Genomic DNA, 57,671 nt, shown 5'->3' with positions numbered 1-57,671 from the left:
TCCGACTTGATGGCCTTGAGCAACTCAGGATCGACCCTCACCAAGTAGTGATAGCGCTTGCCAAGGATGACAAAGCTCTGCGCGTCCGCCGTGATGTAGAACTGGCTGACGGTTTCGGTATAGACCTCGTTGCTGGCTCGGCTTTCGTACAGCCTACTGGTCAGGCAGCCGCCCAGGCTGCCAGCGACCGCAGCCCCCAAGGCCATGAGCGTGCCTTTGAGCAAAGCGCGGCGGGGCGTTCCCTTTTGCATGTCGAGTCCTTTCGGTAAATGCGGGCTGTATCCAGAGACGAGCCGCGAGGGCCGCCACCCTATAGAAACTCCCGCCGTTTTGCACTCCGCTACCGCCACTTAGGCGTCCTCACTCAGGCAGTGCCTGCGCCGTGCCGAACAGGCTCACCCGGGTCAACACGCCATCGCGCTCTTGCAACATCAAGGGCGCAGTGCCGCCAGGCATCAGCACTTCGACCCGTCCGGCCTGGACCCAGCCCACCCGCCACGCCGCGCAAGCCACGGCGCTGGCGCTGGTGCCCGACGACGCGGTCGGCCCTTCGCCGCGCTCGAACACCCGGGCGACGATGCGCTGCGCCGACTGGCGCATCGCCCATTGCAGGTTGACCCCCGCCGGGCACGGCTCGCCGCGGCCCTGAGGCCAGGCAAAGGCGACGGCGGTCAGGCCCTCGGTCAGGGGCGCCTGGAGCATCTGCGGGTTGCTCGGCAAGGCCTCGGCCTCCTCCACCAGGGTCACGCAGTGAGGGTTGCCGATGCGCACGAACTGGCTCTGCTCCCACAGCGGGTTCAACGCCTGCAACGGCGCCACTCGGCTCAGCTCGCGACCGTTGAAGGTCACGGCTTGCACGCCCATCGCCGCGACCGCCTCGGGCCCGAAGGACGGCTGGCCCAGATCCAGCCAGAAGCCCTGCTGCCCCGCCACTTGCGCCGGCTCCACCACCGTGGCCAGCGGCGAGGCGCCGGTGGGTTGATCGTGATGCACCTGCAACAGCGTCGGTCCCTGGGTGGCCAGCAGGCCCTGTTCGGCCAGGGCCTGGGAAAAGATCGTCAGGCCATTGCCGCTGCGCTCGGCCAGGGTGCCGTCGGTGTTGACGATCAACAGATCGAAGGGCGCCCGAGCCTGGAACGGCCCCACCAGCAGACCGTCGCAGCGGTGGGCCTTGGCCCCGGGCGGGCGGGTGCCCGGCGCCCAGTCGCAGAGCGCGGCGATCGCCTGTTCCGCCCACAGGCGCCGGTCCCGGGCCGCCTGGGCCGCGTTGTCGGGCAAGGCAATTCCCAGGCCGCGCAGCGCAGCGGGCGCCACCACACCATAGAGATTGCCCCGTGCATCGTAGAACGCCGCCATCACACCGCCTCCAGAAAAAAACCAGCCGCTGACATTACGGAGAATGCCGCGGCTCCACCAGAGGGCAACGCCGGCCCGGCCAACGCCACCTGCCGCAGCAGGTCCGGGGCTTGTGGCTGTTCTCGGGCCAGCGCCGCAAGCACCCTGAACGTCAACCGGTGGTGGGCACGTCCAGGCCGACCTTGACCCGGTTCATCGCCACCAGGGTCTTGAAGCGCTTGACGTTGGCGTTGTCGAAGAACAGCTCGCGGGTCAGCTGGGTGTACTGGGCCATGTTGCGCACGCAGAAAATCAGCACGAAGTCGCACTCGCCGGCCACGTAGTAGCACTGCTGGACCTGGGGGCAGGCCTGGAAGCTGCGCTTGAGCGCGTCGATCTGGTCGATGCGCTCACTCTCCACTTCCACCTCGACGATGATGCTCAGCTCGTGCCCCAGGGCATCCGGCGCGACGATGGCGCTGTAGCGCTCGATCACGCCCTCGTCGCAGAGGCGCTTGAGCCGCCGGTTGACCGCGGCGGTGGACAGGTTGACCCGCAGCCCGAGTTCGCTTTGCGCGGTGCTGGCGTCACGCTGCAGCTCGGCGAGCAACTTCAGGTCATAGGCGTCGAGACTGGCATTCATGGGCAGGAAAACTCCGGGGGGCGAACGGCACGCGCAGCAATGTTTTTGTGCAAAGCGACCGATTATGCGAAACAAACCGCCGGCTTGCGCAGGATTATTTGCCGCCCTGGCCCGCCGCCCCGACGATGACTGCAACCTTCACCGGCTGGATTTGTCACAATCCCCGACCCGGCCGCCATCACGCCATGGGGGCATCAGGTGGCCGGCAGCGAGTTTCATCGCCAAGGATTTTTATGACTGCCAGCAACACCCACTTCCAGGCCACCCCTGGCCGCCTCGAACAGATGTCCACCCGCATCGCCTTTTTCATCGCCGGTTTCGGTATTGCCGCCTGGGCCCCGCTGGTGCCCTACGCCAAGGCCCGGGCCGGGCTCGACGAAGGCACACTGGGCCTGTTGCTGTTGTGCCTGGGGGTGGGTTCGATCCTGGCGATGCCGATTGCCGGGGCCCTGGCCGGACGTTTCGGCTGCCGTCGGGTGATGGCCGGCGGCACCTTGCTGATCTGCCTGGCCCTGCCCTTGCTGGCGACCCTGACCTCGATCCCGCTGTTGATGGCCGCGCTGTTCCTGTTCGGCGCCGGCCTGGGCGGCGTGGATTCCACGGTCAACCTGCAGGCGGTGATCGTCGAGCGCGCCAGCGGCAAGACCATGATGTCGGGCTTTCACGGGCTGTTCAGCCTCGGCGGGATCGTCGGCGCCGCCGGGGTCAGCGCCTTGCTCGGCCTGGGCCTGTCGCCACTGGGCGCGACCCTGGTGGTGATTGCCCTGATGCTGCTGGCCCTGCTCAAGGCCGCGCCGCACATGCTGCCCTACGGCAGCCAGAGCTCGGGCCCGGCCTTTGCCGTGCCCCATGGCGTGGTGCTGTTCATTGGCTGCCTGTGCTTTGTGGTGTTTCTCGCCGAAGGCGCGGTACTGGACTGGAGCGCGGTGTTCCTCACCGCCGAGCGCAACCTGGATGCGGCCTACGCCGGCCTGGGTTACGCGGCCTTTGCCCTGACCATGACCCTGGGCCGCCTGACCGGCGATGCCATCGTCCAGCGCCTGGGCGCACGCCGGGTGATCATCATCGGCGGCAGCACCGCCGCCGTCGGCCTGCTGCTGGCGACCCTGACCCCGGCCTGGGAAGCGGCGCTGCTGGGCTATGCCCTGGTGGGCGCGGGTTGCTCGAACATCGTGCCGGTGCTCTACACCGCCGTGGGCAAACAGCGAGTCATGCCGGAAAACATCGCCGTGCCGGCCATCACCACCCTGGGCTATGCCGGCATCCTGGCCGGCCCGGCGGTCATCGGCTTCATCGCCCATGGCAGCAGCCTGAGCGCGGCCTTCGGCCTGATCGCCGTGCTGCTGTTGGCAGTGGCCGCCAGCGGCAGAATACTCAAGCTGTAAGCGCCAAGCTCCAAGCTCCAAGCTCCAAGCTCCAAGCTTGCGGCTTGCGGCTTGCGGCTTGCAGCTAAGTCTTTGGCTTTTGATCTTGCTGCCCCTTCAGGAGGCCGAGTGCAGGCATTGCGCAGGGGGCAGCTCGGCAAGGATGCCGAGCTAGCCGCCCCAGGCCATGGATGGCCTGGGGCGGCGTGCCCCCGGAGCAATGCCGGAACGAGGGAACGCCGAGCCTAGGCGAGGCGCCGGATGCGGGGGCAGAAGCCTTTGGTGACTTTGGGCTTTTCAAAGTCACTCGCCGTAAGGGCGAAACCGCCAGCGGCCACACCCGCAGCAACGGATATGCCCCCCATCCCCGCCTACTCCAACAACGCCGGAGAACCCAGGCCAACAGGATCTCTCGGAGCACCATCGAGCAATGCCTCCACCACCGCCCGCGCCATCTCCACCGAATGCACCATGGACCAGATCAACCCGGTCTCCAGGCCACTACCCTGGCGGGTGATTTCATCACTGACCTCCTCGGCGCATTTAAGCAGCAACGCCACATGCACCAGCGCCTCCTCGACGCCCACGCCCGGGCGCACGCTGAACAGCGAGTCGGGTGCAACGGCCTGGGCCGTGGTCTTGAACTGGAACGTCGCAGGGTCCAATGGATGCCGGGCCAACGCTTCACGCAAGGACGCATTGGCGGCCTTGAGCTGGGGATCACGATAGGAAGTCGGTGGATCGGGAACGATCTTTTTCATGGTCAAACTCCTTGCAGATAAAAGGAGCCGACACCGATCGCTTGCACACGAATAAGGTGGCAGCCGTACGCAGGTGTGCAAGACCGAGTCTGCAAGGACACCCGGCAGATCCGAAGATCTCCCACGCACGGCCGCCATAACGCAGCGGACATGAAAACGATCAATCAGTGCTGATCGCTTGTGCGCCTTTGCAGAGTTCGGACTTGCACATCCGAGCCATCGATTTGGCGATGGCCCAGGCACCCTAGCCCGCCCACCAGGCGCATTCAAGCGGCCCGCAGTTTCTCGGATTTGCCTTACAAAAGAAAGCGACCAAACCCCGCCATAACGACCTTTAAGCCCACCTCCGCTCCAAGCTCACCACTTGCTGCTTGCTGCTTGCTGCTTGCTACTATCTGCCCCGCCAAGTCTGGAATCATGCCCCCCGCCTCAACAGGAGTGAGCACCAATGCCGCCGTTCTCCCGCGCCCCCCTTCTCGGCCTGCTGCTGGCCAGCCTCGCGGCCCAGGCCGCGCCAAAACAGGACCAGGACCTGCACATCTACTACAGCATGGTGCCCGGCCAGTTCATGCTGATCGGCAAGGAGCCGGACGGCGGCCCGACCTACGCCGGCACTGCGCTGATCCGCTACGAGAACCAGGCCCTGACCCTGGTCAAGACCGTCAACGGCAAGACCACCACCGCCGTCGGCAAAGTGGAACGCGCCCGCATGGCCGAGGCCGATGTCTTGCGTTTCAACTGGCCGGGGCACGCCGCCACCTGCCTGGTCCGCGGTGACCTGGACAACTATTCGCGCCTGAGCTGCTACTGGACCCGGAACGGCGTGGACCACCGCGAGCCGGGGCTGGAGGCCTACTTCCCCACCGAAACCTGGCCCGGCCATCAGGACTGAAACCTGCCAGCCGCCACCGCCCATAGCTCCCCCCTTGCCGAGCCCACGCCATGATCCAACTGATCGAGTACGACAACACCCAGCACCGCCAGCCCGTGATCGAGCTGTGGAAACGCGTCTTCGGTTACGACAGCGTCCACAACACCCCGGAGCTGGCCATCGAGCGCAAGCTCGCCGTGGACGACGGGCTGTTCTTCGTCGCCCTGGCCTCAGGGCAGGTCATCGGCACCCTGATGGCCGGCTACGACGGCCACCGTGGCTGGCTGTACTCCCTGGCGGTGGACCCGCAACAGCGCCGACTCGGCACCGGCCGGGCCCTGGTGCGCCACGGCGAACAGGCCCTGGGCGCCCGTGGCTGCCTGAAGATCAACCTGCAGATCCTCAGCAGCAACGCCGCGGTGCAGGGCTTCTACCAGGCCCTGGGTTATCAGGTTGAACCCCGGGTCAGCATGGGCAAGGTGCTCACCGCCAACCTCCCCGAGCACCTGCGCAGCTGAAGTGGCTGGAACTACCAGTTGTGCGGGTTGACTCGCGGCGGACGCAGCAGCTGCTGGGCCAGGGCGGCTGCGGCCAGCGGCGAGGCACTGTGCAGCAGCGGATAGCCCCAGAACTTTTCATAGCTGTCGGCAAACGCCTCGACCCGGGCCTGTGTCTCCGGCTGCGGGGCAATGACGATCATCGCCTTGATCCAGCGGCGGATCGCCGCCTTGTTGCGCTTCATCCACAACGAACCCTGCTTGAGCAACGCCTGGCTCCGAGCGCTGTTGCGCTGCTCGGGCTCAGGCATCAGATCACTCATCAGGACAAAGGCCTGGGCCCGCTGCATAAGCCCCTCCAACTGCTGGAAAGGGTCGACGCCCGGCTGCCCTGCGTCCTCGGCGCGACGCATCCAGACCAGGGGAAAATGCTGATGATCGAAGTACATGGGAACACCTCAAGAATCTAACAAACAAGAATGCTTATCATCTTCCCGAGAAACATTGTCCGCATCAGCCGAGATCGACAAGTTATTGACCAATCCAGCCAGATATTGCCACTGCCACAGGCGGCACTCTGACCTGGCGGCCACCGCGATCGTGAGTTTGACGAGGCATCGCCAGGCAAGGCCCTGCGGGCCTTTTCGCAGCCTCGCGGGCTCGGCAGCGGCTACAGGGCGTGGTTTTCCAGGGCTTGGCGACGTTCGGCAAAAAACCGCCCCGGCGGCTGGCCCACGGCTTTCTTGAACATGCGGATAAAGGCGCTGGCGCTGTCATAGCCCAGGGTCAGGGCCACACGCTCCACCGAGTCGCCCCGGCCCAATTGCTCAAGCCCCAGGAGGATGTGCAACTGACGCTGCCAGCGGCCGAAACTCAGGCCGGTCTCGGCCACGATCAAGCGGCTCAGGCTGCGTTCGCTGAGGCCGATCTGCTCGCCCCATTGCCCGAGGCTCAGGCGCCGTTGCGGCTGTTCAAGGATCTGCTGGGCCAGACGCCGCAGTTGTGCGTGCCGGGGCATGGGCAGGTGGATCTGCTCGCGGGGCGCAACCGCCAGCTCATCCAGGGTCACCGCGACCAGGCGCCCGGCGGCGCCGTCCTGGTCATACAGGAACGGCAGTTGCGCACAGCGCTTGAGCAACTCCTGCAACAGCGGCGACATCACCAGGGTGCAGCAGGCCTGAGGCAGCGAACGGGCGTGCTCGGGCTTGACCAACAGGCAATAGCCCTGGGCGTTCTCCAGCCCCTGGACCCGATGCTCGATCGCGCTGGGAATCCATACCGCGCACTGCGGCGGCGCCAGCCACAGGCCTTCGGCGCTCTCGCAACTGAGCACGCCGCCCGCGGGAAACAGCAGCTGGGCCTTGCGATGGCTGTGCCATGGCCGTTCCCAGCGCTGTTCTTGGGTCGAGATGCGCAGGGCACATACCGGACGTGCAATCGCGTCCGGGTCCTGGTCCTGCTGTTTCAAGACGGGCATCCACCTTCCTCCCCACGCCCGGGGCAAGCCCGCCATCGGCGCGACGCCGCTGCCTGCCCGGCAAGGTCGAGGATTGTGCCGGGCCCATGGGGCTTAGCCAAGCACCCCGGGCCACGCCGGCGCGCGGCCCCGCGCCCTAGCGGTAGTAGCCATAGCGGTAGCAGCAGCCGTGATAGTGCCCGGGGTAAACCACGCAGCCCCCCAAAGACAGCATCGTGGCCATGACAATCAGCAGTGCAATACGACGGGACATGATGAATTCCTCAAGGGTTCAGTGATACGACCGCTCTGCGGCGCTGGCCAACCTCGCCGGCGCTGCACAGGGTTACCGATTGAACGGCGCGCCCGGGCAACTTCCGTCGCCGCCACCGCCGAAATTTTTTCATCCGCCGCGCCCCGCGCCGTGTCGCAACCCTGGCCGCTGGCTGAACCGCGGTTGAACCGGGCCCGGATAAAAATTCATTTCCCCGCGACGGATTCTTCGGCCATCTATCGTTGAACCCATCAGCTGCGTTCAACAGCGAACGCAGGCCTGAAGGAGTCATCATGAAGCTTGCCCGTTGTCTGCCACGTCTTCGTACCCTGCTGCTGATCCCCCTGGCCTTCACGGCCCTGATCGGCAGCCCGGTCTTCGCCCAGACCGTGATCATTCAACAAGCTCCGCCGCCCATGCGCTACGAAGCGGCGCCCATGGCCCGGCCCGGTTATGCCTGGGATCGCGGCCACTGGCGCTGGCATGGACGCGGCTATGTCTGGGTGCCGGGCCACTGGCAGCCGGTGATGCGCCGTGGCCAGTGGGTGCCCGGGCACTGGCAGGCCCGCGGGCCGAACTGGTACTGGATCGAAGGCCATTGGCTGCGTTGAACACGCGCTCTTTTGGATCGCCCCATCACCGCAGCGAGAACCGCCGATTTGAACGAAACCGACCCGGATCTGGAGTTGCTGGCCCGCATCGGCAACAACGACGCCCAGGCCGTGCAAGAAATGGTCACCCGCAAGCTGCCGCGCCTGCTGGCCCTGGCCAGCCGCTTGCTGGGTGACGCCGACGAAGCCCGGGACATCGCCCAGGAGAGTTTTCTGCGGATCTGGAAACAGGCCGCGCACTGGCGCAGCGAGCAGGCGCGCTTCGACACCTGGCTGCACCGGGTCGCTCTGAACCTGTGCTATGACCGCCTGCGCCGGCGCAAGGACCACCTGCAAGCCGACAGCGAGGAGGCCATCGAGGCGCCGGACAGCGGCCCCACGCCGGAACAGCAGCTGGAAGCCCAAAGCCAGCAGCGACGCATGGCCCAGGCCCTGGACCGGCTGCCGGAGCGCCAGCGCGAGGCGATCGTCCTGCAGTACTACCAGGAGCTGTCCAACACCGAGGCCGCCGCGCTGATGAACATCAGCGTCGAGGCCCTGGAAAGCCTGCTGTCGCGGGCCCGACGCACCCTGCGCAGCCACCTCGCCGAGGCCCCCGGCGCGGACCTCTCAGGAAGGAGAAAACCATGACCCCCGAACGCTTTGCGTACCTGGCCGACGCCTATGGCGCAGACCTGCAACGCTGGCCCAGCGCCGAGCGCGCCCAGGCCCAGGCCCTGCTCGACACCGGGCATGCCACGGCCCGGCAAGTGCTGCAACAGGCGCGCTGGCTCGACACTCGGCTGGACAGTTACCGGGTGCCCGAACCAAGCCCGGCACTGGTGCGGCAGATCATCGCCACGGCAGTGCTGCACCCGCCGGCACCGACGCTCTGGCAGCGCTATGCCGGCTGGCTGACCTCCCTGGGCTGGATCGGGGTCGGCCTCAGCGGCGCCGCCGCCGGCATGCTGGCGGTGACCCTGAGCCTGCCGCTGCCGCCCTCCGCCGAGGCCTTGCCCAGTGTGCTGGACCAGAGCGACGCGGAATTCGTCCTGAGCATCAATGCCGAGGAGGCCGAACAGTGAACCTGTACCCCCGCCCACTGAAAACCTTGCTGCTGCTGTCGCTGCTGCTCAACGTGTTCCTGATCGGCGGCGTCGCCGGCGGCCTCTACCAATGGTTCGGCCAGCCCAAATCGAGCCAGGTCCTGGCGATGCCGCAACAGGGCCTGCGCCAAGCCATGGCGCAGATGCCGGAAGAACGCCGGCGCCAGTTGCGCCAACTGTTGCGCCAGACCCGCATCGACAGCCAGCCGCTGATCATTGCCGGGCGCGAGGCCCGCCAGGGGGTGGTTCGCGAGCTGGGGGCCGAAACACTGGACCGCCGTGCCCTGGACGCCGAGCTGGGCAAATCCCGCGAGGCCGACATCGCCCTGCGGGCCCGGGTGGATGAGGCCCTGGCCAATTTTGCCGGCGGCCTGTCGCTCAGGGAGCGCCAGCAACTGGTGGAATCCATGTACCTGCGAAACCCGGGGAAAAACCGCGCGGCCAATCGCGATTGAAAGACTCGGCGACGGATTCAGCCCCGGGCCGCGTTCAATGATCAAGCGCCCGCGATTACCGCGGGTTCACTGTCACTTCTCAAGGAAACCCAGCATGCGCCGTGTTATCCAAAGCGTCCTCATTGCCACCTTGCTTGGCAGCACCCTGGCCGGCTGCGTAGTGGAGCCGGTCCATCCACGTCGGCCGCCACCACCGCCCATGGTTGAAGTGATACCGATAGCGCCGGCGCCGAACTACCACTGGGTCGCCGGGCATTACCGCTGGCACGCCGGCCAGTGGGTCTGGACGCCGGGGCATTGGCGCTATTGATGGGGCCTAGGCCGCCAGCGCCTCCAGCAGCCAGGCCTTGAAGGCGTCCATGGCGGGGGTCTGCGCCCGCGACTGCAAGCGCGTCAGCCAATAGCTACCGGTGACGATGCCGATGTCAAACGGCTGCACCACCGCGCCACTGGCCAGTTGCCGCGCAAACATCAAGGGCGGCGCCAGGGCCACGCCCAGGCCCTGCAGGGCGGCTTCGAGCATGCCCAGGGACGAGTCGAAGACAATGCTCTGGGGCAGCAGGCTGTTGCTGCCCAGTCCCGCCGCCTGGAACCACTGCGGCCACTCGTCGGTGCGGTAGGAACGCAGCAGGGTCTGGCCCAATAGGTCCGCCGGGCTGTGCAACTGACGGGCGATCTCCGGCACGCACAGCACCGACAGCGGCGCCTGCAACAGCTCCAGGGCCTCGATGCCGTGCCAGGCTCCCGTGCCAAAACGGATGGCGTAGTCCAGGCCCTCGGCGGCCACGTCGACCCGGTTGTTGTTGGTGCTCAGGCGCAAGTCGATAAACGGATAGCGGGCCTGGAAGTCCCCCAGGCGCGGCAGCAACCAGCCGACCGCGAAAGTGCCTACGGCGCCCACCGTCAGCACCTCGCGGTAGTGCCCGCCGTCGAAGCGCCCGAGGGTCTGGGCGATGCGGTCAAAGCACTCGCGCAGCACCGGCAACAGCGTCTCGCCTTCGCTGGTGAGCATCAGCCCCCGGGGCAGACGCTTGAACAGGGTGACCTTGAGCTGGGCCTCCAGGCTCTTGACCTGATGGCTGACCGCCGCCTGGGTCACGCACAGCTCGATGGCCGCGCGGGTGAAACTCAAATGACGGGCCGAGGCTTCGAAAGCCCGCAGCGCGTTCAAGGGCAGGTGTGGACGGAGCATGGGCATTCCCTAGTTTTTCTAATGGCTCCTGCGAAATATCGTCGTTTGCCGATCCTGCGCAGACTGCCTACATTGGCCTCGCTCGCGCAGCGCTGACCACGTTCGCCCTTCCCGGGAAGACTCCGCGAGCACTGCGCCCCGGGGTTTCCGCAAAGAACCCCGAAGCCGGAAAGCCGCTGGGAATAGGCGGCAAAAAAATCAGAACCCATGGAAAACAGCCCATCATGCGCCATAAAACCTCAACCGGATTAGGCATCATCAGCGCCTGTGTACTGCTCCTCGGCAGCGTCGACGCCCTGGCCGAGAACCCCCAGGACAGCCGCCTGAAAACATCCGTGGATGCCACTATCCGTCCGCTGATGCAGCAGCAGGACATTCCAGGCATGGCAGTGGCGATCATCGCCAACGGCAAGCGACATTACTTTAACTACGGCCTTGCCTCCAAGGACAATCAACAGCCGGTGGACAACGACACCCTGTTCGAAGTGGGTTCGGTGAGCAAGACCTTCAGCGCGACCCTGGCCGGCTACGCCCAGGCCAGCGGCAAGCTGGCCCTCGAGGACCAAGCCAGCCAGTACTGGCCGGCCCTGCGCGGCAGCGCCTTCGACGGCATCAGCCTGTTGCAGTTGGGCACCTACAGTGCCGGTGGCCTGCCGCTGCAGTTCCCCGATGAGGTCCAGGGCGAAGACAAGATCCTGGATTACTACAACACCTGGAAGCCCACCTTCAGCCCGGGCACCCAGCGCCTGTACTCCAACCCCAGCATCGGCCTGCTCGGCTACCTCGCCGCCCGCAGCCTGGGCCAGCCCTACGATCAACTGCTGGAAAAGAGCCTGTTCCCCAAACTGGGGCTCAAGCACAGCTACATCAGGGTGCCCAAGGAGCAGCAGGCCCACTACGCCCAGGGCTATGACAAGCAGAACAAGCCGATCCGGGTCAGCCCAGGTCCCTTGGACGCCGAGGCCTACGGGGTCAAGACCAGTGCCCCGGACCTGCTGCAGTTCATTGCCGACAACCTGCAACCGCAGCCGTTGGACGACACCCTGCAAAAAGCCATCGCCAGCACCCAGAGCGGCTATTACCGGGTCGGCGACATGACCCAGGGCCTGGGCTGGGAACGCTATGCCTACCCGGTGCCGCTGGCGCGGCTGATGGCAGGCAACTCGTCGCCAATGGCCCTCAAACCGCACCCGGTAGAGTGGCTGACTCCAGCCCAACCGCCCAAGGCCGACGCCTTGTACAACAAGACCGGCTCCACCAGCGGCTTCGGCGCTTACGTAGTGTTTGTCCCGAGCAAGCAGATCGGCATCGTCCTGCTGGCCAACAAGAACTACCCCAACGAGGAACGGATCAAGGCCGCCCATGCGCTGCTCAACGCCCTGGAGGCGGCAAAGTAACCGAGCTGCACAACACCGTGCCCCCTGCTGCGCCCGATAAAAAACGCCACCGGCCTTCAACGCCAGGTGGCGTTTTTCTTGTTGCTTCGGCCATCGCGCCTAAACTCTGAAAATCCCCTCGACCGCTGGCCCCGGCCAGGCCGGGCATGCGGCGGCCAAGGGTTGCGACAAGGGCCTGCTTGCAGGATCGCGCTGAACCTTCTGCCAGGCTTCTCGGTCGATTACTGCAACCTGGACCCGCGCCGCCCTTGAGCAACGCGGGCACTACAGGCCCCCTCAGCCGCCGGAGACACGCCCTGTGATATCGACCCTGCAGATCGCCAGAATCAAAGCCTGGGGCGCCCATGGCTTTACCGCCACCGGTGTGGTCAGTGCCCTGCTCGCCACCCTGGCGCTGTTCGACAACCAGCCCAAGGCCTGCCTGCTATGGCTGGGGGTGGCGCTGCTGGTGGACGGCGTCGACGGCTCCCTGGCGCGCAAGGTCAACACCCGCTCGGTGCTGCCCAACATCGACGGCTCGGTGCTGGACCTGGTGATCGACTACCTGACCTACGTGTTCATTCCGGCGCTGTTCATCTACCGCTACATTCCCCTGCCGGAGTACAGCGCGCTGCTGGCTACCTCGCTGATCCTGCTGTCATCGCTGCTGTGCTTCTGCAACGTCAACATGAAGAGCCACGATAACTACTTCCAGGGTTTTCCCGCGGCCTGGAACGTGGTCGCCCTGTGTTTCTACCTGATCGAGCCCGGCCCCTGGCTGAGCTTGCTGAGCATCTTCGCCCTGGCCTTGCTGACCGCCACTCGGCTGCAGTTCCTGCATCCGTTCCGGGTGCGCAAGTGGATGGGGCTGAACATCATCGTGACCTTCGTCTGGCTGCTCAGTGGCGCGCTGCTGATCCTCAGCCACCCATTGCACAGCCCGTCGATCATGGGCCTGTGGCTGGCGGCCTCGGCCTATTTCCTGGGGATCTGCCTGTGGCGTTCGGCCCAGGAATGGGTGAGGAACAGCGGCAAGCTGTAAGCGGCCAGCGCCAAGCTTGCCGCCTAGCGCCTGCAGCTATCGATGGCTTGGGCCAGTTCGGCGATCGAGTAGGGTTTCTGCAGAAACACGAACTCCCGGGTGCGGCCTTCGGCCAGGGCCGGGCTGTAGCCGCTGGTGAGGATCACCGGCAACCCGGGGTAGTCGCTGCGGATCCGCCCGGCCAGTTCGATACCGCTCATGCCGGGCATCACCACATCGGAAAACACCGCCTGGAACCGGCCCTGCTCCTGACTCAGGCGACGCAGCGCCTCGGCGGCGCTGGTGGCCCACTCGACCTGATACCCCAGTTCGTTGAGGGACTGGGCCAGCAGCCGTCCCACTTGCGGATTGTCCTCCACCACCAGCAGTGTGGCGCCCTGCCCATCCGCCGGCAGCGCCACCGGGCCGGCCGGCAGCGGCGTGCCGGCCAAGGCTTCGGTGCGCGGCAGGTACAGGGTAAAGCGCGTGCCCTGCCCGGGCCGGCTATGGACCTCCAGGCCGCCGCCGGACTGCTTGGCGAAACCGAACACCTGGGACAGCCCCAGGCCGGTGCCCTTGCCCACCTCCTTGGTGGTGAAGAACGGCTCGAAGATCCGCTCGATCTGCTGCGGGTCGATGCCGGCCCCGGTATCGGTCAGCGACACCGCGACAAAATCCCCGACCTGGGCGCCCTGCCCGGCGGTGGCGGGAATCTGCGTCACCCGCTCCACGGCAATCACCAGCAAGCCTTCGCCCTGCATCGCGTCGCGGGCATTGACCGCCATATTGATCAGCGCGGTGTCGAACTGACCGACATCGGCATGGGTGTGGCAGGGCTGTTCCGGCAGCTCCAGACGCAGCTCGATGCAAGCGCCGATCAACGGATTGATCATCTGCGCCACCAGTTGCACGCTGGCGCCGACGTCGAAGGTTTCCGGACGCAGGTTCTGCTGGCGGGCATAGGCCAGCAGCTGGCCGGTGAGTTTGCTGGCGCGGTCGACGGTGTCGGAAATGGCCTCGATGTACAGCTGTCGGCGCTCCTCGCTGAGGTTGCGGCGCAACAGGTCGGTGGACGAACGGATCACCGTCAGCAGGTTGTTAAAGTCGTGGGCCACGCCGCCGGTGAGCTGCCCCACCGCCTCCATCTTCTGCGCCTGACGCAGGATGTCCTCGGTCTTGCGCAGGGCTTGCGCCGCCTCGCGCTCGGCCTGCATGTCACGGCCCACGGCATGGATATGCTGCGGGTCGGGCACCGCGCTCCAGGACACCCAGCGATAGCTGCCGTCCTGGTGCAGAAAGCGGTTTTCCACCCGGGAATAGCTCTGCCCCCGGGCCAGTTCGGCACTGGCGCTGGCGGCCGCGGCGCGGTCCTGGGGATGGATGAAATCGTAGAAGCTGCGGCCCTCCAGCTCGTCGCGCGGCCAGCCGAGCAACGCGGTCCAGGCCGGATTGACCGCGACGATGCGGCCGTCGAAGTCCGCCACCAGCATCAGGTCTGTGGACAGCTGCCAGATCCGGTCCCGCTCCTGGGTGCGCGCCTGGACCCGCTGCTCCAGGGATTCATTCAGGCGGCGCAGCTCTTCCTCGGCCGCGCGGGTGGCGCTGATGTCCCGCGAGATGCAGAGGATCTTCTCCGGCCGGCCGCTGGCATCGAGCATGGGCGTGACCTGCACATCCCACCATCGGGCGGTGCCGGCCAGGGTATTGGCCGCGCCCTGGAACCGCGCCGACTCGCCGGCCTGGGCCGCGGCAATCGCCGCCCGGGCTTCGAGGTTGCCCTGGCCCTGCCAGAAGTCCGGCCAGGGGCAGCCGACAATCGCATTGAAGTCGCTGACTTCCATGACCCGCAGCCCGCCCTCGCTCATGAACGACAAGCGGCCATCGAGGTCCAGCACCTTGATGCAGTCATTGCTGCTGGCCAGCACCCGGGTATTGAGCTCGCGGGTTTCCCGCAGATGGGCCTCGGTGCGCCGGGCATGCTGACCCAGAAGGACCCTTTCGGTGGTTTCCACGGTATGACAGAGCACCCCCAGCACCTGCTCCTGGCGCTCGTCGAACACCGGGCTCATGGAGAACGACCACCAGGTCAATTCCTCGCCGGGGTAGCGCTGCATGTTCACCGGCAGGTCTTCGTGCCGGCACGAATGCCCGAGGAAGGCCTGCTCCACCATCGGCTGCACATCCGGCCAGGCATCGGCCCAGAGCGTCTCGATGGTTTGCCCCAGGGCGTTGTCCAGGCGCGGCCCAAGCACCGGGCGATAGGCGTCGTTGAAGAAGAACTGCTTCTGCGGGCCCCACAGCAGGTACAGGCTCTCGGGGGACTCAAGCACCAGGCTCAAGGTGCTGTGCAACAGGCTCGGCCAATGCTCCCGCGGGCCCACGGCGGTGTGCGACCAGTCGTACTGGCGGATCGCGGCACCGGTCTGGCCACCGCGCAAGGTCTGGGGAGCGGCACCACGGGGAGGAGAACGAGTCATGAACACATCACACAAGAGGAAAGGGGCGGCACTGCATGCCTGAGGCCGGCTCAGGATAACTGACCCTGGGAATCCGCAGAAGTTGGCAAACCGCGAAGCCGATTCAAACCCGGACGCCAGGGCGCCGGCGGATGCCTTTAAACCCGCACCGCGCTGGTGCATGCTGCGTCGACTGTGCCACCCGCCCGACGAGAACACCGCGATGAACACCACCACCCTGCTGCTCTACACCTCAAGCTGCTTTATCGGCGCGCTGATCCCCGGCCCGACCTCGCTGTTGGCCATGGCCAACGGCACCTCGCGCAATCGCCAGCTGGTGGCGGTGGGCATGGCCGGCGCGGCGCTCTCGGATGTGCTGATCATTGCCGCCGTGGGCCTGGGATTGGGGGCGATGCTGATGGCTTCGCAGCCATTGTTCATGGTCTTGAAATGGGTCGGCGTGTGCTACCTGGCCTGGCTCGGCATCCAGCTCTGGCGCAGCGCCCCACAGGCCCTCGACGCCCAGCAGGTGCGGGCCGGCTCGCGGCGTGGCGAGGTGTTCCGGCGCAGCTTCTCGGTGGCCATGACCAACCCCAAGGTGCTGCTGTTTTTCACGGCTTTTCTGCCGCAATTCGTCGACCCCGCCCAGCCGATCTTCATCCAGTACGCCACCCTGGCGCTGGTCACCGCGCTGGTGGAAGTGCTGGTGATGGGCCTGTATGCCGCGGGCGGGGTGCAGGCGGCGAAATTCCTCACCGCCAGCGGCATGCGCCGGCTCAATCAATGCTGCGGCGCGAGCATGCTGTCGCTGGCGGCATTTTTGGCACTCTACCGCCGCAACTGACAGGTGCTTTTTGCTTGCGGCTTGCCGCTGCGTTTAAAAGGCCAGCTTGTAGCCGATGGAGAACAGCATGACCGCCAGGCATGGGCGCAGGATCTCGTCGGAAATCCGCCCGGTCATGTGGCTGCCGATCCAGATCCCCGGCAGCGAGCCCATCAGCAGGAAGCCCAGCAGGTGCCAGTCCATGTTGCCCATGCTGGCGTGGCCCAGGCCGGCCACCAGGGTCAGCGGCACGGCGTGGGCGATCTCGGTGCCCACCAGGCGCTTGGTGGCCAGGAACGGATAGAGAATGAACAGCGCCACGGTGCCCAGGGCGCCGGCGCCGATGGAGGTCAGGGCGACCATGGTGCCGAGGATCAGCCCGGTGACCACGGTCAGGCCGTTGAGGCCGCCGGGGCTGGGCTGGTAATCCTTGCCGTGGCGCTGGGCGAAGGCCATGAGCTTTTTCTTGAACACGATGGCCAGGGCCGTGAGCAGCAGGACAAAGCCCAGCCCCTGCTTGATCACCGCGTTCAAGGCGTGGGGATCGGAGTCCAGGTTGTTCAAAAACCACAGGGTGGCCAGCACCGCCGGCACGCTGCCCAGGGTCAGCCAGCCGGTGATGCGCCAGTCGATATTGCGGTTCTTCTGATGCACCAGCACCCCACCGGACTTGGTGATGGCGGCGTACAGCAGGTCAGTGCCCACCGCCGTGGCCGGGTTGATGCCGAACCAGAGCAGGATCGGGGTCATCAGCGAGCCGCCTCCGACCCCGGTCATGCCGACGATAAATCCCACTACCAGGCCTGCGATTACAAAACCGAAATTACCCACATCCATCGATAAAAAACCCTACAGATCACGCGGCCAGGTGAAAAACTGGCGGCAGCATAGCGGCTAATGCTTATGTCCATTTATATAAATAAAATCTAACGTTATAACCAAGGGCGTTTTCCCATGCATTCGGCGCATCAATTCCCCTGAGCACTTGCGAACCGCACAAGCCCAATGCCCCTGGCGCCGCGAAGCCGAGCCCGCCGCGGTCGCGCCCGCCCCAGGCACCCGGAGCTTGCACAGCGTCCCCCGACATCCGCTATCCTGCCGGGCGCTTGCCGGGGCGCGGCGCGGACCGCAGCCCCTCCGTCTCCCAAGGAAGGTCCATGACACCCGACCAGAACCCGTACCAGATCGAGCACCAACGCATCCGCTTTCGACGCCTGAGCCTGGGCCAGGAAGTGCCCGGGCACACCCCGGCCGCCCGTGGCAACTGGGGCCTGGCGCTGTCCGGCGGCGGCATCCGCAGCGCAACCTTCTGCCTGGGCGTCCTGCAAGCCATGGCCCGGGCCCCGGCGCCCAGCGCGAGCACCCGACCAGCGCCGCCGGCCACCGGCGCCGATGCCGATGCCGATGCCGATGCCGATGCCGATGCCGAGCACAGCCTGCTGTCGCGCATCGACTACCTGTCCACGGTCAGTGGCGGCGGCTACATCGGCGGTTTCTTCTCCAGCCTGTTCCTCCCCGGGCGCCTGCGCCAGCCGACCTCCCAGGACCCGGTGGCCCAGGCGGCCCGCGATGCCTACCAGGCCCTGCGCTTCGAACCGCCGGGGCGTATCAGCACCGGCGTCGACTACGCCCAGCAGCCCGTGGGCCAGGGCCCCATGGCCTGGTTGCGGGAGAACGGTCGCTACCTGACCCCCACCGGCTCCGGCGACATGCTCTACGCCCTGGCCATGACCTGGCGCAACTGGCTGTCGCTGCAGGCCATGATCGGCCTGCCGATCCTGCTGGTGCTCAGTCTGCTGACCCTGTTCCAGGTGCTCAGTCACGCCAGCCTGCTGCTCTGGCCGCTGATGGCCGGGGTGCTGTTCGCCCTGCCCTGCGCCGTGGCGTACTGGCTGATCATTCCCCAGGGCGACCTGGACCGGCCGCCGAGCCTGGGCAACGCGGCGTACCGGAGCATGCTCGGCGTGGTCGGCGGCCTGTGGCTCGGTGGCGCCCTGGCCTACGGGCTGGCCCAGTGGCACGCGGTGGGCGCCCTGACCCTGGCCGGCGCCCTGGTGGGCAGTGGCGCCTTGCTGATCACCCGGCAACTGGTGAAGCGCCTGGCCGACAACCGCGACCCGGCCAAGGACAACGCCTGCGCCAACAGCGTGCGCAACTATCGGGTGCAGATCACCCGGGCCCTGGGTCGGGCCATGGCCGCTGTGGCGGTGCTGGGGTTCCTCGCCCTGCTGGTGACCGCGGCCCAGGCGCTGTATCGCTACCTGCATGACCTGCGGGCCCTGGGCAGCCTGCTGGCGCTGATCGCGGTGGTCTGGCTGGTGCGGCGCCTGGCCTTGCTCAAGGATGAAAAGAGCCTGCCGGGCTGGATGCACAGGCTACCGCTGGACCTGCTCGCGCTGCTGGCCGGTGGCCTGCTGCTGAGCCTGCTGTGTCTGTGCTGGGCCTTGCTGGTGCAATGGATCGCCTACGACGGCGCCGTGATTGCCGGCGAGCACGCGGTGGCCTGGCGACTCGCGGCGCTGAGCCTGCTGGCGGCCTTGCTGACCCACCTCAGCGGGCGCTTCATCGGTTTTCTCAACACCTCGTCGCTGCAGGCCTTCTACTCGGCACGCCTGACCCGCGCCTACCTCGGCGCCTCCAATGGCCGGCGCTTCAACGGCCCGGCGCAACAGCGCCGCACCTACATGAGCGTGGCCGAGCCGATGTCCAGCGACGACCTGTCGCTGCAGCAGTACTACGCCAGCCCCAGCGCCGGCCCGGTGCACCTGATCAACGTCACCATGAACCTCACCGTCGACCCGGCCGAACAGCTGGTGCAGCGCGACCGCAAGGGCAAGCCGCTGTGCATCGCGCCGAACTGGGCCCCCGACAGCCCGGCGCCAACCAGCCAGTGCCCGGCAGAGCGCTACCTCCTCGACGGCCAGGCCTATCGCCGCGACCTCGAGCATGGCCCGGCCTCGGAAATCATGCGTCCGCTGACCCTGGGCCAGTGGATCGGCGTTTCCGGCGCAGCCTTCAGCACCGGCCTGGGCCGCGCCACCAGCCTCGGCATGTCGCTGGTGCTGGGGCTGGCCAACGTGCGCCTGGGCCTGTGGTGGCCCAGCCACTTCCTCGACCCCGGGCAACAGCAATGGGCGCCCCGCGACCTCAAGCCGTGGATCCGCTACAGCACCCAGGCCTACCTGTTCTATGAACTGACCGCGCGCTTTCACGGCTACCGCCGCGACTACCAGTACCTGTCGGACGGCGGACACTTTGAGAACACCGGTACCTACGAACTGCTGCGCCAAGGGCGCAAGGTTGAGTTGATCATCACCTGCGACGCCGGCTGCGACCCCGACTACCAGTTCGACGACCTGGCCAACCTGGTGCGCCTGGCGCGCATCGATCAGGCCCTGGAGATCCGCGAAGACCCCGGCGTGCTGAGCCATCCGCAGTTGAAGACGGTATTTGCCAGCCTGGAAGAGTTTCGCCAGCCGCCGAGCGCCGACAACCAGAAATGCGCCCTGCTGCTGAATGTCCATGCCCACTCCCCGGACCGCGAGGATGACCTGTGCCAGACGCCCCATTGCCGGATCCTGGTGCTCAAGCCGCGGCTGATTGCCGGACTGACGCCGGACGTACTCAACTACGCCCGGACCAACCCGAGCTTTCCCAACCAGAGCACCGTGGACCAGTTTTTCGACGAGGCACAGTTCGAGAGTTACCGGCAACTGGGCCTGAGCATCGGCCAGCAACTGTTCGGCACCCAGTGCCAGCCCAGCGCGATGGCCCAGGCCTTGTGGCGCTACCTGCAATAGGCAGGCGCCGCCCGGGCTTGCAGCAACGCCCGGGCGCCCCTCACGCGGCCTTGTGCCGCTTCACCGCCTCCAGCCATGACGCCTCAAGGCGCTCCTGCTGCGGATCGATACCCTGCTCGGCCAGCAGCGCCAGATGCCGCTCCACCTCGCCCAGCATCTGCCCGTGGGCGCTGGAGTTGGCGTCCAGCTGATGCATCTGCAGCAGCCCCAGGTGATAGAAACGCAGCAGCTTGAGCGCCGCCGGATCGCCCGCCGCCACCCCGGCGGTGACCTGATGCATGACATTGGTCACCCGCATCAGACTGCGCTTGAGACGCCAGCCATAGACCGCCGCGGCCATCCACGGCTTGCTCCAGAACACACTGCGCAACAGCGCCGCGCTGATCAGCAGACCGGTGAACACCCCCGCCGCGTTCCACACCAGATTGTCGCCCCCCGGCTGACCGAACAGCGCCACCGCGGCGCTGGAAAACAGCATGGCCAGGGCGATGAACACCAGCGCGATGATCAAAGTGCTGCGACGGGTTTGCCGCCGGTAAGTCTCAGGGTCCTGCGGGGTGATGACGAACATGGGCGCGACGGGCTCCGTTGGCAGTGGGTCAATTTTCAGGCGGGCATTATCACCGTTGGGGACGGGAGCGGTGGTTTAAATCGCTAATAGGCCGCAGAAATACGCCATAACCCTGATCCAGATCGGCGTATAGCTACTGCCTCGCCTCAACGCCGGACTCTACCCAACGAACGTCCCAGGCGCCGCCAGCCCAGCACCACCCCGGTGCCACTGATCAGCAAACCACCGACGCTGAACACAATCATCCAAACATCCCACAGTGGCCGGTTGGCCAGCAGGGGCAGCCAGTCCCAGCTGTGCAACAGGGCGAACAGCCAGCGCGAGGCGCGGCGCGGCTGGTCCAGTTGACTGACCACCGCGCCGGTGTGCAGGTCCAGGTGCAGCCAGGTCTGGGCCGGGTCGTCGAAGCGCACCCGCAGCACCGGCAGGCGCTGCTGCAGGTGGCCCATCATGCTGTGGGGCTCGCGGGCGTAGTAATAGAAGTCGTAGGCCGTCAGTTGCTGGACGATCATCGGCCGCTCGGGGCGGATGGCCCAGGCGGCCTGCTGCAAGGTGCCCGGGCTGAACTGGCGCAAGACCTGTTGGTCGGCCATGGACAGAATCCGTGTGCGCCCGGCGCCGTCGTAGCCGATGACGTAGCCCTTGGCGCCGATCATCCGCCACTCCAGCTCCCGGGCCTTCAGGCCGTCGTCGGCAAAGCGCTGCAGGGCCTGGCTCGCGCTCAGGGGAAAGGCCGCCGGGTGCAGCGGTGCGCCCTGATAGGCGGCCAGCGACAAGGGCTGGGCGCTGCTGAAGATCTGCCACGGGTTCATCGACATCAGGCCGCTGAAAATCCAGGTGATGGCCAGTACCCCGAACAACAGGCCGCCCAGGTGATGCCAGCGGGCAAAGCCCTGGTACGGCGAGTGCGAGCCGTTGCGATAGGTGCGCGTGAAGCGCCAGCGCAGCACGCCCACGGCCAGGCCGAGCACGGTCATCAGGGTCGCGGCCAGGGACAGGTAAGTGACGATCGGCCCCCAGGCGCCATCGATGCCGATGCCGCGCAGCGGGTACAGCCAGTGCAGCCAGGCCCCGATCCAGTTCCAGCCGCGCTCGGTGGCGGTGGCGTCGCGCACCACCTCGCCGGTGCTGCCCGAGACATACAACAGGCGGCGCTCGGCATCGGCGGTGGCCACCCGGTGCAAGGGCCGGTCGGCGTCCAGGGCCCGGGACTGGCTCCACATGTCGCCCTGTACCGCGCCGCGATCGCGCACCGCCACCCCCGGCGCGAATTGCCGGGCCGCCGCCAGGGCCTCGACCCGGTCAGTGGGCAACGCCTGCAGGCCACTGTCGGCCTCGATCGCCACCTTGCGCGGCCCCGGGTATTCGAGGATGTAACGCGGCGCGCCGGCCACCGTGGTCAGGCGGATGCTCGACGGCGCCTGCTCGGGATCGGCGGCGTGCAGCACCTGCTCCAGGTCGACCCCCTCCCGCTCCAGGACCAGCACTGGCAAATGCGCCAGACGCTCGGCGGGGGTCAGTTTGGGGTAGCCGACATACAGCATCACCACCCCGGAGATAAACCACAGGGCCATAAACAGGCAGGCGACAATGCCCAGCCAACGGTGCCAGAGGTACAGATAACGCTTCATCGCAGGCCTCTCACAAAAACAGCCATCTCACAGAGGCGCGGGGCGCTGTCAGGCGCCCCGCCGGCTCAGGTTAAAAGCGCGTTTGCAGCGCCAGCTCGAAGGTCCGTGGCGCCCCCAGGTACAGCTGGGTTTGCCCCGTGGTGCGGGCGTAGACCTGATCGGTGAGGTTGCGCACCCGGCCGGTGATCCGCGTATCGGCATTGAGCTGGTAGCCGACGAATGCGCCGAAGATCGTGTAGGCCGGCGCATAGCGGGTGTTGGCCGCGTTGGCGTACATCGACGACACGTAGCGCGCATCGCCGCCCACGTGCCAGGACGGGGCAAGGTCATAGCTCAGCCACAGGTTGGCCACCTTGTCCGGGGTGTTGGTGGGGCTGTTGCCCTTGCGCGACACCGGGCGCCCGCCGACGTTTTCATAGAACTCGTCGTACTGGGCATCGACATAGGCCAGGTTGCCTTCGGCCAACAGCTTGGGCGTGACCCGCAACGAACCGGCCAGCTCCACACCGCGGGACGATTGCTGGCCCACCGGCTGGCTGCTGCCGGGGTTGCTCGGGTCGGCGGTGGACAGGTTCTTGCGCTCGATGCGGTAGGCCGCCAGGGTCGCCGAGCCACGGCCATCGAGGAAATCGAACTTGCTGCCGATCTCCCACTGGTTGCCGGTGCTGAGGTCAAAGTCGCGCACCTGCCCGTAGCTGGCGGTGGTCAGGATGCCCGACGGCGGATCGGCGGCGGTGCTGTATTGCACGTAGACGTTGGCCGCTGGGGTCAGCTCATAGACCAGCCCCAGGCGCCCGGTGGTGGGGCGGTATTTGCGCTGGAAGAACGCCGGGTTGGCTTCGGTGACGGCGCGGTAGTTGGTCACTTGCAGGTCGATCTGGTCATGGCGCAAGCCACTGAGCAGGGACAGGCGATCGGTCAGTTGCAGGCGGTTTTCCAGGAACAGGGCCCAGGTGTCCACCTGGTTGCGGCGGTTCTTCTCGAAGCCGCGCTGCATGCCCGGCAAGTCCCAGAAACTGCCCGGATCGAAGTCGCCCGGCGCAACGCCAGGCAGCGTGCCCGACACCGAGCGCGGGTAGTTGCTCATCACGTTGTGGCTGTAGTCGAGGCCCGCCGACCACTGGCTGTCGAGGCCGAACAGCGAGTTGTGATGCATCAGCTCGAAACGGTTGCCGTTGAGTTCCTGGGCGTGGCGCTGAAGCAGGATGCCGGAACGCAGCACCTGGCTGTTGTCACTGTTGTAGGCGTAGTTTTCCAGGTTGCGGTATTCGCGATCGGCGTTGTAGTGGTACAGGGTGTTGCGCAGCGAAGTGCGCTCATCGAGCTGATAATCGATGATCGAGCGCAACCACTGCACCCGCTGTTCATAGCGACCGTCGCTGACGTTGTAGTTCTCGAAACGCCGGCGCTTGTCCACTTCCATCTTGCCCCCCAGGGGGTTCAGCGCTGGCGTGCCCCAGTAAGGGCTGTCGACGCTTTCGTTCTGGTACTCGTAGGCCAGGGTGTGGGACAGCTGGTCGTTGAAATCCGTCAGCAGGGAAAACGCCGTGGTCCAGGCATCGCGCTGCTCGCGGTCGACATAACCGTTGCTGCTGGTGTGGCTGACATCGAAGCGCGCGTAGTGCCGCGGCCCGGCGCCGTCGTTCAGCGCATGGTTGAAACCGAAGGAAGTTTCGCGGCTGTCGAAGGAGCCATAGCTGACCCGCCCTTCATTGAACGACTCGGTGCGCGAAGGCAGCTTGGTGATGTAGTTGATCGAACCGCCCACCGCGCCGGTGCCATAGAGAAAGCTCGACGGCCCGCCCACCGCCTCGACCCGATCGTAGATCCAGCTGTCCACGGGACGGGCGGCGATGGAGTCGTATTGCACGCTGATGCCGTTGAACAGCTGGGTGATCTGCGGCCCGGAAAATCCGCGATAGGAGACGAACCCCGGAATGCCCGGCGATGCCGCCGCGTTCATCCCCGGCACGCTGGCCAGGATGTCCTGGGTGTTGGCGGCGCCGCGCTGCTCGATCTGCTGGCGGTTGACCACGTTGACCGACGCCGGGGTTTCCCGCGGGGTCAGGCCCAGGCGTGAACCGGTGCTGGTCTGGGTATCCAGTTGCAGGCCGGGTTGCGGCAGCTCGTCGGCGCTGATGCGCGTCTGCGGCAATTGCAATGGGGCATCGGCCAGGGCATTGAACGACAGCGCACAGCACAGCGCCGCGCAGCTGGAGGAGCGATAAGGGAACGTCATGGACTCGGACTCGAAAAAATCATCGAACAGCCCCCGGCCGCCGTCGCCATGGCGACCGCAGGAAAGTACCGGGGGATGAAAAAGACGCGGCGGCCTGGGCCGTCGCGCAGCAGCGCTAGGCGCGCAGAGGAGGAGCCCGAGGATTGAGTGACGGCCAGGAGTAACGCGGCGGCGCCTTGCTGCGCTGCTCGACCTTGACCCGCGCCGAGCGTCGCCCCAGCAGCAGCCAGGTCAAGCAGAACAGCAACCCCAGCCCGAGGCTCACCGCCGAACACAGGGGACAGACAAAAGCCCCCAGGGTGCCGGGGCGGGTGTTGTCGCTGGGGCCTTCATCCAGGGTCGATGCCGATTCGCCCAGGGCGTGACAGAACTGCCCGCCAACGCCGGTGATCTCCAGTGCCGCCATCTGTCCATGACCCAGACCGCAGACGAACACGTTGAACAGCACGCAGAAATACAGCGTCCAGGCAATGTGAGGGCGATGTGAGGGGGCTTGGGTCATGGCGGCAAGATTAACAGTGAAAAAAGCACTGGAAAATCACCCAATCATGGCGAGCCAAACGCAAGGAGCCGCCAGCGGTGAGGTTGTGGCGAGCTTTATAACCGAGGCCCGAAGGGCCGAGGATCGGACCAGAACTAAAGTGCGGGCGCTTGGTTTTTGCAGCGGGTTGAAGATGCAGGCAGATCAAGCGCGACGGCGGCCTTGCGGCCGGCCCGCCGCTGAAGCGGTGTCTCCCTCCGTAGGAGCTGGCTTGCCAGCGAAAGCGTCAGCCCAGGCGATGCAAGCCTTGCGGGCGGGCGTCCAGCAACGCCTCCACCACCGCCCGGGCCATCTCTACCTAATGCACCATGGACCAGATCAGCCCGCGCTCGATGCCGCTGCCCTGCTGGGTGATTTCATCGCAGACCTCCTCGGCGCATTTGAGCAACAACGCCACATGCACCAGCGCCTCTTCAGCGCTGACGCCTTCGCGCACGCTGAACAGCGAGTCGGGTGTAACGGCTTTGGCCTGGGTGTTGCGCTGGAACAGCGCCGGGTCCTGTGGTTGCCGGGCCAGAGCCACGCGCAGGGTGGCGTTGGCGGCCTTGAGTTGGGGATCGCGATAGGACGTGGGGGGATCGGGGACAATCTTTTTCATGGTCAAACTCCGATATGAAACTCATGGGAGCCGCCACCGTTCGCTTGCACACGAATAAGGTGGCAGCCGTGCGCAGGTGTGCAAGACCGGGCATATCGGAACCCGGCAGACTCGAAAGTCTCCCACGCACGGCTGCCATAACGCAGAAACGAAGGGCAAGAAAGCCCGGAAACTGCTTTTGACAACGATGCGCCGACATGACCGGACTTGCACATCCGAGCCATCGATTGGGCGATGGCTCCAGCACCCTAGCCCGCTCACCCGGCGCATTCAAGCGGCCGGCAGTTTCTCGGATTTGCCTTACAAAAGAAAGCGAATCGGCGTAGTTCCAAGCACCTTTCAGCACTCTCTGAAACAGCCACGGCTCTGTGGCGAGGCTGTTTGTTCCCCCGGGTTAGCCTGTCAGCAACCTGCCCGCTCACCGTCCCGTCGCCCTGTTTTCGTATCGGCGCTGTACCTGACCCGCGCCAACTGGCCCGGCGATGCTCGCCCGTTCGCAGCCTTCGGCAGCGCCTACAAGGGCAGGCACACCCCATCCAGCAGACAGGCAGATCGTGCGCCTATGTGCCCCAGCGCACAGACACCCTCCCCCCTGGCCGCCACCGTCAAGGTTGCAGCTTTTTGCCTGAAACGTTCGTCGCGACGGTGCATCGATTTGACCGCACGCCCCGCTCCCGGCCCTCCCTCGCACCCCGTGCCGAGGTACGGCTCTGTTATGCCAAGGAAAACATGGACAGTCATTGGACCCACGCATTCCTGAGGTTCTGGCGGCTGCCCGCCGCCAGATACGGCCAATGGAAGGCCTCGCGCAAGCGCGTCGAATACCAGGCGCCGCTGCGCTCGGAATTGTTCAGCAGTGAACAGATGGCCAGCCACGGCACCCTGCTGGCGCAACAGCACCGCCTGAGTCGCAGTCGCACTCCGGACTGGCTGCTGGCACGCCTGGCGGACAACGCCAGCGCCCTGGCCAGTTGCTGCAAGAGCCTGACCGCCGCCAGCGGCAACTCGCCCCGAGCCACCCCCGCCGCCGAGTGGCTGCTGGACAACTACTACCTGCTGGAAGAGCAGATCCGCATCACCCGCACCCACCTGCCCCGGGGCTACAGCCGGCAGTTGCCGCGCCTGGCCAACGGTCAGTCGGCGGGCCTGCCGCGGGTCTACGACATTGCCCTGGAAACCATTTCCCACGGCGACGGCCGGGTCGACAGCGAAAGCCTGGGGCGCTTTGTCGACAGCTACCAGAGCGTCACCCCGCTGATGCTCGGCGAGCTGTGGGCGATCCCGATCATGTTGCGCCTGGCCCTGATCGAGAACCTGCGACGCGTGGCCTTTCGGGTCATGGCCAACTGGAGCGAGCGCAATCTGGCCAACGACTGGGCCGACCGCCTGATGGAAACCGCCGAGCAGGACGCCAAGAGCGTGGTGCTGGCGGTGGCCGACATGGCCCGCTCGGCGCCGCCCATGAGCGCCGCCTTCGTCGCCGAACTGGCGCGCCGCCTGCAAGGGCAGAACGCCGCCCTGGTGCTGCCCCTGGCCTGGATCGAACAACTGCTGGGGGAAACCGGGCTGAACATCGAGCGCCTGGTGCAGCTCGACGCCCAGCAGCAGGCCGCCGACCAGGTGTCCATCAGCAACAGCATTTCCAGTCTGCGCCTGCTCTCGGCCAGCAACTGGCGCGAGTTCGTCGAGCTGATGAGCCGGGTCGAACATGAACTGCAGGAGGACCCGGCCAAGGTCTACCGGCGCATGGACTTCGCCACCCGCGACCATTACCGGCATGTGCTCGAACGCCTGGCCCGCCACTGTCCCCTGAGCGAACAGCAGGTGGCCCGGCAGTGCATCGAACTGGCCCAGGCCCACTACCGCGCCGACGCCCCGGAAGCCGTGGCCGGCCACGTCGGGCATTACCTGATCGGCGCCGGACGCCGCACCCTGGAGCAGCAGATCCAGGCCCGTGTGCCCCTGGCCGAACGCGGCCGACGCCTGCTGACCCAGGCGCCCCTGGGCTTTTTCCTGGGGCCGGTGATGCTGCTCTCGGCGCTGTTTGCCTGGCCGTTTCTCGACGCCCTGTATCAGGAAGCCGCCCCCGGTCATTACTGGCTGGCGCTGTGGGCGGTGCCGGCGCTGCTGCTGGCCAGCCGCCTGGCCATCGGCCTGATCAACGGCCTGGTGACCCTGACCGTGGCCCCGGGCATTCTGCCGCGCCTGGACTACAGCGAAGGCATTGCGCCCCGGGCCCGGACCCTGGTGGCGGTGCCCTGCCTGTTCGGCAACGCGGCGGATGTCGAAGAACTGGTGGAAGGCCTGGAAGTGCGCTTTCTGGCCAACCGCGATGCCCAGCTGTACTTCGCCCTGCTCAGCGACTTTCTCGACGCCCCCAGCGAAACCCTGGACGGCGACACCGCCCTGCTGGCGCTGGCCCGACAACGCATCGAGGCGCTGAACCTGAAGTACCCCGAAGAGGCGGTGGATCGTTTCTACCTGCTGCACCGGCCACGCCTGTGGAACCCCGCCGAATACTGCTGGATGGGCCACGAGCGCAAGCGCGGCAAGCTCGAAGACCTCAACGCCCTGCTGCGCGGCCGGGGCCAGGAGCGCTTCTCGCTGATCGTCGGCGATATCCAGGCCCTGCCCGAGATCACCTACGTCATCACCCTGGACAGCGACACCCAACTGCCGCGGGACGTGGCCCAGCAATGCGTGGGCGCCATGGACCACCCGCTGAACCGGCCCCAGACCGATCCGCTGAGCGGGCGCATCGTCAGCGGCTACGGGATTCTCCAGCCGCGGGTCGGCATCAGCCTGTCGAGCACCGCGCGCAGTGCCTATTCCCGGCTGTTCGCCAGCGATGCCGGGATCGATCCCTATACCCGCGCGGTGTCGGACGTCTATCAGGATCTGTTTCAGGAAGGCTCCTTCGTCGGCAAGGGCATCTATGCCCTGGATACGTTCGAACAGACCCTGGGCGGGCGCTTTGCCGACAACCGGATTCTCAGCCACGACCTTATCGAGGGCTGCTATGCCCGCTCCGGGCTGCTCAGCGATGTGCAGCTGTTCGAGGAATACCCGGCGCGCTACAGCGCCGACGTCAAACGCCGCCAGCGCTGGATTCGCGGCGACTGGCAACTGCTGCCCTGGCTCCTGCCCTGGTCGCCCAAGGCCGGCGGCGGCCTGGAAAGCAATCGCCTGAGCCCGCTGGCACGCTGGAAGATCCTCGACAACCTGCGCCGCAGCCTGGAGCCGATGGCCTTGCTGGGCATGCTGCTGTGGGGCTGGCTGGGCACCGAACAGCCCTTGGCCTGGACCCTGGCGGTGCTGATTGTGCTGCTGGTGATGCCGCTGTCCGCGGCCTTGCGCGAGCTGCTGCACAACACCCCGGAAGTGCCGGTGCTGCAACAACTGAGCGCCGCCCTGGGCAGCGCCGGCCAGCACCTGTCGCGGGCCCTGCTGCCCCTGGCCTGGTTGCCCTATGAGGCCGCCTACAGCCTGGAGGCCATGGGCCGCGCGCTGTGGCGCATGGGCATCAGCAAACACTATCGCCTGCAATGGCAGCCCTCGCGGGAAGCCGAACGCGGCCCGGACGACAGCCTGCTGCAACTGTACCGACGGATGTGGATCGGCCCGCTGCTGGCCCTGCTGCTGGCGGGGTTGCTGTGGCCGCAGCCGCAACTGCTGATGGCCGCGCCGCTGCTCCTGGCCTGGCTGGCCGGGCCGGCCCTGGCCTGGTGGCTGAGCCGCCCGGCGAGCCAGGTGGCCTTCGTGCCATCCGCCGCCCAGCGGCGTTTTCTGCGCAGTCTGGCCCGTCGCACCTGGGGCTTTTTCGACCAGTACGTCGGCCCCGAGGACCACTGGCTGGCCCCGGACAACCTGCAGGAACAACCCCAGCGCCGGGTTGCCCATCGCACCTCGCCGACCAACCTCGGACTGGCCCTGCTGGCGCACCTGACGGCCCACGACTTCGGCTACCTGAGCAGCCAGCGGCTGTTGCAGCGCCTGGAGCAGATGCTGGCCAGCATGGGCCGCCTGGAACGTTATCGCGGGCACTTCTACAACTGGTACGACACCCAGAGCCTGCAACCTCTGCCGCCGCGCTATGTGTCCACCGTGGACAGCGGCAACCTGGCAGGCCTGCTGCTGACCCTGCGCCCCGGCCTGCAGGCCCTGGTGGACAGCCCGCCGGACCTGCTGCAGATCGCCAACGGCCTGCAGGACAGCCTCGATGTGTTCCAGGACGCCCTCACGGCGGCCGGCCAGGACACCGCCCCGGTGCTGCGCTGGCGCCTGGAAACCCGCGCCGTGCATGAGCACCTGAGCCTGCACGCGGACGTCGCCCCGGATGCCTTGCTCGGGCTGCTGCAACGCATTGCCGAGGACGCGACCCAGGCCCCGGGCGCAACCACGGACGATGTGGGCTACTGGCGCTCGGCACTGGTCGCGCAATGCCAGGACCTGCATGACGAACTGCACTGGCGCTGCCTGCCGCCCCTGGCCGACGGCCGCCGCTTCGGCACCCTGAGCTGGCGCCAGTTGGCGCAACTGGACCCGGACTACTGGCTGCCGATGCACCGTGAACGGATCATCGCGGTGCGCGAACGGGCGCTGGAACGCGTCAACTGCGCCGGCCGCCTGCTGGAAAGCGTGACCGCCATGGCGCAGATGGACTTCGGCTTTCTCTACGACACCCGCCGGCATTTGCTGGTGATCGGCTACAACGCCGAAGAGCACCGCCTGGATGCCGGCTACTACGACCTCTTGGCCTCGGAAGTGCGCCTGACCCACTTTGTCGCCATCGCCCAGGGGCAACTGCCCCAGGAAAGCTGGTTCGCCCTCGGCCGCCTGCTGACCAGCAGCGCCGGCACCCCGGTGCTGCTGTCCTGGACCGGCTCGATGTTCGAGTACCTGATGCCGATGCTGGTGATGCCCAGCTACCAGGGCACCCTGCTGGACCAGACCTGCCGCGCCGCGGTGGCCCTGCAGATCGAGTACGGCCAGCAACAGGGCCTGCCCTGGGGCGTGTCCGAGTCGGGCTACAACACCCTCGACAGCCAGTTCAACTATCAGTACCGGGCCTTCGGCGTGCCGGGCCTGGGGCTCAAGCGCGGCCTCGGCGCCGAGCGGGTGGTGGCGCCCTACGCCAGCGTCCTGGCATTGATGGTGGCGCACCAGGCGGCCTGCCAGAATCTGCAGCGCCTCGCCCAGCTGGGGCTGGCGGGACGCTTCGGCCTGTATGAAGCGGTGGACTACACCGAGTCGCGCCTGCCCCGGGGACAGCACCAGGTGGTGGTGCAGTCGTTCATGGCCCACCACCAGGGCATGAGCCTGCTGGCCCTGGCCTGGTTGCTGCTGGACCAGCCCATGCAACGGCGCTTCGAATCCGATCCGCAGTTCCAGGCCATCGCCCTGCTGCTGCAGGAACGGGTGCCGAAAACCGCCGCCCAGTACCTGCACGCCGCCGGTGCTCCAGAAGCCGACGAAGCGGCCCGGGCCCACGAAAACAAACTGCGGGTGTTCGCCGACCCAGACCGCAAGCGCCCGGCGGTGCAGCTGCTGTCCAACGGTCACTACCACCTGATGCTCAGCAGCGCCGGTGGCGGCTACAGCCGCTGCAACGAACTGGCGGTGACCCGCTGGCACGAAGACCCGACCCGCGATCACTGGGGCCAGTTCTGCTACCTGCGGGACGTGGCCAGCGGCGACTTCTGGTCCGCGGCCTACCAACCGACCCGCCGCCGCCCCGAGCATTTCGAGGCGATCTTCACCGATGCCCGGGCCGAGTTCCGGGTGCGTGAACGGGACTTCGACAGCCATCTGGAAATCGTCGTCTCCCCCGAAGACCCCATCGAACTGCGCCGCCTGCACCTGTGCAACCGGGCCCGGGGGCGCCGCAGCATCGAGCTCACCAGCTACGCCGAGGTGGTCCTGGCCCCGGCCCAGAGCGATGCGGCCCACCCGGCCTTCAGCAACCTGTTCATCGAAACCGAACTGCTGCCCAGCCTGCAGGCCATCGTCTGCAGCCGTCGGCCACGGGCTCAGGAGCAGCCGGTGCCGTGGCTGTGCCACCTGCTGGCGGCGCACGGTGTGGACATTGACGCCATCTCCTATGAAACCGACCGCGCGCGCTTTATTGGTCGCGGTCGCGATCTGGCCGCGCCCCAGGCCCTGGACCCGCAGGTCGAACGGCTCTCGGGCAGCGCCGGGCCGGTGCTCGACCCGATCGTCGCCATCCGCTGCCGGATCACCCTCGACCCCGGCCAGAGCGCCACCATCGACCTGGTGACCGGGGTTGCCGAGAGCCGCGAACACTGCCTGCAACTGATCCACAAATACCGCGACCGACACCTGGCGGACCGGGTCTTCGACCTGGCCTGGACCCACAGCCAGGTGCTGTTGCGCCAGCTCAACGCGTCCCTGGCCGAAGCCCGGCTGTACCAGCAGATGGCCGCCTCGCTGCTGTATGCCAACGCCAGCCTGCGGGCCGACAGCAGCCTGCTACTGGCCAACCGACGCAGCCAGTCCGGACTCTGGGGCCAGGGCATTTCCGGCGACCTGCCGATCGTCCTTTTGCAAGTGGGCGATCTGGCCAACATCACTCTGGTGCAGCAACTGATCAAGGCCCACGCCTACTGGCGGCAGAAAGGCCTGGCGGTGGACCTGGTGATCTGGAACGAGGATCAGGTCGGCTACCGCCAGCAGCTCCAGGACCTGATCATGGGCCTGGTGACCTCCGGCAGCGAAGCCAGCCTGATCGACCGTCCCGGGGGCATCTTTGTGCGTCCGGCCCAGCAACTGTCCGGCGAAGACCGCATCCTGATCCTGGCGGTGGCGCGCCTCGTGATCAGCGACAGCCGCGGCAGCCTCGCCGAGCAGGTCCACCGGCGCCGCGCCGATCCCTCGCTGCCGCGCCTGGAGGCGCCCCTGGTGCGCCTGCCGCAACCGGCCGGCAGTGCCCCGCCAGCGCCGCTGCCGGAACTGATCCTGGACACGCCCTACGGCGGCTTCAGCAAAGACGGCCGCGAATACCTGATCAGCCTCAACCCCGGGCAACCGACCCCGGCACCCTGGGCCAACGTGCTGGCCAACCCGCAGTTCGGCACGGTGATCTCGGAAAGCGGCGGCGCCTACAGCTGGCGCGAAAACGCCCACGAATACCGCCTCAGCCCCTGGCACGACGACCCGGTCAGCGACCCCAGCGGCGAAGCCCTGTACCTGCGCGACGAAGACAGCGGCCAGGTCTGGTCGCCCACCCCGCAGCCCTGCCCCGGCAGCGGCAGCTACCGCACCCGCCACGGCTTTGGCTACAGCGTGTTCGAGCATGAGGAGAACGGCATCCACAGCGAGCTGACGGTGTACGTCGCGGTGGACGCGCCGATCAAGTTCTCGCGGCTGAAGATCGGCAACCGCAGCGGCCGGCCACGGCGCCTGACGGTGACCTGCTACGTGGAATGGGTGCTGGGGGAATTGCGCGGCCGTTCGGCCATGCACGTGGTCACTGAAAGCGATCCGGTCAGTGGCGCCCTGTTCGCCCGCAACCCCTACAACATGGAGTTTTCCGGGCATGTGGCGTTTCTCGACAGCGACTCGGCGCTGCGCAGTTTCACCGGCGATCGCAGTGAGTTCATCGGCCGCAACGGCAGCCTTGCGGCGCCGGCGGCCTTGACCCGCGGGCGTTTGTCCGGACGCTCCGGCGCCGGCTTCGACCCGTGCGCGGCGATGCAGGTCGCCGTGGAACTGGCCGACGGCCAGAGCCAGGAGGTGCTGTTCCGCCTGGGGGCGGAAACGGACGCCAAGGCGGCGACCCGGCGAGTCCTGCAATACCGCGGCAGCCAGATGGCCCAGAGCGAGCTTGAGGCGGTGCACCGGCACTGGCGACGCAGCCTGGGCAGCGTTCAGGTACGCACCCCGGAACCGGCCATCGATGTCATGGCCAACGGCTGGCTGATGTACCAGACCATCGCCTGCCGCTTCTGGGCCCGCAGCGGTTTCTACCAGTCCGGCGGCGCCATCGGTTTTCGCGACCAGTTGCAGGACAGCATGGCGATGATCCACGCCGAGCCGGCCCTGGCCCGCGAACACCTGCTGCTGTGCGCCGCCCACCAATACCCCGAGGGTGACGTGCAGCACTGGTGGCACCCGCCGCAGAATCGCGGGGTGCGCACCGGCTGCTCCGACGACTTCCTCTGGCTGCCCCTGGCCACCAGCCGCTACGTGCAGATCACCGGCGATCGCAGCGTGCTGGAGGTCGAGGTGGGTTACCTGGAAGGTCGCCAGCTCAATCCCGGGGAAGAGTCCTACTACGACCTGCCCCAGGCCAGCGGGCTGCGGGAGAGCCTCTACCGCCACTGTCAGCGGGCCATCGAGCACGGCAGCCGGCGCGGCGTCCACGGTTTGCCACTGATGGGCACCGGGGACTGGAACGACGGCATGAACCGGGTCGGCGAACGGGGCCTGGGGGAAAGCGTGTGGCTGGGGTTCTTCAGCCACGAGGTGCTGCAGCGGTTCGCCGTGACCGCCGAGCAGCATGCCGATCCGGCCTTCGCCCGGGCCTGCCGCGAGCAGGCCCTCGCCTTGCGCACGGCCCTCGACAGCCAGGCCTGGGACGGACAGTGGTATCGCCGCGCCTGGTTCGATGACGGTCAGCTCCTGGGCTCCGCCGACAACCAGGAATGCCGCATCGACTCCATCGCCCAGAGCTGGTCGGTGCTGTCCGCCGCCGCCAGCGACGCCCGCCAGCACCAGGCCATGGACTCCCTGGACCGGCACCTGGTACGCCGGGGCAGCGGCGTGGTGCTGCTGCTGGACCCACCGTTCGCCCACAGCCCGCTGGACCCGGGCTATATCAAGGGCTACGTGCCCGGGGTGCGGGAGAACGGTGGCCAGTACACCCACGCGGCAGTCTGGGCCAGCATGGCCTTCGCCCGCCTGGGGGACAGCGCCCGGGCCTGGGAACTGCTGCACATGATCAACCCGGCCAGTCGACGCAGCGCCGAGCAGGTGGCCACCTACCGGGTCGAGCCCTATGTGGTGGCGGCCGATGTCTATGGCGTGGCACCCCACACCGGGCGCGGCGGCTGGAGCTGGTACACCGGCTCGGCGGGCTGGATGTACCGGCTGATCGTCGAGTCGTTGCTGGGGCTGCGTCGCGAAGGCGAGCAGCTGTTCATCGAGCCGGTGATCCCGGCTCATTGGCCGGGCTACAGCCTGGACTACCGGTTTGGCGAAACGCTCTACCACATCGACGTGCGCCAGAGCCCCGGCGCCCCCCTCAGCCTGAGCCTGGACGGCCGGCCGCTGCCGGATCTGGCCATACCACTGCTGGACGACGGCATTACGCGCCAGGTGCTACTGACCTGGCCCGTCAGCGCCGCGCCCCCGCAGACCGGGCATTCCCCGACAGCGGTCATCACCGAGCCGGCGCCATGACAGACAGCGGGCAACGCCCTGGACTACCCTGAGTGAGCGCTGACGCCTTGCCATCCGGTGGTTCTGAGATGTTCGACAACCTTGGGCTCGGGCCCAACCACTTGCTCAATGCACTGCCGGCCGCGGTGCAGGAGCGCCTGCTGCCCCATCTCAAGCCGGTGGCCCTGAGCCTGGGCCAGGTGCTCTACGAGTCCGGGGATATCCCGCGTCACGTGTATTTCCCCACGGACGCGGTGGTGTCGCTGCTGTACCTGATGGAGAACGGCGCTTCGGCGGAAATCGCCGTGGTGGGCAACGAAGGGCTGGTGGGGGTGTCCCTGGTCATGGGCGGCGAGAGCACCACCAGCCGGGCCATCGTGCAGAGCGCCGGGCATGCCTTGCGCCTGCCGGGGCAGCGTCTCAAGGACGAGTTCAACCGCCACGGCGAGATGCTCCTGCTGATGCTGCGCTACACCCAGTCGCTGATCACCCAGATGGCCCAGACCGCGGTGTGCAACCGCCATCATTCCATCGACCAGCAACTGTGCCGCTGGCTGTTGCTGTCCCTGGACCGCCTGCCGGGCAACCAACTGGTGATGACCCAGGAGTTGATCGCCAACATGCTCGGGGTGCGCCGTGAAGGGGTCACCGAGGCCGCCGGCAAACTGCAGCGCCAGGGCATCATCGAGTACAGCCGCGGACGCATCAGCGTCCTCGACCGGCCTCGCCTGGAACAGCTCAGTTGCGAGTGCTACGCGGTGGTGCGCAAGGAAACCGCACGGCTGCTGCCGTACCTGCCCGGCAGCCAGGGCAGCGAGCCGGGCTGAAGCTCGCCGCGGCCGGGGGTCAAGGCGGGGATTTCAGTTCGGGCTCAGCGCCTTCACCGCCAGGATGCTGCCCGGCATCGAGTACAGGGCACGCTCGGTGGTGCTGCCGATCAGCCGGCCAAAGCCGGTGCGGTGCACGGTGCCCATGACCACCACGTCCACCAGGTACTCGTCGACAAACTGGGCAATGCCCGGCACCGGCGGGCCCATGATGAAGTGGCGAAATTCCTGGGGCACGTTGTATTCATCGCCCAGGCGTTCGAACTCCTTGTGCAGGGACTCGCGCAGCTCGTCCAGGCAGTTGACGCTCCAGGCGGTGGACGCCACTGGCGCCACGCCATCGAGCATCGGCATCAGGTCGTAGGCATACAGCAGGTGCAGCTGGGCATCGCATTGCAGGGCCAAGGCGTTGGCGGTCTGGATGATCAGGCCATTGAGGCCGCGGATCTGGGTGTCGGACTGGGCCGGGTCGACGGCGGCGACGATGCGCCGGGGCAGTTTGTGCGGGGCGTCGTTGACCAGGTGCACCGGCACCGGTGCCTCGCGCAGCAGGTGGCAATCCAGGGGGGTGACGAAGACCCGCTTGAGGGCCGATTCCAAGGTCACGTCCTTGATCAGCAGGTCGGGCTGGAACTCGTCGATGTAGGCCAGCATGTCCTTGAGCACCTGGGTGCTCCAGATCACCTGGGTGGTGACCTCGACGCCCTGCTCGCGCATCCATTCGGCCTCCACCTGCAACCAGCGTTCATGGCGTTGCAGGTAGGCCTGGCGTTCGCTGTCTTCCAGGTGTTCTTCCCACAGGTAGGTGCGCGCTGGCGGTTCGACGAACACCAGGGCATGCAGCGCTGCGCCAGTGGCCTGGGCCAGGGCGGCGGCGCGACGAGCCGCGGGGGATTGGTGCTGCTGGGGATCGGCAATCAGCAGCAGGCGCTGGTACTGGCTCATGGTGAACCTCCTTGGACGGTAATGGCCAAAGTGTCGAGGCAGACGGGCCCGGGCGCCTTGATATGCATCAAGGCCACCCGGTGCGCGGGTCATGGCGTGATGGCGATTTTCATGACGCCGTCGCGCTGGCTGGCGAACAGCTCGTAGGCGGCCTCGATGTCATCGAGCTTGAAGCGGTGAGTGACCAGGGGCTTGAGGTCGACCTGGCCACTGGCGACCACCTCCATCAGCCGGCGCATGCGCTCCTTGCCGCCGGGGCACAGGGTGCTGAGGATGCTCAGGTCGCCGAGGCCGGCGGCGTAGGCATCCACAGGGATGCGCAGATCACTGGAGTAGACCCCCAGGCTCGACAGCTTGCCCCCCGGACGCAGCACCCGCAGCGCCGATTCGAAGGTGCCCTGGGTGCCCAGGGCCTCGATCGACACATCGACCCCGCGGCCGTCGGTGAGGTCCATGATCTGCTTGACCACGTCGCCCTGCTTGAAGTCCACCACATGGGTCGCCCCCAGCCCGCGCGCCACGCTCAGGCGCGCGGCCACGGTGTCGACGCCGATGATGGTGGTGGCGCCCTTGAGCCGGGCCCCGGCCACCGCGCACAGGCCGATGGGGCCCAAGGCGAACACCGCCACGCTGTCGCCGATATTGACTTCGGCGCGCTCGGCGCCGGAGAAGCCGGTGGACATGATGTCCGGGCACATCAGCACTTCCTCGTCGCTCAGGCCGTCGGGGATCGGGCACAGGTTGGCCAGGGCGTCCGGCACCCGCACGTATTCGGCCTGGCAGCCGTCGATGGTGTTGCCGAACTTCCAGCCGCCGGTGGCGCGAAAGCCGTGGCGGGTGTCCGGGCCGTCCTGGGAGCCACAGCCACACAGGCAGGCGTAGCTCTGGCCGCTGGGGGTGATGGCCCCGGCGATCACCCGCTGGCCCTCATGGAAACCACGGACCTGGGAGCCCAGGCGCTCGATCACGCCCACCGGCTCGTGGCCGATGGTCAGGCCCTTGGCCACCGGATACTCGCCCCGCAGGATGTGCACGTCGGTGCCGCAGATCGTGGTGGTGGTGATGCGCACCAGGGCGTCCAGCGGACCGATTTCGGGGATGTCCTTGTCTTCCAGGACGATGCGGTTCTTTTCCACGAATACCGCGGCTTTCATCTTGGCCATGTTGCCGTTCTCCATTTGCGGGAAGGGGGTGCGCCATTGCACGGATCAGCCGACAGGCTGCGCGGATGCGCCGGGCAGCGGCTTGATCATGGTCAAACAATGGCCCCTTCGCGGCATCCGGGGCGACCGTGTGTCGCAAACCCCGGATTCATCGGCAGCGGCCCGCGCCCAGGCACAGCAGCAAGGCCGCCACACCGCACAGGCCAAGGCTCGGGCCCAGGGCCTGTCCCCAGCCCACCAGCAGCAGGCCGGCACCGATCAGCAGGTAATAGAACAGGCCGAACCAGGCCCCGGCACTGCCCAGCCGGTCGCTGTAGGCCGCCAGGGCCGAGCCGAGAATGTTCGGGATCGCCAGGCCAAAGCCCAGCACCACCCCGAGCATCGGCAGCACCAGCCACAGGCTGTGCTGCAAGGCCGTCACCCCGAGGCCGCCGACGGTCACCGCCAGGGCCGCCAGCCGCAGCAGGGTTGCACTGTTCCAGCCACGGCCCAACAGCCGGCGGTTGAGCCAGGCGCCCAACCCGGAAGCCAGGGCCAGGGCCACGCCGCTGTAGCCGAACCCTGGCTCGTCCTGCCCCAGATCGCGAAACAGGAATGGCCCGAGGCTGTAGTAGCTGAGCAGCGCAATATTGAACAGCGCCACCAGCAGCGCCGACCGCCAGATGCCCGGATCGCCGAGCATTTGCCACAGGGTCGCGACCAGGGGCACCCGGGGCTGCGCCGGCGGACGGGTTTCCGGCAAGGCCCGGGCGCACCAGCCGAGCAAGGCCAGGGCCAGCAGCAACAAGCCGGTCAGGGCGCCCCGGTAACCCCAGGCGTGCACCAGCGCGGAGCCGCTGAACAGGCCAATCGCCGGGCTCGCCGCCAGCAGCATGCCCACCAGGGAAAACACCCGCACCAGCTCGCCACCGCGAAACAGGTCGCGCAGCAGGGTCTGGGTCACCACCGAGCCCGCCGCCGCGCCCAGGGCCGCCAGGGCCTGGCACAGCAACAGCGCGCTGAAACGCTGCACCTGCAACTCCAGCCCCAGCGCCAGGGCATACAGCGCCAGACCGCCGAGCAAGGCCGGGCGCCGGCCCCAGCGATCACTCACCCGGCCCCAGAGCAACACCCCCGGGGCAAAGCCCAGGACAAACACCGAAAGGCTCTGGGCCGCCTGTGCCGGGGCCACGCCAAAGGCCCGGCCAAGGTCGTTCAAGGCCGGGCTGTAGAGGGTCTGGGCGATCTGCGGAAACATCAGCAGGGCCATGGCCAGGGGTAACAGGGAGCGGCGGTTCATCAGGCGGGACTCGGCAAAAAAAAATATGCCGGCGATTCTAGGCAGGCGAGGCTGGCGTATTATCGCAATCCCGCCAACAAACAGTGGAAATCGGACAAACATGGCATGGCTCGATCCCCAGGCACGCTTCGACCCGGACCCCTTCAGCGCGCCAGTGATCGGCATTGCCGCCACCCTCGGCGATCATGATTCCGGCCTGCACCGGCACCGACGCGGACAACTGCTGTACACCCGCCAGGGCTGCACCCGGATCACCCTGGCCGACCGCCTGTGCCTGTTGCCGCCCTCGCGGGCGGCCTGGATTCCCGGCGGGGTGCAGCACCGGGCGCAAATGCAGCAGAGCGTGGATTACCGCTCGCTGTATTTCAGCGTCGAACTCAGTCCGCGCCTGCCGGCGGACGTGGCGGTGATTGATGTCAGCCCCCTACTGCGCGCCGTGCTGGAACCCATGGCCCTGGCGGCGTTCGATTGCGACTGGAGCCAGGGCCGCTACCCGCACCTGTTGGGCCTGTGCCTCGAAGAAATCGGTGCCGCGCTGCACCAGCCACTGTCCTTGCCCCTGCCCCGGGACAAACGCCTGCAACCGCTGCTGGACGACCTGCAGTGCCTGCCACCGGAGCTGCAAGTGCTGGCCACCCGGGTCGGCGCCAGCAGCCGCACCATCGGCCGGATCTTCCAGCGCGAAACCGGCCTGGGTTACCAGCAGTGGCGCCAGCAATGGCGGCTGATGCGCGCCATCGAACTGCTCGCCACCGGCCGCAGCATCGGCTACACCGCCTTCGAACTGGGCTTTGCCAGTGACAGCATCTTTATCGCCTTCTTCAAGGCCATGACCGGGACCACGCCGCGGGCGTATTTCAAATGAGAAACCGCGCCGGGACGCCTCAGGTGCGGCTGCGCAACCACTGCAGAAAGCCCTTTTTCGCCACCGGTGCGGGCGGTGTCTGAACCAGGCTCTGGGCAATGTGCTGGCGGAAATCCAGCAGGTTCTTCATCGCGTCGCCGATGTCGTGGCGGGCGTCAAGGCAGGGTTTGAGGAACTCGTTGTCGATGCGGTACAGGCTGCAGAAGGTCTTGGCCGAGAACTGCGCGACCGTGGCCTGTTCGGCCACCACGCCCGCTTCGCCAATCACTTCGCCCGGGCCCATGCGTCCGGCTTCAAAGGGTTTGCCGTCGCGCTGCATAGTCACCGACACCACGCCGGATTCGATGATGAACAGGTGATCGCTGACCGCCCCCGCCGGCAGGATGACTTCGCCGGCGCGGAAGGTCTGCAACTGCATGTTCTGGCTGAAAGTGTCCTTCTCTTCCTGGCGCAAGGTGGAAAAGATACTGGAGGCGTCCAGCAGCGCCCGGGGTCGGGACAGCGCCGGGTTCTGCACCGGCTCGTCGCTGGACAGCAGGCTGATGCCGCTGGCCTGCAGATGACGGAAGGCCAGGTCGAACAGCTGGTTTCGCACCTCGCGCTTCTGCCCCATGGTGGCGACGAAGCCGCTGATCTCGTATTCCGCGCCGCTGCTGGTGGAGCTTTTCAGGGCCACGCTGGGGGCCGGGGTGGCGAGCAGGAAACGGCAGCCAAGCATGGCCCGCTCCAGGGCCTCGATGACCTTTTGCGGGCGAGCGTGGGGGCTGACCTGCACGCTGATGGACAATCCATAGATATCGCTGGGGCGGCTGAAGTTGGTGATCTTGGCCTTGGACGCCAGGGAGTTGGGGATCACCACCATGCTGCCCTGGGAGGTCTGCAGCCGGGTCGCCCGCCAGTCGATGTCCACCACCCGGCCCTCGGTGCCGTCGATGGCGATCCAGTCATCGATCTGGTAGGGCTTGGTGGTATTGAGCACCAGCCCGGAAAACAGGTCGCTGAGGGTGCTTTGCAGGGCCAGGCCGACGATGATCGCCAAGGCTCCGGAGGTGGCCAGCACGCCCTTGACCGGCAGGTCCAGCACGTAGGCCAGGGCGGCGATGATGGCGATCAGGAAGATCAGGGCGCCCATCAGGTCCTGCAACAGCCGCCCGGTGTGGCCGACCCGCTGCATCATCAGGGTGCCCAGCAGCACCGTCAGGGTCCGCGCGCCGAACAGCCACCAACCGATCTGCAAACCGGTGGCCGCCAGGTGCAGCGGTACATCGTCCGGCCAGGGCGCGGTCTGCATCGGGCTCAGGCCCTGGTTGAACAGCATCAGGCTGTACAGGCAAAAGATCAGCACCCGCACCGCCAGCTTCCAGCGATCGCCCTGGCGGCCGATCAGGTGCCAAAGGGCCAGATCCAAAAGCAACAGCGCCAGCGCGGCCAACAGCAGGTGATCGGCAAAGGGGGCAAGCATCGGGTAACTCCAGCAGGACAATGGCGGCACGATCTCACGAAAGGCACAGGAGCAGGTATAGCTGCAAAGGCCCAGGGCGCGGCGCCTGCCGCCAGTGCCAGACTGTGCCGCGCATGGCCAACGCACAACCGGCGGTGAGGGCATGCACGCCCTCACCGCCGGTTGGTTTTCGCAGGCTCCGGCTGGGCTGCGATCCGCCGCGCCAGGAGCTTATTTGCCCTGGGTCAGGGTGTTGTAGCTGGTCATCAGGTTGCGGTAGTCCGGGATGTGGTTGGAGAACAGGGTCGCCAGGCCTTCGACGTCGTTGCGCCAGTCGCGATGCAGCTCGCAGGCCAGGCCGAACCAGGTCATCAGTTGCGCGCCGGCATTGGACATGCGGTTCCAGGCCGAATCCCGGGTCAGGGCATTGAAGGTGCCGGAAGCGTCGGTGACCACGAACACTTCAAACCCCTCCTCCAGGGCCGAGAGTGCCGGGAACGCCACGCACACCTCGGTGACCACCCCGGCGATGATCAGTTGCTTCTTGCCGGTGGCCTTGATCGCCTTGACGAAGTCTTCGTTGTCCCAGGCGTTGATCTGGCCCGGCCGGGCGATGTAGGGCGCGTCGGGAAACAGCGCCTTGAGCTCCGGCACCAGCGGGCCGTTGGGGCCGGTTTCGAAACTGGTGGTGAGGATGGTCGGCAGCTTGAAGTACTTGGCCAGGTCGGCCAGGGCCAGCACGTTGTTCTTGAAACGATCGGGCTCGATATCGCGGACCAGCGACAGCAGGCCGGCCTGGTGATCCACCAGCAGCACGGCGGCGTTTTCCTTGTCGAGACGTTGGTAGGCGTTAGTCATGGTGAGTCCTCGCTAATGATCGATGCCGGATGACCCGGCGGGAATGAAACCCATGGCCCGCCCCGCCGGGGCAAGGGCGGGCGTCGGGGTGTAGCGCGCGACTGCCAAAGCCTAGTGGCCGATGCGAGCCGCGCCAGTGCAGCCGGTCAGTGACCGCCTGCGTCCATCCGGCCGAAGCGTCCCGACTGGAAGTCGATGAAGGCCTGATGAATTTCCGCTTCGCTGTTCATCACGAACGGGCCGTGGCCGACGATGGGTTCGTCGATGGGCTCGCCGCTGAGCAGCAGCACAATGGCGTCGTTGCTGGCTTGCAGGCTGATCAGGTCGCCGTCGTGCTCAAACAGCGCCAGTTGCCCTTGCTCCACCCGCTCCCGGCCATTGACCTGCAAGGCGCCACGCAGCAGCACCAGGGCGGTGTTGCGCCCCGCCTTCAGGGGCAGCTCCAGGTGCTTGCCGGACTGCAAGCGCAGGTCCCAGACATCGATCGGGGTGAAGGTGCGGGCCGGACCCTGCTGGCCGTCGAACTCACCGGCGATCAGGCGCAGGCTGCCGGCGTGTCCAGGCAGGGGGATCTGCGGGATGTCCGCCGCGACGATGGTCTGGTAACCGGGCGCGGCCAGCTTGTCCTTCGCCGGCAGGTTGACCCACAGCTGGACCATTTCCAGGTTGCCGCCACGCCGGCCGAAGTCGGCGGAATGGAACTCCTCGTGGAGGATCCCCGAGGCCGCGGTCATCCACTGCACGTCGCCCGGGCCGATCTTGCCGCCGCTGCCGGTGGAGTCGCGATGCTCCACTTCGCCGTCGTAGACGATGGTCACCGTTTCGAAACCGCGATGGGGATGCTCACCGACGCCACGGCGGGCGCTGGTGGGGCTGAATTGCGCGGGTCCGGCATGATCCAGCAGCAGGAACGGGCTGATGTGCTGGCCCAGGTTGTCGTAGGAAAACAGGGTGCGGACCGGGAAGCCGTCGCCGACCCAATGGGGCCGGGGAGCGGTGTAGATACCAATGATGTTTTTCATGTTGCCCTCCAGAACTTTCTGATGGGCACACCTTAAAACTCGCACCTTTGCCGCGCTAGACTGCGAAAATCGCCCTTAGCGTTCTATTTGGAGAACGATCTTGGAAGACCTGAACACCCTCTACTACTTCACCCAAGTGGTCGAGCACCGGGGATTTGCCGCGGCCGGGCGGGCCCTGGACATGCCCAAGTCCAAGCTCAGCCGGCGAATTGCCCAGTTGGAGGAGCGCCTCGGCGTGCGCCTGATCCAGCGCACCAGCCGTCATTGCTCCCTGACCGAGATCGGCCAGGAGTATTACCAGCGCTGCCTGGCCATGCGGGTCGAAGCCGAGGGCGCGGCGGAAGTCATCGAACGCAATCGCTCCGAACCCCAGGGCCTGGTGCGGGTGGCCTGCCCCACGGCGCTGCTCAATTCCTGGGTCGGGCCGATGCTGACCCGCTTCATGCTCAAGTACCCGCTGGTGGAGCTGTTCATCGAAAGCACCAATCGCCGGGTCGACCTGATCCACGAAGGTTTCGACATTGCCCTGCGGGTGCGCTTCCCGCCCCTGGAAAACACCGACCTGGTGATGAAGGTGCTGGGCAACAGCACCCAGTGCCTGGTGGGGCATCCGGACTTTCTCCAGCGCCTGTCGAGCCCGGCGGCACCGGCCGATCTCAGCGGCCTGCCGAGCCTGCATTGGGGAGCGGCGCAGCGCGACTATCAATGGCAGCTGCTGGGGCCGGACGGCGCCGAGGCGCTGATTCGCCACCGGCCGCGGATGGTCACCGATGACTTGCTGGCGCTGCGGCATGCGGTGCTGGCGGGCATCGGTATCGTCCACCTGCCCAAGGTGGTGGTTCGCCAAGACCTGGACGCCGGACGCCTGCAGGAACTGGTGCCCGGCTGGGCGCCGCGCTGCGGGATCGTGCATGCGATCTTCCCGTCGCGCCGTGGCCTGCTGCCTTCGGTGCGCAGCCTGATCGACTTTCTCGGCGAGGAGTTCAGCCACAGCGACATGGCCTGAGCCGACGCCGGCTCCATCGGCGACGCCTTGCCCGCAGCGCAACGTAAAACGGCATCCCTGGGGATGCCGTTTTGCATAGAGCGCGATTCAATCAATTGGCACTGGCGCGCCAGCCGCCGTGCTGCAGTTCCGGCAGCCACTGAATGCCCGACCTGGGGCTCCTGAACACCGGTGGATCGATCTGCTGCATCAGGCGCCGGATCGCGTCGCTGTCCGGCAACTCGGCGCGACTGGCCTGGATCCGGTGCCGCAGGCTGCTGGGAATGGGAGGAAAGCACTGGCTGTCGTAGATCAGGGCGTGACCGAGCTGGGGGTTGTCCAGGCAGAAATCCAGCAGATCGAAACCGCTGTGGGTGGCCAGGGTGCCGTTGATGATCAGCAGATCGAACGGATCGCAGGCGTACTCCACCAGCGAAAGCAGTTCCTCCAGCGTGTGCACGGGGGCAATGCGGTAGTAATTGAGTTGATTCAGGGTTCGTTCGATCTGCATCCGATGAAAATGTTGATCATCGGCAATCAGTATGCGCAGCGCTCTATTGGACATTTCTGGATCCTGCTTTTGAGACTACGACCGGCGACTGCCGGCCTTCCTCCTAGATCGGTAGAAGGCTAGGGAAGTGTCATAGGGTTTTCTCTAGGATTAATCTGAAAACCACGCCCAGAATGGGCTTGCTGACGATTTTTTCGGACAAGTCAGCTGTCACACAGTTCCGATCGCCATCTCGGTAAAAGGTTGTCCACTACCTTAAATCGCCACCCGCTTTTTGCAGACGGGCACGGTCTTGTTTTGATGTAAGGCTTTTCCTGTAAACCGGCACACGCCTCTGAGAACCGAGAAAGACCGCGCAAGGCCGTCAACGCACAATGGTCACTCGGTGGTGCTCGGGCTCCAGAACGCCTGCTGCACCAGGGCCGAGGTGGACAGCCGCGCCACCAGCGCGTCCAGTTCGTCACCGTCCACCGAGGTGCTGGCCAGGGTCGCCTCGATCTCCACATCGTCATTGCCAAAGGCATGCACATCGACATCGCTGGCCGGGTAGTTGCTGCGTTCCAGCTCGGCTTCCAGCAGGGCGAACACCGCCTTCTGTTTCGAACGGTGGGCAATCACGTAGACGATGTTGGTGACCTCCGCCGAGATCACGTCCAGCGGCTGGCGGTTGATGTTGTTGACGATCGGCCGCAACAGGGTATTGGCGGCCAGCACGAACAGCGTGCCGAGCAACGCCTCGAGGATCAGGTCGGCGCCAGCGCAGGCGCCCACCGCCGCCGAGGCCCAGAGGGTGGCCGCGGTGTTCAGGCCACGGACGTTGCCCTCCTCGCGCATGATCACCCCGGCGCCGAGAAAGCCGATGCCCGACACCACGTAGGCCACCACCCGCACCGCGCCGTCGGCACCGCCCAGGCGGTTGGCCATGTCGACGAAGATCGCCGCGCCCACCGCCACCAGCACGTTGGTGCGCAAGCCCGCGGTGCGCTGCCGGTACTGGCGCTCGAAGCCGATCAGGCCACCGAGGATGAAGGCCGCGCTGAGGCTGACCAGGGTGTCGATCAGCGAGTCCAGGTTGATGTTGTGCAGGGCTTGCATGGCGAAGGTCCTCTTGGCTGCTGGCGACAAGCTACAAGCCGCACGTTACAAGCTGTACGCCACGAACTCGAAACTTGCCGCTTGCCGCTTAAAGCTTGCCGCTACTCCACTATTGCCAGCCGAAGCGGCGCACGTAGAAGCCCTTCACCGCCTGGGTCAGGATCATGTAGGCCAGCAGGATCAGCGGCAGGAACACGAAGTACAGCGACGGCAGCGCCTGCAGCTTGAAGTAGTGCGCCAAAGGGCCCATCGGCAGGAAGATCCCCACCGCCATGATGATCCCGGTCATCACCAGCAGCGGCGTGGCCGCGCGGCTCTGCAGGAACGGAATCTTCGGCGTGCGGATCATGTGCACGATCAGGGTCTGGGTCAGCAGCCCGACCACGAACCAGCCGGATTGGAACAGGGTCTGGTGGTCCGGGGTGTTGGCGTCGAACACGTACCACATCAGGGCAAAGGTGGTGATGTCGAAGATCGAGCTGATCGGCCCGAAGAACATCATGAAGCGCCCGACGTCCGCCGGCTGCCAGCGCTGGGGTTGCTTGAGCATGTCCTCGTCGACGTTGTCGAAGGGAATGGCGATCTGCGAAATGTCATACAGCAGGTTCTGCACCAGGAGGTGCATCGGCAGCATCGGCAGGAACGGGATGAAGGCACTGGCCACCAGCACCGAGAACACGTTGCCGAAGTTCGAGCTGGCGGTCATCTTGATGTACTTGAGCATGTTGGCGAAGGTCCGGCGCCCTTCCAGCACGCCCTCCTCCAGCACCATCAGGCTCTTTTCCAGGAGGATGATGTCCGCCGCTTCCTTGGCGATGTCCACCGCGCTGTCCACCGAAATACCGATGTCGGCGGTGCGCAGCGCCGGCGCATCGTTGATCCCGTCGCCCATGAACCCCACCACATGGCCGTTGGCCTTGAGCAGGCGGACGATCCGTTCCTTGTGGGTCGGGGTCAGCTTGGCGAAGACATTGGTGGTTTCCACCGCCTTGGCCAGTTGCTCGTCGCTCATGCGCTCGATGTCGTTGCCCATCAGCAGGCCCTGCTGCTCCAGGCCCACTTCGCGGCAGATCTTGGCCGTCACCAGCTCGTTGTCGCCGGTCAGCACTTTCACCGCCACGCCATGCTCGGCCAGGGCCTTGAGGGCCGGCGCGGTGCTTTCCTTGGGCGGATCGAGGAACGCCACATAGCCGATCAGGGTCAGCTCGCGCTCGTCCGCCAGGCTGTAGGTGTCGCGTCCTTCGAGCATCGGCCGGGCCGCCACCGCCACCACCCGCAGCCCCTCTTCGTTGAGATCGGCGGTGACCTGGCGAATCCGCGCCAGCAGGCTCTCGGTCAGGGCTTCCTCGGCCTCGCCGTGACGCACGTTGCGGCACACCGCCAGCACTTCTTCCACCGCCCCCTTGCAGATCAACAGGTGCGGGTGGTCCTGCTCGGCCACCACCACCGACATGCGCCGGCGATTGAAGTCAAAGGGAATTTCATCGACCTTCTGGAACGCCGTGCCAACCTTGAGCTCGCGGTGCACTTCGACGTGCTCCAGCACCGCCACGTCCAGCAGGTTCTTCAGCCCGGTCTGGTAGTAGCTGTTGAGGTAGGCCATTTCCAGCACGTCGTCGGAGTCCTCGCCCCAGACGTCCACGTGCCGCGAGAGGAAGATCTTGTCCTGGGTCAGGGTGCCGGTCTTGTCGGTGCACAGCACGTCCATGGCGCCGAAGTTCTGGATCGCGTCCAGGCGCTTGACGATGACCTTCTTGCGCGAGAGGAACACCGCGCCCTTGGCCAGGGTCGAGGTGACGATCATCGGCAGCATTTCCGGGGTCAGGCCGACGGCGATCGACAGCGCGAACAGCAGCGCCTCCATCCAGTCGCCCTTGGTAAAACCGTTGATGAACAGCACCAGCGGCGCCATGACAAACATGAAGCGGATCAACAGCCAGCTGACCTTGTTGACCCCGCTCTGGAACGAAGTCGGCGCACGGTCGGTGGCGCTGACCCGCTGGGCCAGGGCACCGAAATAGGTGCTGTTGCCGGTGGTCAGGATCACCGCCGTGGCCGAACCCGAGACCACGTTGGTGCCCATGAACAGGATGTTGTCCAGGTCCAGCGGGTTGCTGGTATCGGCGTCCTGCTGACGCGGGAACTTTTCCACCGGCATGGATTCGCCGGTCATCGCCGCCTGGCTGACGAACAGGTCCTTGGCGCTGAGCACCCGGCAGTCAGCGGGAATCATGTCGCCGGCCGAGAGCACGATCAGGTCGCCGGGCACCAGTTGCTTGATCGGCAGTTCGATGCGCTGGGCGCCCTTGGCCTCGGCGGCGGCCCCCAGCAAACGCCCGAGCATCGGCGCCGCCTGGGGCGCCGACCCGGGACGCATCACCGTGGCGGTGTTGCTGACCATCGCCTTGAGGGCGTCGGCGGCCTTGTTCGACTTGGCCTCCTGCCAGAAGCGCAGCAGGGTCGAGAGCACCACCATGGAGAAAATCACCGTGGCCGCCTTCATGTCCTCGGTCAGCCAGGAGATCACCGCCAGCAGGGTCAACAGCAGGTTGAACGGGTTCTTGTAGCAGTGCCACAGGTGGGTCCACCAGGGCAGCGCCTGCTCGTGCTCGACCTCGTTGAGGCCATACCGCTCACGCTGGGCTTCGGCCTCCTCGCTGCTCAGACCGTCGGTGTGGCTGCCGAGCTGGTCCAGCAGTTGCGCGGCGTCGCTGTTGGCCGCCGCCACCAGGGTTTGCCCCAGGGTCGGCGGCACATCGCGGCTGACGCTGGCGTCGCGGATGCTGTCCAGCAGCGCCAGGCGACGAAAATGCCGGGAAAAGTGCCGGGTACGGAGAAATCCGGCAAAGAATTCTTTCAACAGGCTGAGCTTCATGGTCATAACTCCAGCACGTCCCCAGCGAGCAGCGGCTCAGGGACGTCAGTGAGACAAGGAAACAGTCGGGCAAGGAAAAAACGGGACAGGGCTCACGCCCGAAGCAATCGCACCGTGAGTGACGGGCGATGTTGCTGACGATGGTGACGCTGGCTGATGTAACCCATGACTGCTCCCCCACAAGGACCGCGCAGGACCACCTCAGGCAGGTACGGCCGGGCATTGCGGGACGCTTGGAGCGCCCACGCACAGCCGGCCCGCAGGTCGCAGGACCCGCGCGTCGATGCCACCACGACGCGGCGCAAGGCCGGACCGGGCGCAAAACAGAGTCATACAGAAGGGACGTCGGGAGGCGGGCCACAAAAGGGCCGCGATCGGGATGCCGCTTCTCGCTGTACGGCGAGACAACGGCAGAAAAAAGGCTGCGCGTTATCTTGCCGGGACTGCGCCGGTGGTCAAGACCGGCCGACTCCTGTCACTCGAACAAGTACCCACACTGGGTCTCCATTGATTGAAAACGCGCGCAGCTTACGCCGCACCTTTGGCAGAGTAAACCGGGGAAAAACCCTGGCTCGGGGAATTGAAAAGTTCTTCAGCCAAGGTTCAGGAATACCTTCACCGGCACGCTGGCGCCGACAAAAAACACCCGGGATATCCCGGCGGTAGGAGCTGGCTTGCCAGCGAAGACACCCGCAAGAACGCCTTGCCGCCCGACCGCTCCGGCAACGCCAGGGCGACCGGGCCGCCGATCAGCTGGCGGTGGCCAGCAGCAGGTCCCGCGCCGAACGGCTGTGGCCGCGAGTCTTGCCGTGTTCGTACAGCGAGTCGGCGATTTCCTGGGCACGGATCGGCAACACCGACAGCAGGGTATCGCTCAGGCCGTGGCTGGCCTGGCTGAAACCCTGCATGTAGATGCCGGCCTTGCAGCGTTGGTCGGTGATCACCCGATAGTTGCGGTCCACTTCGAAGTCGCCCAGGTATTCCTGCAGCGGTGCCAGCAGTTGGCGATGCATCTGCCGCTCGTAGCCGGTCGCCAGGACCACGGCATCGTAATGACGCACTTCGCGCTCGCCCGTGGCGTTGTTGCGCAGGATCAGCTCGATGCCCAGGTCCGTGGCCGTGGCCTGCTCCACCGTGGTCATGGTGCGCAAGCTATGGCGCGCGACGCCTGAGACTTTCTGCCGGTAGAAGATGCCGTAGATGCGCTCGATCAGGTCGATGTCCACCACCGAGTAATTGGTGTTGTGGTACTCGTTGACCAGACGCTCGCGCTCGTTGCGGGTCTGCTGGAATACCAAGTCGGTGAAAGCCGGGGCGAACACTTCGTTGACGAAGGGGCTGTCATCCGCCGGCTTGAGGGCCGAGCCACGCATGATCAGGTCGGCCTGCGCCGAAGGGAAGCTGTCATTGAGGTCGATGAAGGCTTCCGCCGCGCTCTGCCCGCCACCGATGATCGCGATGCTCATCGGCTGGCCATTGACACAGGGCTGGCTGGCCATGCGCTCCAGATACTGGGAATGGTGGAACACCCGCGCATCGTCCTTGAGCCCCTTGAAGGTCTCCGGAACCCGCGCCGTGCCACCGGCACTGACCACCACCGCACGGGTGGTGCGCACCTGTTCGCTGCCCTGGGCATCCCGGGAAATCACCCGCAGCGCTTCGACCTGCTGGTTGTGCAGCAGCGGCTCGATGGCCAGCACCTCTTCACCGTAGCGACTGTGCTCCTGGAAGTGCCCGGCCACCCAGCGCAGGTAGTCGTTGAACTCCATGCGGCACGGATAGAAGGTGCCCAGGTTGATGAAGTCCACCAGGCGCCCGTGATGCTTGAGGTAGTTGACGAAGGAATAGGGGCTGGTGGGGTTGCGCAGGGTGACCAGGTCCTTGAGGAAGGAGATCTGCAGTTCGCTCTGGGTCACCAGGGTATTGCCGTGCCAGCGATAGTCGGCCTGTTTGTCGAGGAACAGCGCGTCCAGCGGACCCTGCTCCTGCCCGCGCTCTTGCAGCGCAATGGCCAGCGCCAGGTTCGAGGGGCCGAAACCGATACCGATCAGATCGTGAACGTGGGCCGATGCAATTGCCTGTGTCATTTCCAGTGTCCTCTGGATAAACCGCCTCAACGCGGGGGATTAAAGTCTCACGGTGACCCGACTGGCCCATGCAAGGCAGCAGATCGTCTGTTGAGTAGGGACGAGGACAATGAAAAAAAATTTAACTAAATAGGCCGCAACGGCAACGCCTTACTGCGCCTCCCACTGCCGCAGCCGCAGCCGGCAATGCTTCATGGCGTTGACGATGTGCTTCTCCACCAGGCTGCGGGAAATCCCCAGCTGCTCGGCGATCTGCGGATGGGACAGGCCTTCGAGCTTGCGCAGCAGAAAGCTCTCGCGACACAGCCGCGGCAGCTCGGCCAGGGCCCGCTGCAGCATCTCCAGGCGCTGGCCGTGGTCCAGGCTGGTCTGCGGTGACGGGTTGAAATAGCGCTCTTCGTTGTCCAGCACCTCCAGGGGCTCGGACTGGCGCAGGGCATTGCGCCGGTGGCCATCGACCACCAGGTTCAGCGCCGTGCGATAGAGAAACGCCCGCGGCTGCTCGATGGGGGTATCGCTGGAGCGCTCCAGGACCCGCACATAAGCGTCGTGCACCACGTCCTCGGCCACCTGGCGATTGCCCAGCTTGGCGTTGAGGAAGCACATCAGCTCGCGATAGTAGTTTTCCAACAGGGCTCCCGACCGCCCGCTGGGGCGATTCTGTCCTTGAATAAGGCCGGCAATGGCCGCTTGCACCCGGCAATGGATGATGGCTGTTCAGCGGCAGCGTAATTTATAGTAATTCTCATATAGATTTAAAGTGGCGCAACGCCACAACGCTTCATTTACCAGTCCGGCGACAGCTGTAACTCCATGTGTCGGCAGTTAAATTCACCCTGTGGTCGCTCGTTTACCTGACAGCTCCCCGTCTTCGCCGTTCCTGCGGTGCTCGCAAGCCTCGCGGCCTGCCCCGCGGCCGGCTGCGCTGACGGGCCGATTTCCCCATGGCCGGAACCCTGCATGAAACGTCCCCGACATACCCGGCGCGCCCTGCTGGCAGCGCTGTGCTTGATTCCCGTTGTCGCCATCAGCGCCTGGACCTTCATCCCCCCCGGACGCGACCAGCTCGCCACCGTGCAAGTCAGCCGTGGCGATATCGAAAGCAGCGTGACCGCCCTGGGCACCCTGCAACCCAGACGCTACGTGGATGTCGGCGCCCAGGCCTCCGGGCAGATCCGCAAGATCCACGTCGAAGCCGGCGACACGGTCAAGGAAGGCCAGCTGCTGGTGGAAATCGACCCCGCCACCCAGCAGGCCAAGCTCGACGCCAGCCGTTTCTCCATCGAAAACCTGCAGGCCCAGTTGCAGGAGCAATACGCCCAGAACCAGCTGGCCCGGCAGAAATACCAGCGCCAGCAGCACCTCAAGGCCGGTGGCGCCACCCGCGAGGAAGACGTGCAGACCGCCCAGGCCGAACTCAAGGCCACCCAGGCGCGAATCGACATGTACAAGGCGCAGATCCGCCAGGCCCAGGCCAGCCTGCGCAGCGACCAGGCCGAGCTGGGCTACACGCGCATCTACGCCCCCATGTCCGGCACCGTGGTGGCGGTGGACGCCCGCGAAGGCCAGACCCTCAACGCCCAGCAGCAGACGCCGCTGATCCTGCGCATCGCCAAGCTCTCGCCGATGACCGTCTGGGCCGAAGTCTCGGAAGCCGATATCGGCCACGTCAAACCCGGCATGCAGGCCTACTTCACCACCTTGAGCGGCGGCAACCGGCGCTGGACCAGCACCGTTCGGCAGATCCTGCCGATCCCGCCCAAGCCGCTGAACGAAACCAGCCAGGGCGGCGGCAGCCCGGCCAGCACCAGCAAGAGCGGCAGCGGCCGGGTGGTGCTCTACACCGTGCTGCTGGACGTGGACAACGCCGACAACGCGCTGATGGCGGAAATGACCACCCAGGTGTTCTTTGTCGCCAGCCAGGCAAAGAACGTCCTCACCGCGCCCATCGCCGCCCTGCAGGGCAGCAGCGAGCCGGACCGGCAGATGGCCCGGGTGGTGGCCAAGAACGGTTCGATCGAGACGCGCAAGGTCCGGGTCGGCATCAGCGACCGCCTGCGCATCCAGGTGCTGGACGGCCTGAGCGAAGGCGAGCACCTGCTGATCGGCCCGACCAACAGCAGCGGGGGTTGAATGCAGACGCCGCTGATCGACCTCAGAAACATCCGCAAATCCTACGGTGGCGGCGACAGCCCGCAGGTCGATGTCCTGCGCGGCATCGACCTGTCGATCCACGCCGGGGAGTTCGTCGCCATCGTCGGCGCCTCGGGCTCCGGCAAATCGACCCTGATGAACATCCTCGGCTGCCTGGACCGCCCCACGTCCGGCGAGTACCTGTTCGCCGGGGAGAACGTCGCCCAGCTCGACAGCGACGAACTGGCCTGGTTGCGCCGCGAAGCCTTTGGCTTCGTGTTCCAGGGCTACCACCTGATCCCCTCGGCCTCGGCCCAGGAAAACGTCGAGATGCCGGCCATCTACGCCGGCACCCCGACCGCCGAACGCCACGCCCGCGCCGCCGCCCTGCTGGAGCGCCTGGGCCTGGCCAGCCGCAACGGCAACCGCCCGCACCAGCTGTCCGGCGGCCAGCAGCAACGGGTGTCCATCGCCCGCGCGCTGATGAACGGCGGCCACATCATCCTCGCCGACGAACCCACCGGCGCCCTGGACAGCCACAGCGGCGCCGAAGTCATGGCCCTGCTGGACGAACTGGCCAGCCAGGGCCACGTGGTGATCCTCATCACCCACGACCGTGAAGTGGCGGCCCGGGCCAAGCGCATCATCGAAATCCGCGACGGCGAGATCATCAGCGACACCGCCCACCACGACCCATCGGTACAGACCAGCGCCAACCCCGGCGCCCTGCAGGCGGTGGACCTGCGCCAGCGCCTGGCCGACGGCAGCGACGCCAGCGGCGCCTGGAAAGGCGAACTGCTGGACGCCGTGCAGGCCGCCTGGCGGGTGATGTGGATCAACCGCTTCCGCACCGCCCTGACCCTGCTGGGGATCGTCATCGGCGTGGCCTCGGTGGTGGTGATGCTGGCGGTGGGCGAAGGCAGCAAGCGCCAGGTGATGGCGCAGATGGGGGCCTTTGGCTCGAACATCCTTTACCTCAGCGGACACGCGCCCAACCCACGCGCGCCGCAAGGCGTCATCAGCCTCGACGATGTCGCCGCCGTGGCCACCCTGCCCCAGGTCAAGCGCATCATGCCGGTCAACGGCGCCGAAGCCGTGGTGCGTTTCGGCAACGCCGACCACATGAGCTACGTGGGCGGTAACGACACCAACTTCCCGCACATCTTCAACTGGCCGGTGGTCGAAGGCAGCTATTTCACCGAGGCCGACGAACAGGCCGGCGCCGCCGTGGCGGTGATCGGCAAGAAGGTCCGGGAAAAACTGCTCAAGGACGTCGCCAACCCCATCGGCCAGTACATCCTCATCGAAAACGCGCCCTTCCAGGTGGTCGGCGTGCTGATGGGCAAGGGCGCCAGTTCCGGCGACCAGGACAGCGACGATCGCATCGCCGTGCCCTACTCCGCCGCCAGCACCCGCCTGTTCGGCAGCCGCAACCCGGAATACGTGGCCATCGCCGCGGCGGACGCCAGCAAGGTCAAGGAAACCGAACAAGCCATCGACCAACTGATGCTGCGCCTGCACAACGGCCAGCGCGACTATGAGCTGACCAACAACGCGGCGATGATCCAGGCCGAGGCCCGCACCCAGAACACCCTGTCCTTGATGCTCGGCGCCATTGCCGCGATCTCGCTGCTGGTGGGCGGCATCGGGGTGATGAACATCATGCTCATGACCGTGCGCGAACGCACCCGGGAGATCGGTATCCGCATGGCCACCGGCGCCCGCCAGCGCGACATCCTGCGCCAGTTCCTCACCGAAGCGGTGATGCTCTCGGTGGTCGGCGGCCTGACCGGGATCGCCCTGGCCCTGCTGATCGGCGGCGTACTGATCCTCAGTGAAGTGGCCATCGCCTTCTCCTTGGTCGCCGTGCTCGGCGCCTTCGGCTGCGCCCTGGTCACCGGCGTCATCTTCGGCTTCATGCCGGCCCGCAAAGCTGCCCGGCTCGACCCGGTCACGGCCCTTACCAGTGAATGATCGTTCGATGAAAACACCCTTGAGCCTCCTGACCGCCTGCCTCCTGCTGGCCGCCTGCAACAGCACCGCACCGCGCCCGGACAGCGGCCTGCAAGCCCCCGCCACCTGGCATGCCAGCGCCTCCCCCGCGGCCCAGGCCGACCACCGGCAATGGTGGAGCCAGTTCGCCAGCCCGGACCTGGACCGCCTGATCGCCCAGGCCCGCGATGGCAGCTTCGACCTCGCCGCGGCCATGGCGCGGGTACGCCAGGCCCAGGCCAGCGCGGTGATCGCCGGGGCGCCACTGCTGCCCGAGCTCAAGGGCGGGCTCAACGCCAACCGGCAGAAACTGCTGCGCGGCAAGGGCTACAGCCAGTTGGACGCCACCAGCGACAACCAGGCCGTGGACTATTTCGACACCAGCCTCAGCGCCAGCTACGAGATCGACTTCTGGGGCGGCCGCCACGCCGCCCGCGACAGCGCCCTGCTGGGGGTCAAGGCCAGCCAGTTCGACCGGGCCACCGTCGAGCTGACCCTGCTCAGCGGCGTCGCCAACAGCTACACCCAGGCCCTGGCGCTGAACGAACAAAGCCGCATCGCCCAACTGAACCTGGACAACGCCCTGAACGTGCTCAAGCTGGTGCAGACCCGCTATGACTCGGGCTCGGCCACGGCCCTGGAACTGGCCCAGCAACGCAGCCTGGTCGCCGCCCAGCAACGCCAGTTGCCACTGCTGCAGCAACAGGCCGAAGAAGCCCGGATCAGCCTCGCCGCCTTGCTCGGACAACCGGTGCAGGCGCTCAGCCTGGGCCACCAGGACTTCGCCCAACTGCAATGGCCGAGCATCAATGCCGGCGTCCCCAGCGACCTGCTGAGCCGGCGCCCGGACATTGCCAGCGCCGAGGCCAGACTGGCCGCGGCCAAGGCCGACATCCAAGTGGCGCGCGCAGCGATGCTGCCCAGCGTGACCCTGAGCGCCAGCCTCGGCTCCGGCGCCAGTCACGCTCCGGATCTGCTGCGCAGTCCCTTCTACAACCTCGGCGCCGGGCTCGTGGCACCGATCTTCAACGCCGGGCGCCTGAGCGCCGAACGGGACAAGGCCACGGCCCGGCAGGAAGAACTGCTGGAAAGCTATCGCGCAGCGATCATCAATGGTTTTGCCGATGTGGAAAAAGCCCTCAACAGCATTCGCGGCCTGGACCAGCAACGCCAGTGGCAGAGCGAGGAGTTGAATCAGGCGCAACGGGCCTTCGCGATCGCCCAGAGCCGCTACCAGGCCGGCGCCGAAGACCTGCTGACCGTGCTGGAAACCCAGCGCACCCTGTACGCCGCCCAGGATCTGAACGTGCAACTGCGGCTGGCGCGGCTGCAATCCAGCATTGCCCTGTACAAGGCCCTGGGTGGCGGCTGGCAGGTGCCAGGACCCGAGGCGCGGTGATAGCAGCCAAACGACTAAACCCCGCGCCCTGTGGATAACCCAGCCACTGCGCAACATGTTGCGCAGCCATCTGTGGATAAACCTGTGCGCAGATCGCGGTAATGGCCTGGCGGCATGGCCTGCTTCAAGGTGCGCAAGATCTTGCACAGCACTGCGCAACATGTTGCGCACTTTTCCCGGTATTTCCTCGAAAAACGCCGCCGGCCACAGCTGAAAATTCAGTAACTTATTGATTAAAAACAACTAATCAATTGCTGGCACAGACCTTGTACTCACCTCTGCACCCCCACGGCCACCTGGCCGGGGTTTCTTTAGTGATTTGCAAGGAGAGCATGCATGGCAACGCCAGCGTATATGTCCGTCACCGGCACCAAACAGGGGCTGATCACCGCCGGGGCCTTTACCGCCGATTCCGTGGGCAACACCTACCAGGAAGGTCATGAAGACCAGGTCATGGTCCAGGGCTTTCAGCACGAAGTGATCATTCCCCGCGATCCGCAGTCCGGCCAGCCCACCGGCCAGCGCGTGCACAAGCCGGTGATCATCACCAAGGTCTTCGACAAGGCTTCGCCGCTGCTGCTGGCGGCGCTGACCTCGGGCGAGCGCCTGACCGAGATCGTCATCCAGTGGTACCGCACCTCCGCCGCCGGCACCCAGGAGCACTACTACACCACCACCCTTGAGGACGCGATCATCGTCGACATCAAGGACTACATGCACAACTGCCAGGACCCGGGCAACGCCCACTTCACCCACCTGGAAGACGTGCACTTCACCTACCGCAAGATCACCTGGACCCACGAAGTCTCCGGCACTTCCGGTTCCGATGACTGGCGGACCCCGGTCACCGGCTAAGGAAGGCCGCTCGACCCTTACCGCGCCCTGGCCAGCCCCGCTGGCCCGGGCCCTTATTGACTCAGCAGTTGCACTGCCCGCATCGAGGCACAGGGAATGTTCGCCGCCGCCGACCAGACGCATTTCAGCCTGACCCTGGAGGGTCGCCCCCACGACTTTCAAGTGCTCGGCCTGCAGGGCCGGGAGCGCATCAGCCGGCCCTTCGCCTTCGACCTGGAGCTGGTCAGCGAACGCTCCAACCTGGACCTGGACGCGCTGCTGCACACCCCGGCCTTCCTGCAACTGGCGGCCGATGGCAGCGGCATTCACGGGCAGATCCAGCGCATCGCCCAAGGCGACC

Annotated in this window: 46 protein-coding genes (2 of these 46 only partly in view); 21 read left to right on the top strand and 25 right to left on the bottom strand. The window is 66.4% G+C overall.

Going from position 1 to position 57,671, the window contains the following annotated elements:
- The 3 genes from GGI48_RS25710 to GGI48_RS25700 all read right to left on the bottom strand — a co-directional run.
- Positions 1–251 carry the beginning of a hypothetical protein gene (locus tag GGI48_RS25710; protein WP_179600651.1) on the bottom strand. Its footprint begins 409 nt before the window's first position, so only the first 251 of its 660 coding nucleotides appear in the window; its start codon is at positions 249–251; the stop codon falls past the left edge of the window.
- A 109-nt stretch (positions 252–360) separates the two neighbouring features.
- Positions 361–1,356, bottom strand: coding sequence for a diaminopimelate epimerase (locus tag GGI48_RS25705; protein ID WP_179600649.1), 996 nt, complete (start codon positions 1,354–1,356; stop codon positions 361–363).
- Between the two features lie 151 nt (positions 1,357–1,507).
- Positions 1,508–1,978: an Lrp/AsnC family transcriptional regulator gene (locus GGI48_RS25700; RefSeq protein ID WP_047305382.1), complete on the bottom strand. Its 471-nt coding sequence runs from the start codon at positions 1,976–1,978 to the stop codon at positions 1,508–1,510.
- A 233-nt stretch (positions 1,979–2,211) separates the two neighbouring features.
- Here GGI48_RS25700 and GGI48_RS25695 point away from each other — a divergent pair, with 233 nt between their 5' ends.
- Positions 2,212–3,363: an MFS transporter gene (locus tag GGI48_RS25695; RefSeq protein ID WP_179600648.1), complete on the top strand. Its 1,152-nt coding sequence runs from the start codon at positions 2,212–2,214 to the stop codon at positions 3,361–3,363.
- A 350-nt stretch (positions 3,364–3,713) separates the two neighbouring features.
- On the opposite strand, the gene GGI48_RS25690 is transcribed toward GGI48_RS25695, so the two are convergent.
- Complete coding sequence (locus GGI48_RS25690) at positions 3,714–4,103, bottom strand: hypothetical protein (RefSeq protein ID WP_179600646.1); 390 nt, start codon at positions 4,101–4,103, stop codon at positions 3,714–3,716.
- Positions 4,104–4,551: 448 nt separating this feature from the next.
- Between GGI48_RS25690 and GGI48_RS25685 the strand changes: the two genes are divergently transcribed.
- Both GGI48_RS25685 and GGI48_RS25680 read left to right on the top strand, forming a co-directional pair.
- Positions 4,552–4,995 carry a hypothetical protein gene (locus GGI48_RS25685; protein ID WP_179600644.1) on the top strand — a complete coding sequence of 148 codons (444 nt, stop codon included), beginning with the start codon at positions 4,552–4,554 and terminating at the stop codon, positions 4,993–4,995.
- A gap of 50 nt (positions 4,996–5,045) precedes the next feature.
- A complete protein-coding gene (locus GGI48_RS25680) occupies positions 5,046–5,492 on the top strand; it encodes a GNAT family acetyltransferase (RefSeq protein ID WP_047305386.1) in 447 nt (148 codons plus the stop codon).
- 11 nt (positions 5,493–5,503) lie between these two features.
- On the opposite strand, the gene GGI48_RS25675 is transcribed toward GGI48_RS25680, so the two are convergent.
- Positions 5,504–5,920: a hypothetical protein gene (locus GGI48_RS25675; RefSeq protein ID WP_016964537.1), complete on the bottom strand. Its 417-nt coding sequence runs from the start codon at positions 5,918–5,920 to the stop codon at positions 5,504–5,506.
- A gap of 221 nt (positions 5,921–6,141) precedes the next feature.
- Positions 6,142–6,948, bottom strand: a complete 807-nt coding sequence (locus GGI48_RS25670) for an AraC family transcriptional regulator (protein WP_179600642.1) — start codon at positions 6,946–6,948, stop codon at positions 6,142–6,144.
- 546 nt (positions 6,949–7,494) lie between these two features.
- On the opposite strand from GGI48_RS25670, the gene GGI48_RS25665 reads away from it, so the two are divergent.
- The 5 genes from GGI48_RS25665 (at position 7,495) to GGI48_RS25645 (ending at position 9,662) form a co-directional block, all read left to right on the top strand.
- Positions 7,495–7,812, top strand: a complete 318-nt coding sequence (locus tag GGI48_RS25665) for a YXWGXW repeat-containing protein (protein ID WP_016964534.1) — start codon at positions 7,495–7,497, stop codon at positions 7,810–7,812.
- 48 nt (positions 7,813–7,860) lie between these two features.
- Positions 7,861–8,442, top strand: coding sequence for an RNA polymerase sigma factor (locus GGI48_RS25660; RefSeq protein WP_047305389.1), 582 nt, complete (start codon positions 7,861–7,863; stop codon positions 8,440–8,442).
- Positions 8,439–8,876 carry a hypothetical protein gene (locus GGI48_RS25655; protein ID WP_179600639.1) on the top strand — a complete coding sequence of 146 codons (438 nt, stop codon included), beginning with the start codon at positions 8,439–8,441 and terminating at the stop codon, positions 8,874–8,876. Before GGI48_RS25660 ends, GGI48_RS25655 begins: the two co-directional genes overlap by 4 nt.
- 2 nt (positions 8,877–8,878) lie before the next feature.
- Entirely contained in the window at positions 8,879–9,352 is a 474-nt protein-coding gene (locus tag GGI48_RS25650; RefSeq protein ID WP_181957253.1) for a periplasmic heavy metal sensor, read from the top strand.
- A gap of 94 nt (positions 9,353–9,446) precedes the next feature.
- Positions 9,447–9,662, top strand: coding sequence for a YXWGXW repeat-containing protein (locus GGI48_RS25645; RefSeq protein ID WP_016964530.1), 216 nt, complete (start codon positions 9,447–9,449; stop codon positions 9,660–9,662).
- 6 nt (positions 9,663–9,668) lie between these two features.
- Here the strand turns inward: GGI48_RS25645 and GGI48_RS25640 are convergent, their stop codons facing one another.
- Positions 9,669–10,544, bottom strand: coding sequence for a LysR substrate-binding domain-containing protein (locus GGI48_RS25640; protein ID WP_016964529.1), 876 nt, complete (start codon positions 10,542–10,544; stop codon positions 9,669–9,671).
- Between the two features lie 224 nt (positions 10,545–10,768).
- Here GGI48_RS25640 and ampC point away from each other — a divergent pair, with 224 nt between their 5' ends.
- Both ampC and pcsA read left to right on the top strand, forming a co-directional pair.
- Positions 10,769–11,941, top strand: a complete 1,173-nt coding sequence (gene ampC / locus GGI48_RS25635) for a class C beta-lactamase (RefSeq protein WP_179600635.1) — start codon at positions 10,769–10,771, stop codon at positions 11,939–11,941.
- A 298-nt stretch (positions 11,942–12,239) separates the two neighbouring features.
- Positions 12,240–12,962: a phosphatidylcholine synthase gene (gene pcsA, locus GGI48_RS25630; RefSeq protein WP_179600633.1), complete on the top strand. Its 723-nt coding sequence runs from the start codon at positions 12,240–12,242 to the stop codon at positions 12,960–12,962.
- Positions 12,963–12,985: 23 nt separating this feature from the next.
- Here pcsA and GGI48_RS25625 read toward each other — a convergent pair whose 3' ends face one another.
- Positions 12,986–15,418 (bottom strand): PAS domain-containing protein, encoded by a 2,433-nt coding sequence (locus GGI48_RS25625; protein ID WP_179600631.1) that lies wholly within the window; start codon positions 15,416–15,418, stop codon positions 12,986–12,988.
- 160 nt (positions 15,419–15,578) lie between these two features.
- Between GGI48_RS25625 and GGI48_RS25620 the strand changes: the two genes are divergently transcribed.
- Complete coding sequence (locus tag GGI48_RS25620; protein WP_260620539.1) at positions 15,579–16,241, top strand: LysE family translocator; 663 nt, start codon at positions 15,579–15,581, stop codon at positions 16,239–16,241.
- Between the two features lie 33 nt (positions 16,242–16,274).
- Here GGI48_RS25620 and GGI48_RS25615 read toward each other — a convergent pair whose 3' ends face one another.
- On the bottom strand, positions 16,275–17,057 hold the full coding sequence (locus GGI48_RS25615) for a sulfite exporter TauE/SafE family protein (protein WP_016964526.1): 783 nt from the start codon (positions 17,055–17,057) through the stop codon (positions 16,275–16,277).
- Positions 17,058–17,377: 320 nt separating this feature from the next.
- Between GGI48_RS25615 and GGI48_RS25610 the strand changes: the two genes are divergently transcribed.
- On the top strand, positions 17,378–20,020 hold the full coding sequence (locus GGI48_RS25610) for a hypothetical protein (protein ID WP_179600629.1): 2,643 nt from the start codon (positions 17,378–17,380) through the stop codon (positions 20,018–20,020).
- Positions 20,021–20,060: 40 nt separating this feature from the next.
- On the opposite strand, the gene GGI48_RS25605 is transcribed toward GGI48_RS25610, so the two are convergent.
- From GGI48_RS25605 to GGI48_RS25585, 5 genes are all read right to left on the bottom strand, one after another.
- Positions 20,061–20,591 (bottom strand): DUF3087 domain-containing protein, encoded by a 531-nt coding sequence (locus GGI48_RS25605; protein ID WP_047305396.1) that lies wholly within the window; start codon positions 20,589–20,591, stop codon positions 20,061–20,063.
- 146 nt (positions 20,592–20,737) lie between these two features.
- Positions 20,738–22,222 carry a PepSY domain-containing protein gene (locus GGI48_RS25600; RefSeq protein ID WP_179600627.1) on the bottom strand — a complete coding sequence of 495 codons (1,485 nt, stop codon included), beginning with the start codon at positions 22,220–22,222 and terminating at the stop codon, positions 20,738–20,740.
- A gap of 70 nt (positions 22,223–22,292) precedes the next feature.
- Positions 22,293–24,461: a TonB-dependent siderophore receptor gene (locus GGI48_RS25595; protein WP_179600625.1), complete on the bottom strand. Its 2,169-nt coding sequence runs from the start codon at positions 24,459–24,461 to the stop codon at positions 22,293–22,295.
- A 115-nt stretch (positions 24,462–24,576) separates the two neighbouring features.
- On the bottom strand, positions 24,577–24,963 hold the full coding sequence (locus tag GGI48_RS25590; RefSeq protein WP_179600623.1) for a DUF2946 domain-containing protein: 387 nt from the start codon (positions 24,961–24,963) through the stop codon (positions 24,577–24,579).
- A 337-nt stretch (positions 24,964–25,300) separates the two neighbouring features.
- Complete coding sequence (locus GGI48_RS25585) at positions 25,301–25,600, bottom strand: hypothetical protein (protein WP_179600620.1); 300 nt, start codon at positions 25,598–25,600, stop codon at positions 25,301–25,303.
- Positions 25,601–26,329: 729 nt separating this feature from the next.
- Here GGI48_RS25585 and GGI48_RS25580 point away from each other — a divergent pair.
- Positions 26,330–35,020, top strand: coding sequence for a glycoside hydrolase family 94 protein (locus GGI48_RS25580; protein WP_179600618.1), 8,691 nt, complete (start codon positions 26,330–26,332; stop codon positions 35,018–35,020).
- 68 nt (positions 35,021–35,088) lie between these two features.
- Positions 35,089–35,826 (top strand): Crp/Fnr family transcriptional regulator, encoded by a 738-nt coding sequence (locus GGI48_RS25575; RefSeq protein ID WP_179600616.1) that lies wholly within the window; start codon positions 35,089–35,091, stop codon positions 35,824–35,826.
- A gap of 33 nt (positions 35,827–35,859) precedes the next feature.
- On the opposite strand, the gene GGI48_RS25570 is transcribed toward GGI48_RS25575, so the two are convergent.
- From GGI48_RS25570 to GGI48_RS25560, 3 genes are all read right to left on the bottom strand, one after another.
- Entirely contained in the window at positions 35,860–36,771 is a 912-nt protein-coding gene (locus GGI48_RS25570; protein ID WP_179600614.1) for a universal stress protein, read from the bottom strand.
- Positions 36,772–36,860: 89 nt separating this feature from the next.
- Positions 36,861–37,934: an NAD(P)-dependent alcohol dehydrogenase gene (locus tag GGI48_RS25565; RefSeq protein WP_016965345.1), complete on the bottom strand. Its 1,074-nt coding sequence runs from the start codon at positions 37,932–37,934 to the stop codon at positions 36,861–36,863.
- Positions 37,935–38,082: 148 nt separating this feature from the next.
- Positions 38,083–39,213 (bottom strand): MFS transporter, encoded by a 1,131-nt coding sequence (locus tag GGI48_RS25560; protein ID WP_179600612.1) that lies wholly within the window; start codon positions 39,211–39,213, stop codon positions 38,083–38,085.
- Positions 39,214–39,313: 100 nt separating this feature from the next.
- On the opposite strand from GGI48_RS25560, the gene GGI48_RS25555 reads away from it, so the two are divergent.
- Positions 39,314–40,078, top strand: a complete 765-nt coding sequence (locus tag GGI48_RS25555) for an AraC family transcriptional regulator (protein WP_103741357.1) — start codon at positions 39,314–39,316, stop codon at positions 40,076–40,078.
- 19 nt (positions 40,079–40,097) lie between these two features.
- Here the strand turns inward: GGI48_RS25555 and GGI48_RS25550 are convergent, their stop codons facing one another.
- The 3 genes from GGI48_RS25550 to GGI48_RS25540 form a co-directional block, all read right to left on the bottom strand.
- On the bottom strand, positions 40,098–41,540 hold the full coding sequence (locus tag GGI48_RS25550) for a mechanosensitive ion channel family protein (protein WP_103741358.1): 1,443 nt from the start codon (positions 41,538–41,540) through the stop codon (positions 40,098–40,100).
- A gap of 210 nt (positions 41,541–41,750) precedes the next feature.
- Positions 41,751–42,377 carry an isochorismate family cysteine hydrolase YcaC gene (gene ycaC, locus GGI48_RS25545; RefSeq protein WP_016964835.1) on the bottom strand — a complete coding sequence of 209 codons (627 nt, stop codon included), beginning with the start codon at positions 42,375–42,377 and terminating at the stop codon, positions 41,751–41,753.
- A 146-nt stretch (positions 42,378–42,523) separates the two neighbouring features.
- The gene (locus GGI48_RS25540; RefSeq protein ID WP_179600610.1) at positions 42,524–43,399 is read right to left on the bottom strand and encodes a pirin family protein; all 876 of its coding nucleotides are present in this window, start codon (positions 43,397–43,399) and stop codon (positions 42,524–42,526) included.
- 97 nt (positions 43,400–43,496) lie between these two features.
- Between GGI48_RS25540 and GGI48_RS25535 the strand changes: the two genes are divergently transcribed.
- Complete coding sequence (locus tag GGI48_RS25535; protein WP_042940967.1) at positions 43,497–44,405, top strand: LysR family transcriptional regulator; 909 nt, start codon at positions 43,497–43,499, stop codon at positions 44,403–44,405.
- Between the two features lie 91 nt (positions 44,406–44,496).
- Here GGI48_RS25535 and GGI48_RS25530 read toward each other — a convergent pair whose 3' ends face one another.
- The 5 genes from GGI48_RS25530 to GGI48_RS25510 form a co-directional block, all read right to left on the bottom strand.
- Entirely contained in the window at positions 44,497–44,949 is a 453-nt protein-coding gene (locus tag GGI48_RS25530; RefSeq protein WP_260620538.1) for a response regulator, read from the bottom strand.
- Between the two features lie 324 nt (positions 44,950–45,273).
- On the bottom strand, positions 45,274–45,990 hold the full coding sequence (locus tag GGI48_RS25525) for an MgtC/SapB family protein (protein WP_016964831.1): 717 nt from the start codon (positions 45,988–45,990) through the stop codon (positions 45,274–45,276).
- Positions 45,991–46,099: 109 nt separating this feature from the next.
- Complete coding sequence (gene mgtA, locus GGI48_RS25520) at positions 46,100–48,865, bottom strand: magnesium-translocating P-type ATPase (RefSeq protein WP_179600608.1); 2,766 nt, start codon at positions 48,863–48,865, stop codon at positions 46,100–46,102.
- A gap of 749 nt (positions 48,866–49,614) precedes the next feature.
- On the bottom strand, positions 49,615–50,952 hold the full coding sequence (locus GGI48_RS25515) for a lysine N(6)-hydroxylase/L-ornithine N(5)-oxygenase family protein (protein WP_016964829.1): 1,338 nt from the start codon (positions 50,950–50,952) through the stop codon (positions 49,615–49,617).
- A gap of 150 nt (positions 50,953–51,102) precedes the next feature.
- On the bottom strand, positions 51,103–51,585 hold the full coding sequence (locus GGI48_RS25510) for a sigma-70 family RNA polymerase sigma factor (protein ID WP_179602126.1): 483 nt from the start codon (positions 51,583–51,585) through the stop codon (positions 51,103–51,105).
- Positions 51,586–51,912: 327 nt separating this feature from the next.
- Here GGI48_RS25510 and GGI48_RS25505 point away from each other — a divergent pair, with 327 nt between their 5' ends.
- From GGI48_RS25505 to tssI, 5 genes are all read left to right on the top strand, one after another.
- Positions 51,913–53,085, top strand: a complete 1,173-nt coding sequence (locus GGI48_RS25505; RefSeq protein WP_103741739.1) for an efflux RND transporter periplasmic adaptor subunit — start codon at positions 51,913–51,915, stop codon at positions 53,083–53,085.
- The gene (locus GGI48_RS25500) at positions 53,086–55,059 is read left to right on the top strand and encodes a MacB family efflux pump subunit (RefSeq protein ID WP_179600606.1); all 1,974 of its coding nucleotides are present in this window, start codon (positions 53,086–53,088) and stop codon (positions 55,057–55,059) included.
- Between the two features lie 7 nt (positions 55,060–55,066).
- Positions 55,067–56,476, top strand: a complete 1,410-nt coding sequence (locus GGI48_RS25495) for an efflux transporter outer membrane subunit (protein WP_179600604.1) — start codon at positions 55,067–55,069, stop codon at positions 56,474–56,476.
- Between the two features lie 336 nt (positions 56,477–56,812).
- Positions 56,813–57,331, top strand: coding sequence for an Hcp family type VI secretion system effector (locus GGI48_RS25490; protein ID WP_047305413.1), 519 nt, complete (start codon positions 56,813–56,815; stop codon positions 57,329–57,331).
- A 96-nt stretch (positions 57,332–57,427) separates the two neighbouring features.
- Positions 57,428–57,671, top strand: partial view of a type VI secretion system tip protein TssI/VgrG gene (gene tssI, locus GGI48_RS25485; RefSeq protein ID WP_179600602.1) — the beginning only. The gene runs 1,817 nt beyond the window's last position; the window shows 244 of its 2,061 coding nt (coding positions 1–244); it begins with the start codon at positions 57,428–57,430; its stop codon lies beyond the right edge, outside the window.

The organism is Pseudomonas protegens (genome assembly GCF_013407925.2).
GTDB classification, from domain to species: Bacteria; Pseudomonadota; Gammaproteobacteria; order Pseudomonadales; family Pseudomonadaceae; genus Aquipseudomonas; species Aquipseudomonas fluorescens_AP.
Note: the sequence above shows the minus strand (reverse complement) of the source record. Positions and strands in the feature narration are given on the sequence as shown.

Bases quoted from the DNA above. Each gene is read 5' to 3' on its own strand.
- GGI48_RS25705 (WP_179600649.1), bottom strand. From the start codon at position 1,356: ATGGCGGCGTTCTACGATGCACGGGGCAATCTCTATGGTGTGGTGGCG.
- GGI48_RS25700 (WP_047305382.1), bottom strand. From the start codon at position 1,978: ATGAATGCCAGTCTCGACGCCTATGACCTGAAGTTGCTCGCCGAGCTG.
- GGI48_RS25695 (WP_179600648.1), top strand. From the start codon at position 2,212: ATGACTGCCAGCAACACCCACTTCCAGGCCACCCCTGGCCGCCTCGAA.
- GGI48_RS25690 (WP_179600646.1), bottom strand. From the start codon at position 4,103: ATGAAAAAGATCGTTCCCGATCCACCGACTTCCTATCGTGATCCCCAG.
- GGI48_RS25685 (WP_179600644.1), top strand. From the start codon at position 4,552: ATGCCGCCGTTCTCCCGCGCCCCCCTTCTCGGCCTGCTGCTGGCCAGC.
- GGI48_RS25680 (WP_047305386.1), top strand. From the start codon at position 5,046: ATGATCCAACTGATCGAGTACGACAACACCCAGCACCGCCAGCCCGTG.
- GGI48_RS25675 (WP_016964537.1), bottom strand. From the start codon at position 5,920: ATGTACTTCGATCATCAGCATTTTCCCCTGGTCTGGATGCGTCGCGCC.
- GGI48_RS25670 (WP_179600642.1), bottom strand. From the start codon at position 6,948: ATGCCCGTCTTGAAACAGCAGGACCAGGACCCGGACGCGATTGCACGT.
- GGI48_RS25665 (WP_016964534.1), top strand. From the start codon at position 7,495: ATGAAGCTTGCCCGTTGTCTGCCACGTCTTCGTACCCTGCTGCTGATC.
- GGI48_RS25655 (WP_179600639.1), top strand. From the start codon at position 8,439: ATGACCCCCGAACGCTTTGCGTACCTGGCCGACGCCTATGGCGCAGAC.
- GGI48_RS25645 (WP_016964530.1), top strand. From the start codon at position 9,447: ATGCGCCGTGTTATCCAAAGCGTCCTCATTGCCACCTTGCTTGGCAGC.
- GGI48_RS25640 (WP_016964529.1), bottom strand. From the start codon at position 10,544: ATGCTCCGTCCACACCTGCCCTTGAACGCGCTGCGGGCTTTCGAAGCC.
- ampC (WP_179600635.1), top strand. From the start codon at position 10,769: ATGCGCCATAAAACCTCAACCGGATTAGGCATCATCAGCGCCTGTGTA.
- GGI48_RS25625 (WP_179600631.1), bottom strand. From the start codon at position 15,418: ATGACTCGTTCTCCTCCCCGTGGTGCCGCTCCCCAGACCTTGCGCGGT.
- GGI48_RS25620 (WP_260620539.1), top strand. From the start codon at position 15,579: ATGCTGCGTCGACTGTGCCACCCGCCCGACGAGAACACCGCGATGAAC.
- GGI48_RS25615 (WP_016964526.1), bottom strand. From the start codon at position 17,057: ATGGATGTGGGTAATTTCGGTTTTGTAATCGCAGGCCTGGTAGTGGGA.
- GGI48_RS25610 (WP_179600629.1), top strand. From the start codon at position 17,378: ATGACACCCGACCAGAACCCGTACCAGATCGAGCACCAACGCATCCGC.
- GGI48_RS25605 (WP_047305396.1), bottom strand. From the start codon at position 20,591: ATGTTCGTCATCACCCCGCAGGACCCTGAGACTTACCGGCGGCAAACC.
- GGI48_RS25600 (WP_179600627.1), bottom strand. From the start codon at position 22,222: ATGAAGCGTTATCTGTACCTCTGGCACCGTTGGCTGGGCATTGTCGCC.
- GGI48_RS25595 (WP_179600625.1), bottom strand. From the start codon at position 24,461: ATGACGTTCCCTTATCGCTCCTCCAGCTGCGCGGCGCTGTGCTGTGCG.
- GGI48_RS25590 (WP_179600623.1), bottom strand. From the start codon at position 24,963: ATGACCCAAGCCCCCTCACATCGCCCTCACATTGCCTGGACGCTGTAT.
- GGI48_RS25585 (WP_179600620.1), bottom strand. From the start codon at position 25,600: ATGAAAAAGATTGTCCCCGATCCCCCCACGTCCTATCGCGATCCCCAA.
- GGI48_RS25580 (WP_179600618.1), top strand. From the start codon at position 26,330: ATGGACAGTCATTGGACCCACGCATTCCTGAGGTTCTGGCGGCTGCCC.
- GGI48_RS25575 (WP_179600616.1), top strand. From the start codon at position 35,089: ATGTTCGACAACCTTGGGCTCGGGCCCAACCACTTGCTCAATGCACTG.
- GGI48_RS25570 (WP_179600614.1), bottom strand. From the start codon at position 36,771: ATGAGCCAGTACCAGCGCCTGCTGCTGATTGCCGATCCCCAGCAGCAC.
- GGI48_RS25565 (WP_016965345.1), bottom strand. From the start codon at position 37,934: ATGGCCAAGATGAAAGCCGCGGTATTCGTGGAAAAGAACCGCATCGTC.
- GGI48_RS25560 (WP_179600612.1), bottom strand. From the start codon at position 39,213: ATGAACCGCCGCTCCCTGTTACCCCTGGCCATGGCCCTGCTGATGTTT.
- GGI48_RS25555 (WP_103741357.1), top strand. From the start codon at position 39,314: ATGGCATGGCTCGATCCCCAGGCACGCTTCGACCCGGACCCCTTCAGC.
- GGI48_RS25550 (WP_103741358.1), bottom strand. From the start codon at position 41,540: ATGCTTGCCCCCTTTGCCGATCACCTGCTGTTGGCCGCGCTGGCGCTG.
- ycaC (WP_016964835.1), bottom strand. From the start codon at position 42,377: ATGACTAACGCCTACCAACGTCTCGACAAGGAAAACGCCGCCGTGCTG.
- GGI48_RS25540 (WP_179600610.1), bottom strand. From the start codon at position 43,399: ATGAAAAACATCATTGGTATCTACACCGCTCCCCGGCCCCATTGGGTC.
- GGI48_RS25530 (WP_260620538.1), bottom strand. From the start codon at position 44,949: ATGTCCAATAGAGCGCTGCGCATACTGATTGCCGATGATCAACATTTT.
- GGI48_RS25525 (WP_016964831.1), bottom strand. From the start codon at position 45,990: ATGCAAGCCCTGCACAACATCAACCTGGACTCGCTGATCGACACCCTG.
- mgtA (WP_179600608.1), bottom strand. From the start codon at position 48,865: ATGAAGCTCAGCCTGTTGAAAGAATTCTTTGCCGGATTTCTCCGTACC.
- GGI48_RS25515 (WP_016964829.1), bottom strand. From the start codon at position 50,952: ATGACACAGGCAATTGCATCGGCCCACGTTCACGATCTGATCGGTATC.
- GGI48_RS25505 (WP_103741739.1), top strand. From the start codon at position 51,913: ATGAAACGTCCCCGACATACCCGGCGCGCCCTGCTGGCAGCGCTGTGC.
- GGI48_RS25500 (WP_179600606.1), top strand. From the start codon at position 53,086: ATGCAGACGCCGCTGATCGACCTCAGAAACATCCGCAAATCCTACGGT.
- GGI48_RS25495 (WP_179600604.1), top strand. From the start codon at position 55,067: ATGAAAACACCCTTGAGCCTCCTGACCGCCTGCCTCCTGCTGGCCGCC.
- GGI48_RS25490 (WP_047305413.1), top strand. From the start codon at position 56,813: ATGGCAACGCCAGCGTATATGTCCGTCACCGGCACCAAACAGGGGCTG.